This is a genomic window from Nannocystis pusilla, assembly GCF_020073745.1.
GTDB lineage: Bacteria > Myxococcota_A > Polyangia > Nannocystales > Nannocystaceae > Nannocystis > Nannocystis radixulma.
In genome coordinates this window covers 171,402-228,511 of sequence record NZ_JAIRAU010000019.1, presented here as the reverse complement: position 1 = coordinate 228,511, position 57,110 = coordinate 171,402, and the positions used below count along the sequence as shown (strand labels likewise).

The 57,110-nt window shown below is 72.5% G+C and carries 46 protein-coding genes and 3 pseudogenes (1 of these 49 only partly in view); 16 read left to right on the top strand and 33 right to left on the bottom strand.

All coding sequences use genetic code 11. The annotated features are described in order from the left end of the window. The 7 genes from K7C98_RS16070 to K7C98_RS16040 all read right to left on the bottom strand — a co-directional run. Positions 1-461, bottom strand: the 5' portion of a protein-coding gene (locus tag K7C98_RS16070; protein WP_224192549.1) for a hypothetical protein. It extends 277 nt beyond the left edge of the window; only the first 461 of its 738 coding nucleotides appear in the window; the start codon lies at positions 459-461; its stop codon lies beyond the left edge, outside the window. 128 nt (positions 462-589) lie between these two features. Then, positions 590-1,672 (bottom strand): serine hydrolase domain-containing protein, encoded by a 1,083-nt coding sequence (locus K7C98_RS16065; RefSeq protein ID WP_224192548.1) that lies wholly within the window; start codon positions 1,670-1,672, stop codon positions 590-592. A 70-nt stretch (positions 1,673-1,742) separates the two neighbouring features. Then, complete coding sequence (locus K7C98_RS16060; RefSeq protein ID WP_224192547.1) at positions 1,743-2,549, bottom strand: helix-turn-helix transcriptional regulator; 807 nt, start codon at positions 2,547-2,549, stop codon at positions 1,743-1,745. Between the two features lie 19 nt (positions 2,550-2,568). Further along, a complete protein-coding gene (locus K7C98_RS16055; RefSeq protein ID WP_224192546.1) occupies positions 2,569-3,099 on the bottom strand; it encodes a hypothetical protein in 531 nt (176 codons plus the stop codon). A gap of 150 nt (positions 3,100-3,249) precedes the next feature. Then, a complete protein-coding gene (locus K7C98_RS16050) occupies positions 3,250-3,726 on the bottom strand; it encodes a BON domain-containing protein (RefSeq protein WP_224192545.1) in 477 nt (158 codons plus the stop codon). A gap of 137 nt (positions 3,727-3,863) precedes the next feature. Beyond that, positions 3,864-4,862 carry an isopenicillin N synthase family dioxygenase gene (locus K7C98_RS44820; protein WP_224192544.1) on the bottom strand — a complete coding sequence of 333 codons (999 nt, stop codon included), beginning with the start codon at positions 4,860-4,862 and terminating at the stop codon, positions 3,864-3,866. 90 nt (positions 4,863-4,952) lie between these two features. Further along, the gene (locus tag K7C98_RS16040; protein WP_224192543.1) at positions 4,953-5,339 is read right to left on the bottom strand and encodes a hypothetical protein; all 387 of its coding nucleotides are present in this window, start codon (positions 5,337-5,339) and stop codon (positions 4,953-4,955) included. Between the two features lie 192 nt (positions 5,340-5,531). Between K7C98_RS16040 and K7C98_RS16035 the strand changes: the two genes are divergently transcribed. Then, a complete protein-coding gene (locus tag K7C98_RS16035) occupies positions 5,532-6,392 on the top strand; it encodes a S1 family peptidase (protein WP_224192542.1) in 861 nt (286 codons plus the stop codon). Between the two features lie 3 nt (positions 6,393-6,395). Here the strand turns inward: K7C98_RS16035 and K7C98_RS16030 are convergent, their stop codons facing one another. Then, positions 6,396-9,230, bottom strand: coding sequence for a protein kinase domain-containing protein (locus K7C98_RS16030; RefSeq protein ID WP_224192541.1), 2,835 nt, complete (start codon positions 9,228-9,230; stop codon positions 6,396-6,398). A 77-nt stretch (positions 9,231-9,307) separates the two neighbouring features. Here K7C98_RS16030 and K7C98_RS16025 point away from each other — a divergent pair, with 77 nt between their 5' ends. Next, positions 9,308-9,925, top strand: a complete 618-nt coding sequence (locus K7C98_RS16025) for an RNA polymerase sigma factor (protein WP_224192540.1) — start codon at positions 9,308-9,310, stop codon at positions 9,923-9,925. Here K7C98_RS16025 and K7C98_RS16020 read toward each other — a convergent pair whose 3' ends face one another. Further along, complete coding sequence (locus K7C98_RS16020; RefSeq protein WP_224192539.1) at positions 9,926-10,723, bottom strand: serine protease; 798 nt, start codon at positions 10,721-10,723, stop codon at positions 9,926-9,928. A gap of 335 nt (positions 10,724-11,058) precedes the next feature. Between K7C98_RS16020 and K7C98_RS16015 the strand changes: the two are divergent. Together K7C98_RS16015 and K7C98_RS44815 are read left to right on the top strand one after the other, a co-directional pair. Continuing rightward, a pseudogene (locus tag K7C98_RS16015) lies at positions 11,059-11,379 on the top strand (TauD/TfdA dioxygenase family protein); the annotation flags it as partial. A gap of 22 nt (positions 11,380-11,401) precedes the next feature. Further along, a pseudogene (locus K7C98_RS44815) lies at positions 11,402-11,860 on the top strand (3-keto-5-aminohexanoate cleavage protein); the annotation flags it as partial. 239 nt (positions 11,861-12,099) lie between these two features. On the opposite strand, the gene K7C98_RS16000 reads toward K7C98_RS44815, so the two are convergent. Beyond that, positions 12,100-15,042, bottom strand: a complete 2,943-nt coding sequence (locus K7C98_RS16000) for a serine/threonine-protein kinase (protein ID WP_346660288.1) — start codon at positions 15,040-15,042, stop codon at positions 12,100-12,102. A gap of 129 nt (positions 15,043-15,171) precedes the next feature. Continuing rightward, positions 15,172-16,566, bottom strand: a complete 1,395-nt coding sequence (locus K7C98_RS15995; protein WP_224192536.1) for a hypothetical protein — start codon at positions 16,564-16,566, stop codon at positions 15,172-15,174. A gap of 133 nt (positions 16,567-16,699) precedes the next feature. On the opposite strand from K7C98_RS15995, the gene K7C98_RS15990 reads away from it, so the two are divergent. Beyond that, positions 16,700-17,974 (top strand): hypothetical protein, encoded by a 1,275-nt coding sequence (locus tag K7C98_RS15990; RefSeq protein ID WP_224192535.1) that lies wholly within the window; start codon positions 16,700-16,702, stop codon positions 17,972-17,974. 236 nt (positions 17,975-18,210) lie between these two features. Here K7C98_RS15990 and K7C98_RS15985 read toward each other — a convergent pair whose 3' ends face one another. From K7C98_RS15985 to K7C98_RS15960, 6 genes are all read right to left on the bottom strand, one after another. Then, the gene (locus K7C98_RS15985) at positions 18,211-19,416 is read right to left on the bottom strand and encodes a TlpA family protein disulfide reductase (RefSeq protein ID WP_224192534.1); all 1,206 of its coding nucleotides are present in this window, start codon (positions 19,414-19,416) and stop codon (positions 18,211-18,213) included. 1 nt (position 19,417) lies between these two features. Next, complete coding sequence (locus K7C98_RS15980) at positions 19,418-19,567, bottom strand: hypothetical protein (RefSeq protein WP_224192533.1); 150 nt, start codon at positions 19,565-19,567, stop codon at positions 19,418-19,420. Then, positions 19,564-20,667, bottom strand: a complete 1,104-nt coding sequence (locus tag K7C98_RS15975) for a hypothetical protein (protein WP_224192532.1) — start codon at positions 20,665-20,667, stop codon at positions 19,564-19,566. Before K7C98_RS15975 ends, K7C98_RS15980 begins: the two co-directional genes overlap by 4 nt. 7 nt (positions 20,668-20,674) lie before the next feature. Next, positions 20,675-21,988 (bottom strand): vitamin K epoxide reductase family protein, encoded by a 1,314-nt coding sequence (locus K7C98_RS15970; RefSeq protein WP_224192531.1) that lies wholly within the window; start codon positions 21,986-21,988, stop codon positions 20,675-20,677. Beyond that, positions 21,985-23,835 carry a serine/threonine-protein kinase gene (locus K7C98_RS15965; RefSeq protein WP_224192530.1) on the bottom strand — a complete coding sequence of 617 codons (1,851 nt, stop codon included), beginning with the start codon at positions 23,833-23,835 and terminating at the stop codon, positions 21,985-21,987. The genes K7C98_RS15970 and K7C98_RS15965 overlap by 4 nt, the downstream gene beginning before the upstream one ends. A gap of 563 nt (positions 23,836-24,398) precedes the next feature. Next, a complete protein-coding gene (locus tag K7C98_RS15960; RefSeq protein ID WP_224192529.1) occupies positions 24,399-25,478 on the bottom strand; it encodes a hypothetical protein in 1,080 nt (359 codons plus the stop codon). Positions 25,479-25,771: 293 nt separating this feature from the next. Between K7C98_RS15960 and K7C98_RS15955 the strand changes: the two genes are divergently transcribed. From K7C98_RS15955 to K7C98_RS15945, 3 genes are read left to right on the top strand one after another with little or no spacing between them, the layout of a single operon-like run. After that, positions 25,772-26,683: a hypothetical protein gene (locus K7C98_RS15955; RefSeq protein WP_224192528.1), complete on the top strand. Its 912-nt coding sequence runs from the start codon at positions 25,772-25,774 to the stop codon at positions 26,681-26,683. A gap of 36 nt (positions 26,684-26,719) precedes the next feature. Further along, on the top strand, positions 26,720-28,198 hold the full coding sequence (locus K7C98_RS15950; RefSeq protein WP_224192527.1) for an RNA polymerase sigma factor: 1,479 nt from the start codon (positions 26,720-26,722) through the stop codon (positions 28,196-28,198). 7 nt (positions 28,199-28,205) lie between these two features. Beyond that, positions 28,206-28,802 carry a hypothetical protein gene (locus K7C98_RS15945; protein ID WP_224192526.1) on the top strand — a complete coding sequence of 199 codons (597 nt, stop codon included), beginning with the start codon at positions 28,206-28,208 and terminating at the stop codon, positions 28,800-28,802. 3 nt (positions 28,803-28,805) lie between these two features. Here K7C98_RS15945 and K7C98_RS15940 read toward each other — a convergent pair whose 3' ends face one another. From K7C98_RS15940 to K7C98_RS15930, 3 genes are read right to left on the bottom strand one after another with little or no spacing between them, the layout of a single operon-like run. Further along, a complete protein-coding gene (locus K7C98_RS15940; protein ID WP_224192525.1) occupies positions 28,806-29,837 on the bottom strand; it encodes an ABC transporter substrate-binding protein in 1,032 nt (343 codons plus the stop codon). A gap of 20 nt (positions 29,838-29,857) precedes the next feature. Beyond that, positions 29,858-30,811: an ABC transporter ATP-binding protein gene (locus K7C98_RS15935; protein ID WP_224192524.1), complete on the bottom strand. Its 954-nt coding sequence runs from the start codon at positions 30,809-30,811 to the stop codon at positions 29,858-29,860. Further along, on the bottom strand, positions 30,808-32,205 hold the full coding sequence (locus K7C98_RS15930; RefSeq protein ID WP_224192523.1) for a hypothetical protein: 1,398 nt from the start codon (positions 32,203-32,205) through the stop codon (positions 30,808-30,810). Before K7C98_RS15930 ends, K7C98_RS15935 begins: the two co-directional genes overlap by 4 nt. A gap of 341 nt (positions 32,206-32,546) precedes the next feature. Here K7C98_RS15930 and K7C98_RS15925 point away from each other — a divergent pair, with 341 nt between their 5' ends. Next, entirely contained in the window at positions 32,547-33,677 is a 1,131-nt protein-coding gene (locus K7C98_RS15925; RefSeq protein ID WP_224192522.1) for an MYXO-CTERM sorting domain-containing protein, read from the top strand. 72 nt (positions 33,678-33,749) lie between these two features. Here the strand turns inward: K7C98_RS15925 and K7C98_RS15920 are convergent, their stop codons facing one another. The 6 genes from K7C98_RS15920 to K7C98_RS15895 all read right to left on the bottom strand — a co-directional run bounded on the left by K7C98_RS15920 (position 33,750) and on the right by K7C98_RS15895 (position 39,387). Beyond that, positions 33,750-34,544, bottom strand: coding sequence for an alpha/beta fold hydrolase (locus tag K7C98_RS15920; protein WP_224192521.1), 795 nt, complete (start codon positions 34,542-34,544; stop codon positions 33,750-33,752). 15 nt (positions 34,545-34,559) lie between these two features. After that, positions 34,560-35,621, bottom strand: coding sequence for an extracellular medium-chain-length polyhydroxyalkanoate depolymerase (locus K7C98_RS15915; protein WP_224192520.1), 1,062 nt, complete (start codon positions 35,619-35,621; stop codon positions 34,560-34,562). 554 nt (positions 35,622-36,175) lie between these two features. Beyond that, positions 36,176-36,982 (bottom strand): class I SAM-dependent methyltransferase, encoded by an 807-nt coding sequence (locus K7C98_RS15910; RefSeq protein ID WP_224192519.1) that lies wholly within the window; start codon positions 36,980-36,982, stop codon positions 36,176-36,178. A 113-nt stretch (positions 36,983-37,095) separates the two neighbouring features. Beyond that, positions 37,096-37,527 carry a hypothetical protein gene (locus K7C98_RS15905; RefSeq protein WP_224192518.1) on the bottom strand — a complete coding sequence of 144 codons (432 nt, stop codon included), beginning with the start codon at positions 37,525-37,527 and terminating at the stop codon, positions 37,096-37,098. Beyond that, positions 37,524-38,507 (bottom strand): zinc ribbon domain-containing protein, encoded by a 984-nt coding sequence (locus tag K7C98_RS15900; RefSeq protein WP_224192517.1) that lies wholly within the window; start codon positions 38,505-38,507, stop codon positions 37,524-37,526. Before K7C98_RS15900 ends, K7C98_RS15905 begins: the two co-directional genes overlap by 4 nt. Beyond that, complete coding sequence (locus tag K7C98_RS15895) at positions 38,494-39,387, bottom strand: hypothetical protein (protein WP_224192516.1); 894 nt, start codon at positions 39,385-39,387, stop codon at positions 38,494-38,496. Before K7C98_RS15895 ends, K7C98_RS15900 begins: the two co-directional genes overlap by 14 nt. Before the next feature lie 826 nt (positions 39,388-40,213). On the opposite strand from K7C98_RS15895, the gene K7C98_RS15890 reads away from it, so the two are divergent. From K7C98_RS15890 to K7C98_RS45510, 4 genes and pseudogenes are all read left to right on the top strand, one after another. Next, a complete protein-coding gene (locus tag K7C98_RS15890; protein ID WP_224192515.1) occupies positions 40,214-41,125 on the top strand; it encodes a GAF domain-containing protein in 912 nt (303 codons plus the stop codon). 128 nt (positions 41,126-41,253) lie between these two features. Next, positions 41,254-42,942 (top strand): sensor histidine kinase, encoded by a 1,689-nt coding sequence (locus K7C98_RS15885; protein ID WP_224192514.1) that lies wholly within the window; start codon positions 41,254-41,256, stop codon positions 42,940-42,942. 21 nt (positions 42,943-42,963) lie between these two features. Further along, entirely contained in the window at positions 42,964-43,365 is a 402-nt protein-coding gene (locus K7C98_RS15880; RefSeq protein WP_224192513.1) for a hypothetical protein, read from the top strand. Next, positions 43,361-43,456: pseudogene (locus K7C98_RS45510) on the top strand (DUF1963 domain-containing protein); the annotation flags it as partial. The gene K7C98_RS15880 and the pseudogene K7C98_RS45510, both read left to right, overlap by 5 nt. A 72-nt stretch (positions 43,457-43,528) precedes the next feature. Here K7C98_RS45510 and K7C98_RS15870 read toward each other — a convergent pair. Together K7C98_RS15870 and K7C98_RS15865 are read right to left on the bottom strand one after the other, a co-directional pair. Next, positions 43,529-44,383, bottom strand: coding sequence for an LDL receptor domain-containing protein (locus K7C98_RS15870; protein WP_224192512.1), 855 nt, complete (start codon positions 44,381-44,383; stop codon positions 43,529-43,531). Positions 44,384-44,560: 177 nt separating this feature from the next. After that, a complete protein-coding gene (locus K7C98_RS15865) occupies positions 44,561-45,538 on the bottom strand; it encodes an NADP-dependent oxidoreductase (RefSeq protein ID WP_263429544.1) in 978 nt (325 codons plus the stop codon). Positions 45,539-45,719: 181 nt separating this feature from the next. Between K7C98_RS15865 and K7C98_RS15860 the strand changes: the two genes are divergently transcribed. Continuing rightward, positions 45,720-48,188: a DUF4215 domain-containing protein gene (locus K7C98_RS15860; RefSeq protein WP_224192510.1), complete on the top strand. Its 2,469-nt coding sequence runs from the start codon at positions 45,720-45,722 to the stop codon at positions 48,186-48,188. Positions 48,189-48,474: 286 nt separating this feature from the next. Here the strand turns inward: K7C98_RS15860 and K7C98_RS15855 are convergent, their stop codons facing one another. Next, entirely contained in the window at positions 48,475-50,511 is a 2,037-nt protein-coding gene (locus K7C98_RS15855; protein ID WP_224192509.1) for an SBBP repeat-containing protein, read from the bottom strand. A gap of 36 nt (positions 50,512-50,547) precedes the next feature. Beyond that, on the bottom strand, positions 50,548-52,506 hold the full coding sequence (locus K7C98_RS15850; RefSeq protein ID WP_224192508.1) for an FG-GAP repeat domain-containing protein: 1,959 nt from the start codon (positions 52,504-52,506) through the stop codon (positions 50,548-50,550). A 479-nt stretch (positions 52,507-52,985) separates the two neighbouring features. On the opposite strand from K7C98_RS15850, the gene K7C98_RS15845 reads away from it, so the two are divergent. Continuing rightward, positions 52,986-53,519 (top strand): Ig-like domain-containing protein, encoded by a 534-nt coding sequence (locus K7C98_RS15845; protein WP_224192507.1) that lies wholly within the window; start codon positions 52,986-52,988, stop codon positions 53,517-53,519. A 370-nt stretch (positions 53,520-53,889) separates the two neighbouring features. On the opposite strand, the gene K7C98_RS15840 is transcribed toward K7C98_RS15845, so the two are convergent. From K7C98_RS15840 to K7C98_RS15830, 3 genes are all read right to left on the bottom strand, one after another. Beyond that, a complete protein-coding gene (locus K7C98_RS15840; protein WP_224192506.1) occupies positions 53,890-54,912 on the bottom strand; it encodes an MvdC/MvdD family ATP grasp protein in 1,023 nt (340 codons plus the stop codon). Positions 54,913-54,916: 4 nt separating this feature from the next. Continuing rightward, a complete protein-coding gene (locus K7C98_RS15835; RefSeq protein ID WP_224192505.1) occupies positions 54,917-55,915 on the bottom strand; it encodes an MvdC/MvdD family ATP grasp protein in 999 nt (332 codons plus the stop codon). Between the two features lie 217 nt (positions 55,916-56,132). Beyond that, the gene (locus K7C98_RS15830) at positions 56,133-56,288 is read right to left on the bottom strand and encodes a microviridin/marinostatin family tricyclic proteinase inhibitor (protein WP_224192504.1); all 156 of its coding nucleotides are present in this window, start codon (positions 56,286-56,288) and stop codon (positions 56,133-56,135) included. Between the two features lie 465 nt (positions 56,289-56,753). On the opposite strand from K7C98_RS15830, the gene K7C98_RS15825 reads away from it, so the two are divergent. Further along, positions 56,754-56,939, top strand: a complete 186-nt coding sequence (locus K7C98_RS15825; RefSeq protein WP_224192503.1) for a MerR family DNA-binding transcriptional regulator — start codon at positions 56,754-56,756, stop codon at positions 56,937-56,939. Positions 56,940-57,110 lie beyond the last annotated feature (171 nt).

The window sequence follows — 57,110 nt, the reverse complement described above, 5'->3', positions numbered from 1 at the left end:
GTGTAGATCGGTCCAGGCGCGAGGGCTGGCGCGGGGAGCCGGATCCCGAGGGCCTTCTCGATGAGGGCCACGAGCTCCTCCGGCATGGTCGGCCCGATCCACGGCGCGGCGATCGACGCGCGGAGCGTGCGCTTGAGCGGCCGACTGCAGGTCGGTGCGCCGCGGCTGCAACGCTTCACGACGAGCACGAGGTCGGCGTCGCGTGCCTCGATCTGCAACGCGACGCCCGGCGGGAGCGCGTCGCTCAGCGGCCGGGCCCAGGCGAGGAACTGCCGCGCGTCCTCGGCCGTCCAGCCGCCGACGCCGGCGCCCTCCTGGAACCCGAGCACCTGGCTCGACACGTCCAGCCGGCCGAGCCGCCCGCTCCAGTGATGGCTGTCGGCGAGCGCGAGGGCGGGCCGACCGAACACGAGCCAGGCGCCCACGAGCCACAGACCGAGGCGCGTCCGAGGAGGTCGCATCGTCATGAAGACGCGGCTCCACGCGTTTTCTTCCACCGGGTCCGCGAGGCCCCGACCGAGGCCGTGGGGCGAGGAGCTCGGTCCCGCTCCTCCGCGAGGACTCCGGTTTGTCGCTCGAGCCGCGAGCATCACAAGGCCGGGAGGATCTTCTCCGTCAGCAGCTTGGCGGTGAGGCGATGCGGTTGCGGGCGATCGAAGTTGGTGGTGGTGATGACCACGACGATCCGTCGCTCGGGAAACACCTGCACGGAATTGCCGCCGCTGCCGTTCATCGCCCACGAGCTCCAGGTCTGGCCGTCGACCTGAAACTGCATCAGCCACCACAAATAACCGTAGTCGACGCCGTCGTCGACGCGGGCGTGCGGCTGCACGGACTGCGCGACCCATTCGGCGGGCACGAGCTGATGTCCGGCGTGGCGCCCGCCGTCGAGGTAGAGCTGGCCGAGCGCCAGCAGGTCGCGGCTGCGCAGCCCGAGCCCGCCTCCGGCCTGCGGCAGACCGAGCGGCGAGAACTGCCACTCCGGCTCGACGATGCCGAGCGGCGTGAACAGCTTCCGTTGCGCGTAGGCGTCGAGCCGCTCGCCGGTGGCGCTCTGCAGGACCGCGCCGAGCGTCGTCACGCCGGCGGTGCAGTAGCGGAAGCTGCGGCCGTGCGGCGAATCGGCGGGCTTCGGCAGCCACGCCGGAAAGCCCTGGATCGGCAGGTCGAGGTAGAACTTCACCCAGTCCTCGACCAGGTACATGCGCTCTTCGTGGCCGCGCGAGTACTGATTCTCGTCGTGGCATTCGAGCAGCGAAGACATCGTCAGCAGGTCCTCGACGGTGATCTCCGCCTTGCGCGGATCGGGGTGCTCGGGGGGGCCGTACTGCGCGAGGTAGCCGAGGATCGGCGCGTGCGCGCCCGGGAGCTCGCCGTCGGCGATCGCCTGCCCGACCAGCATGCCGGCGATGGTCTTGGTCGCCGACCGGGTGTTGCGCCGGGCCTCGCGTCCGCCGTCGTCGAAGTAGTGTTCGTAGAGCAGCTCGCCGTCGCGGGCGACCAGGATGCTGGTGATCCGGCCGAATTCGCCGGATTCGACGGCCGTCGTCACCGCCGGCAGATCGGGTCGTGCGACCACGGCAGCCGGGGGCGAGGCCTCCGCGGCGCAGGCGGCAGCGACGAGCATCAGGCAGGCGAGAGGGCAGGCGGCGAACGGCTTGAACACGGGCATCGGGCGCCCGGACGGGCGTCGGACCAGGCTATCAGCGCGGCGGGGCGCGGTCTTGTACGCCCTGAACCTGTCAGGCGCGCCGGACGAGCCGGCGGAACGCGGCGGGCGTGAGCCGGTAGGCGCGGCGGAAGGCGTGGCTGAAGTGACTCTGGTCGACGTAGCCGCACTGCGCCGCGATCTCGGCGAGCGGCCGGCGCGGGTCGTGCAGCAGGGCGCAGGCGCGTTCGAGCCGACAGCGGCGCAGGTACTCGCCGGGCGAGCGGCCGTAGCGGGCCCGGAAGGCGCGCGAGAAGTGCACGGGATGCACGCCGGCGGTCGCGGCGAGCTCGGACAGGCGCGGCGTGACGGCGCCGCTGTCCTGCAGCTGTTCGCGGGCGCGGGCCAGCCAGGCCGGCGCCGCGGCCAGCCGCTCGCGGGCGTCGAGCGCTGCTTCGGCGAGGAGCAGGTGGTACTCGGACTCCACGACCAGCGGCGACGCGCCGTCCCAGCGGCGCAATTCATCGCACAGGCGATGGGCCGCGAGCAGCGCGGCCGTCCCCAACTTCACGGCGTGGTCGGGCAGGGCGTGCAGCGCGGAGCGCCATGCATCGGCGGGGATCGACAGCGTGAAGAAGCGGCCGTCGAGCCCGCGGAAGCGATCGCGATGCGTGGTCCCCGGCGGGTTGAGGACCAGCGCGGGCCGGTCGCAGACCTCCGGCATGCCGCGCGCGCTGCTCACGTAACGACCCGCGAGCAGCAGCAAGAAGTGGGCGTCGTCGTGGGTGTGCGTGTGCACCTCGTGCTCGGGGACGGTGGGCCGGAGGTCGGCCAGGGCCAACCCGTGGGCGGTGCGCCGCCGCTCGAAGGCGCCGAGGAATTGGCCGGAGACGAGTCGCATGGCGTCGTCGGGGACGCCGTCACGCGCCCTTCGGGCAGCGGATCGAGCCCTTGACCTTGACGGGCTCGCCGCTGGGGATCGCGCGCAGCGTGGTGTCGATGGTGGCCTCGGTGTGGTCGCGGGCCAGCGCGATCGACTCGCCGGCCGGCGGGGTGCGGCGGTCGCGGGCCCAGCTGCCGCGCGGCGCGTCGACGTTGAGGGTGATCGCGGGGTTTGCCCACTCGTCCTCGGCGGTGACGAGGATGTTGAGCTTGAACGCCGGCGCCACGCCGAGCTCCTCGGAGCGGACCTCGAAGTTGGCGCCGAGACCCGGGGCGCACAGACCTCCCTTGCCGCGCAGCGTGGCCGTGAAGCCGCCCTCGAAGGTGAGGTCGACCTCGTTCGGCGAGGCCGCCGGGGCCTTCGCGGGCGGGGGCGGGGCGGTCGCGGGAGCAGCGGGAGCGGCGGCAGGGGCCGCGGGCGCTGGCTTCGCGGGTGCGGGGGTCGCTTCCTGGGCGTCACAGGCCATCAGGGCGACGACGGCGAACGCGGCGATCACGGACGTGCGCATGGGCCGAGTGTAGACGATCGGCGCTGCGCGCGGCGCGGCGATCCGCCGCGTACCGGGGCTCGCGGATGCGCGCAGGTGGATGTGCCGCGGTTCGCCTCGCTGGCGCCGTCGATGGATGGCCTTCGAGACATGTCTCGAAGGACAAATCATTCAGTCGGTCGAGGCCTTGCCGCCGGCGACGCACAGCTGGTCGTCGAGCTCGGACACGCCGGCGGTCTGCAGGGCGAGCTCGACGATGAGGCGGCGCGTGTTGGGGTCGTAGACGAGCCCGGTGAGGGTCACGGCGCCGGCGCGTACGGCGACCTCGACCTCGCTGGCGTCGATGTCGGGGTGCCAGGTGAGCGCCTCGTTGATGTCCTCGGCGATCCGGGTGTCGGAGCGCCGGTAGCCGCGCGGGCCGCAGCCGACGTAGCGGCCGCGGGCGCTGTCGCCCGGGTGCGGGCCGGCCTCCTGGGCTCGCGGCGCCGAGGGCCAGGGCGCCGGCTCCTGGTTCGGCCACGTCACGTCGCCGTAGAGGCCGCGCGAGCGGAAGCCGGGGCCGATGTACTCCTCGAACGGCGCGCCCTGGTCGACGCCCTGGCGGGCGCGGCTGTCCTCGAGGTCGCTGGTGTGTTGCTTCGCACGCATCGCTGAACCCTCCGCGACTTCACACCGTAGGGACACGCAATCAGCGGACCACTGTACATTGTTCAATGCCGTCCCCAGGCAATGTGAGCACGGCAGAGCCCGGCCGTGCGCAGACCTCGCGTGGCCGGCGCCTGGATTCACGTTTGCTCGGAGACGGCGGCGTGCAGGGCGGGGAAGACGCGGGCCACCTTGGCCAGCAGGTAGTCGCCGTAGGTGCCGCGGAAGGCGTGCACGCTGGCGCGATCCCAGCGATCGGCGGCGTCGTCGGAGATGTCGGCGGCGCGGCGCGGCAGCGGCACGATCTCGGCGTCCCACGCGGGGTCGAAGAAGAACGGGAACGACAGGCGGTCGCGGGCGGTCGAGCCGCGCACGCGGTGCGGCGTGGACCGGTAGAAGCCGCCGGTCAGGCGATCGAGCATGTCGCCGAGGTTGCACACCAGGGCGCCGGCGAGCGGCGGGGCGTCGATCCAGCCGCGCGGGGTCTTGACCTGCAGGCCGCCCGCGTCGTCCTGGGCGAGCAGCGTGAGCAGGCCGTAGTCGGTGTGTTCGCCGACGCCCCAGCCCTCGCGCGCCGTCGCCGGGTAGTGGAAGATCCGGAACAGCTGCGTCGGCTCGCCGGTGTAGTGCCTGCGGAAGTAGTCGGGCTCGAGGTCGAGGCTGCGGGCGATGCCGGTGAGCAGGCGCTGGGCGATGTCCGCGAGCCTCGCCATGACGGCCAGCACGACCGGCTGCAGCCCGGGCACGAAGGCCGGCCACAGGTTGGCGCCGTGCAGCGGGGTGTCGGCGCGCACGCGCGGGTGGTCGGCGGACAGCTCTGTCCCGAAGTACAGGCCCTCCTTGAGGTCGGGCTGGCCCGAGGTGAGCTCGTCGCCGAGCGGGAACCACCCGCGCCAGGCGCGGCCGCCGTGGCGCATGGCGATCGCCTGCTTGTCGGCCGCCGGGGCGGCGAAGAACCGGCGGCTCAGCGCGTCGAGGCGGGCCAGCAGGGCCGGGTCGAGCCCGTGGCCGACGACGTAGAAGAAGCCGCTGTCGCGACACGCGTCCGCGATCGCCCGCGCGAGTCGGTCCCGCTCCGACCCGGGGGCGTCGCGGCAGAGCGGCGAGATGTCGAGGACCGGGAGCGCTGGGGCGGTCACCTGGCCGATGATAGTTGTTCTCCGCCGCGCTGGCTGCGTCGCTCGTCGGTCGTCGACGCGCCCGGCGCGACGAAGGCAGCGCGGTCCGCGTCAGATCCGGCGCACGCGCACCTTCATCTTGAGGCCGATCGCGGGGGTGATGCCGCCGAAGCCCCAGACCCACTCGTCGTTGACGGTGCTCGAGGCGGTGAAGCTGAGGGTCGTGGTCGTGCCGTTGCTCTGCCAATCGAGCACGCCCGGGTGCGAGCCCGGCAGCTCCGTCGGGTCGCTCAGGGTCTGGTCGAGGGTGTAGCCGACAGTCTGCGGCGAGAGGTTGATGGTGACCGGGCCGGTGCTGTCGACCTCGGCGTAGGCTTCGCGCACCTTCTGGCCGGAGTAATACGGATAGCCGCTGTTGTCGAAGGACAGCGAGAGGGTGCCGGTCGGCGTGCCGACGATTCCGCCCAGGCCGTTACGAAGGGTCCATGAGACTGCCATGATGATACTCCTCGGGCGCGCCGGGCCCGGCGGGGATCGTCCGGCCGGGCGCGCACAGTGAAACGGGTAGTGTCGTCGCCCCGCGGAACCGTTCGTTACGGCGCGTTACAGCGAGGGCGAACGGAACGATCGCCCGGCGTCACTATCAGCCTCACGACCTGCACGGTCAGGTCCGACGAGAGGACGCAAAGGATGACGTCTCAAGACAGCATGGAGAGCCACGAGGTCGAGGCCGAAACGGTGCCGGTCACCAGTCCGCCCGGACAAGGGCGGGCGCCCGCGATGGGCGGGCTCGAGGCCATTCACCGCATGTTCCCGTGCCCGCTGGTGGTCCGCGGCGGGACCTTCGAGCTGCCGCCGGAGACCGAGTGGCACGCGGTCCTGACCGCCGCGCGCCCGCGGCTCGAGGCGATGGTCGGCGCGGTCGGCCGCCTCGAGTGCCCGGAGCTCGGCCCGGCGATGCAGCTGGGGACGGCCTGGCTGGTGCGCGACGACGTGGCGGTCACCAACCGCCACGCGCTCCTGCCCTTCCTCGACGACATGGAGCGGGGGACCCGGTCGTTCCGCATCGACCTGTGCGCCGAGGTCGGCAGCGAGGCGGACCTCCGCTGCCCGGTGCTGCGCGTGCTCTACCTGGCGCCCGACCTCGACCTCGCGTTCGTCCAGGTGGCGCAGCTGCGGTCGCCGCGGCCGGCGATCCCGATCGTCGACACGATCGTGCCGGAGCACCCGGTCGCGGTGATCGGCTTCCCCCACGACGAGGCGGCCGAGTACGGGTCGGAGGCGTATCAGCAGTGCTTCAAGGACGGGTTCGACCGCGAGGGCCGCGGGTTCAAGCGGATCTCGCTCGGACACCTGACGGGGATGACGCACGCGGTGGTCGAGCACGACTGCACGACGCTCGGCGGCAGCTCGGGCAGCGTGATCGTCGACCTCGTGCGCGGGGCGGCGATCGGGCTCAACTTCGGGCAATCGTTCGAGACGATGCTGAACAGCGGGGTGCCCGGCTGGCTGGTGCGCGAGCGGCTCGCGCGGCTCGAGCGCTTCGGCTGAACCTCACTCGCCCGCCGCGGCGGCCGCAGCTTCGACGGCGGCAGCCCGCTTGCGGAGCTCGCGGACCCGCGCCGGGTCGCGTCGGACGGCCGCGAGGGCGTCGGCGAGCTCGCGCATGGTGGCGACCGTCATGTCGGCCATGCCGAGCCTCTCGTTCGGAGCGCGCTCGAGGATCTCGAGCGCCTGCTCGAGGAAGGCGATCGCCAGCTCGGGCTGGCCCCTGGCGGCGTAGACGAGGCCCATCCCCCGCAGCGGGAGGGCCCGCAAGGCCGGCTCCTCGGGGGGCTCGTCGAGCTGGAGCGCCATCAATCGGTTGAAGTACGGCAGCGCCTCGGGGCAGCGGCCGAGCTGGCACAGGTGGTCGCCGATGTTGGCGAGCACGCCGGCGACGTCGACGTCTCCGCGACCGGGGTCGGCGTCGTGGATGTCGAGCAGCTCCTGGCTGATCGCGAGCTGCCGCGGGAGCTGGCCGCCCAGCCGGTACAGCTCGGACAGGAACGCCAGCGTCGTGACGCGATCGGTGTGGGCGCGCGGCACCGTGGCGTCGTAGCCGGCGAGCGCGCCCTCGACCCGCGCGGTCGCTCGCGCGAGGTCGTCGTCCTCGAGGTCGAGCTGGCCGAGCGTCACGTCGATGGCGGCGACCTCGGGGTGCGCGCCGCCGTACGTCCGCGTCAGCACGGCGCGCGCGTGCTCGAGGTAGGTGCGCGCCTCGGCGTGGCGGCCGAGCTCGAAGACGTCGAGGCCGAGGTTCACCTCGACGCGGGCGGCCGCCGGGTGATCGGCGCCGAGGCGGGCGCGCAGCTCGTCGAGCAGCTGGAGGTGCTGCGCGCGGGCCTCGTCGAGGCGCTCGGCCTCGCCGAGGCCGGCGGCCAGGGTCTGACGGGCCAGCGTGAGCTCCGGATGACCGGCGGGCCAGTAGGACTGCAAGATGCCCAAGGCCGAGCGGCGCAACGCCACGGCGTCGGCCGGCCTGTGCTCGGCACGCAAGATCTCGCTCTCGACGGACAGGAGCGCCGCGTCGGCGACCGGCGAGTCGGAGGGCCGCGCGGCCTGGGCGTGGGCCAGCCAGGTGCGCGCCTCGGCGGGCCTGTCGAACAGGGTCGCGGAGACGCGGGCGAGCTCGTTCCACACCTCCCACGTCAGATCGCCGCGGCCGGCCGCGACGGCCCGGTCGTAGGCGAGGTGCAACGAGCGGACGGCGCCGGGCCCGTCGCCGAGCAGCCGGCCCTGGCCCTGCGCCAGCAGCAGCAGCGCCTCGGCCTCGCCGCCGACGTCGCCGACCTCGCGGATCCCCGGCAGCGCCCCGCCGAGCAGCGCGACGGCCTCGCGGCCCTGATGGGTGCCGGTGAAGATCTTCGCGCGGTCGAGGATCGCCCGCACCTTGTCGTCCGGGGCGCGCGAGGGTCCGCCGAGCTCGGCCTGCCGGGCCGCGGCGGCGCGGCATTGCTGCGGATCGGGCAGCGCCGCGATCAGGTCCTCGGCGTCGGCGACGAGGGCGACGTCGGCCTGGGCGAACGAATCGAGGAGGGTGGTCCAGGCGGTGCGGTGACGGGCGAGGCAGGCGGCGGTGAGGTCGAACATCCGCTCCGACTGCTCGCCGCGCAGCCGCGTGGCGACGCAATTGTCGTGACCGGCGGTGGCCCAGCGCTCGGCGTACTCGTCGAGCCCGGCGCGGGCGCGCCGCCAGGAGTCGGCGGCGTAGGGTAGGTCGGTGGCCGCGAAGGCGTCGGCGAGCCGGTTGCGGCGCGCGTCGTCCCACAGGCCGGCGATCCGCTCGTCCGGGGGCGCGCACGACGACTGTGGTGAATCGCCGCGCATGGCGGCGCCGACGGCGGTGGCCGTCCCGAGGGCGGCGACGAGGCCGAGCGCGACGAGCTGCCGTCGTCGTCGCCGCGGCGCGGCCAGCAGGACGTCGACGAGAGCGTCCATCGACGGGTGGCGGTCGGCCGGGTCGAGCGCGAGGGCCCGCTCGAGCGCGCGGCGCAACCACTGCGGCACCGCGCGATCGGCCGGGAGCGCGGGCGTACCGGCGTGCTCGGCGAGGCGCTCGAGCGCCGGCGGCGGCGGGCGGCGGAACACGGCCTCGCTGAGCGCGACGGCGAAGGAGTACTGATCGCTGCGCGCGTCGCAGGCGAGGCCGCGGACCTGCTCGGGGGACATGTACGCCGGCGTCCCCGCGTACCTGCTGGTGGCCGCCGAGGCGCCCGCGCCGGCGGAGGGGCGATCGGGGTGGGTCTCGGCCTCGGCGAGCTCGCCGAGGGCGAGGCCGAAGTCGGCGATCCGGACGCGGTCGTCCTCGCCGACCAGGGCGTTGGCCAGCTTGAAGTCGCGGTGGACGATGCCGACGCGGTGGGCGGCCGACAAGCCGCGCGCGGCCTCGACGAAACGCTCGAGGATCGCCGCCAGCGAGCGCGGCTCGCGGTCGAGCCATTGCCGCAGCGTCGCGCCCGGCACCAGCTCCATGACGATGAACAGGCCGCCGTCGTTCTCGTTGACCTCGTGGATCTGCACGACGTTCGGGTGCGACAGCTTGGCCTGCATCCGCGCCTCTCGCAGCAGGCGCGCCCGGTCCTTCGGCCCGTCCCGCAGGCGGTCGTCGCGGATGACCTTGATGGCGACGAGGCGGTCGAGCTGCGAGTCCTCGGCGGCGTAGACGACCCCCATCCCGCCCTGGCCGAGGGTCTCGAGCACGCGGAATCGACCGATCAGCACCGGTGCGTGCGAGGTGCCGAACATCGAGGCGCTGAGCCGGCGAAACATCGCCTCGCCTTCGAGGTCGCGCTCCGCGGCGCCGAGCCGCTCGAGGCCGGGCCAGGTGTGCTCCTGCTCGGGGTCCATGGCGAAGGTAGTGTCACCGAGGCCGGCCCCCGTCAGCCAGCGTGTGTGCCGGCCGGCCACCATGGTAGAGTGGCGTCATGACGAGCGATCAGGAGCTCCTCGCCGCCTGGCGGGCCGGCGATCGCCAGGCCGGCAGTACGCTGTTCGAGCGCCACTTCGACGCCGTCCGCAGGTTCTTTCGCAACAAGGTCGATCACCAGGTCGAGGATCTGGTACAGCGCACATTCTTCGCCTGCGTCGAGGGCCGCGACCGCTTCCGCGGGGAATCATCGTTTCGCACGTATTTGTTCGCGATCGCCCACAATGTGCTCCGCGACCACCTCCGTCGCCACCGGCGGACCCCCGACGAGCTCGACCTCGAGTGCATGTCGATCGTCGACCTCGGCGCGAGCCCGACGTCGCTGCTCGCGGCGCGCTCGGAGGAGCGGCTGCTGCTGCACGGGCTGCGCAAGATCCCGGTCGCGTCGCAGGTGATCCTCGAGCTGTATTATTGGGAGCACATGACCGGGCCCGAGCTCGGGGTGTTCCTCGCGGTGCCCGAGGACACGGCCCGCAGCCGCCTGCGCCGGGCCAAGCAGCAGCTCGAGGCCGAGATCCGCAAGCTCGAGGCGAGCGCGTCGGACCTCCAGAGCACGATCTCGGGGCTCGATCAGTGGGCCGCCGGGCTGCGCGCCCAGCTGGCGCAGGGGCGTTGATCATCGCAACAGCCGATCGAGGCGGTCGCGGAGGAGCCAGGCCGGCAAGGCGGTGCCGCCGTCGAGCGCGAGGCCGATGGCCTGGCCGCGCGCGAGGTCGATGAGCGGGCTGCCGACGCCGCGCGGCCAGCCGGGGCAGTCGTGGCGCAGGCGCTGCGCGGCGATCTCGACGAGGCGGCCGGGGACGAGCCAATTTCCGGCGGCGACGGCCGTGGAGCCCGCGGGGGCCTCGGCCGGGTCGCCGGCGGGGCCGAGCACGGCCAGGTCGTGGTGGTGATCGAGCTCGGTCGCCAGCTCGATGTGCGAGGGCTGCGGCGCGACGCGGAGGAACGCGAGGTCGCAGTCGGGCGAGAGGTAGAGGACCTCGAGGACTTTGACGATGGAGGTGTCGTCGCCGAGGGCGATCTGCAGGGTCCGCTCGCCACGGTCGAGCTGGTTCAAGGCCGTGGCGACAGGGCGACGCCGGGTGACCGCGACGTCGGGGCGGACCAGCCAGGCGGTGCCGACGACCTCGACGTAGTCGTGGTCGACCGACTCGAGCCGACCGACGCAGGCGGCGGCCGCGAGCACCCGCTCCTGCGGGGACTTCCACGGCGAGGGCGCAGGAACGGACGGGCTGTCGGGAGTGGGCGAGGCGGGCTGCATCAATTGCTTGATGCGCTCGATCGCCGGGTCGCCGGGGCCGGTAATCAGGGCGGCGAGGCGCGCGAGCGCGGCCTCGTCGCTGTCGGTGGCCGCCAGCGCGGCGAAGACGGCCCGTGCGCCGCCCTCAGGCTGCGCTTGCTCCGATGGGTGCATGCTCGATCTCCCCGCGGACTCTGGCCGCGAGGGTGATAGTGGCGGGTGAGGGGCGATCCGTCACGACGATTGGTGGTGCGCGATTCTCGCGGGAGGGACGGACGCGGGGCGCCGAACTGCCGACGGGTGCATGGCCTGCGAGTATGGCGAAAAGGACATGTGCATTAAAATATGTCCTCCGAGCTGTGAGCGGGCGAGGGCCACGCGAGCTGGGGATCCGGTCGCCGGCGGCGGTCTCGCAGACCGGGACGGCGTCGCCGCGCTCCGCGGCTGGTCGGACGGCGATCGGGCGGTACGAGCGCGGGGCGGCCGGGCTGTGCATTTACGGAGGCGCCATGCGCACGCACCCGGAGACCGGCGAGAAGGTCCTGTTCGTCAACGCGTTCACCACCCACTTCACGAATTACCACACCATCAGCCACGTGCGCGTCGGCCAGGACCAGAACATGGGCGGCGCGGCGCTCTTGCAATATCTCATCGGCCAGGCCTACATCCCCGAATATCAGGTCCGCTGGCGCTGGCGGCCGAACAGCTTCGCCATCTGGGACAACCGTTCGACGCAACACTACGCTGTCATGGACTATCCGCCGTGCCACCGCAAGATGGAGCGCGCCGCCATCCTGGGCGACAGGCTGCAGGGGCGCGGTCTCCTGTGAGGTCATCCGAGAGGAGCGACACATGAATTTCTTCGACGGTTCGCTGCACCCCGAGAATCAGCAGAAGCTCGGCATCACCGCCGCTCCCTACGGCCCGGAATGGCTGCCCTCCGATTTCCCGGAGGACATCGCGGTCACGATGGAGGCGCAGATCCAGAAGGCCGTCGACTGCTACAACGCCGGCGCCACGGTCCTGCACGTCCACGCGCGCGAGCCCGACGGCAAGGGGTCCAAGCGCCTGTCCAAATACAACGAGCTGCTCGCCGGCATCCGCGCTCGCGCTCCCGGGCTGATCCTGCAGGTCGGCGGCTCGATCTCGTTCGCCCCGGAGAGCGAGGGTGAGGTCGCCCGCTGGCTGTCCGACGACACCCGCCACATGCTGGCCGAGCTCCAGCCGGCGCCCGATCAGGTCACGATCGCCATCAACACCAATCAAATGAACGTGGTCGAGCAGATGTGCCCCGCCGACCTCGAGGGGACGCGTGGTCGCCCTCGCCGCCGCCCTGGCGTTCGCGCTCGGCCGCCGGAGCACCGCGCGTGGACTGCAGGGGCCGCACGCCTCGCAGGTGCCCACGACCGCCTGAGAATGATTCGTGTGAATCAGTCGCGCGCGGACAGCCACGATTCGACCTCGGGCGCGTATGATGCGAGTGAATCAGTTGCGCGCGGACAGCCACGATTCGACCCTGGGCGCGGCGCGGGTGGAAGGATGCGAGCGAGTCACTTGCGCGCGGACAGCCACGATTCGACCTCGGCGCGCTCGCCGGCGAAGCGGTCGCCGGCGGCGGTGTAGTCGGCGATGGCGCGGCGGGCTGTGTCCTCGGCGGCGGGGTCGCGCGATTGCTGCTGGGCGCGGGCGAGGGTGAAGCGCAGGGCGGCGAGCTCGTGGACGGGCGAGGGGGCGCGCTCGCGGATGGCGATCGCGCGGTGGAGCAGCGGGAGCGCCTCCTGAGGCTTCGACTCGCCGAGGGCGGCGCGGGCGAGGCCGCCGAGGGCGGTGGCGGCGGCGACGTCCTCGGGGCCGTAGGTGGCCTCGGCGACCTCGAGCGCGCGCTGGAACTCGGCGCGGGCGTCGGCGAATTGACGGCGGGCCAGGGCGACCTCGCCGAGAGCGCACAGCGGCTGGATCTGGCCCGGCTGGGCGGGGCCCTGCGTGCGCGCGTGGAGGGCCAGGGCGCGCGAGGCCAGCGACTCGGCGTCGTCCCAGCGGCGCTGCAGGGCCGCGAGTTCGGCCAGGCCGGCGAGCGGCTCGGCGACCTCGAGGTGGTCGGGGCCGAGGGCTGTTTCGGTGATCGCAAGGGCGCGCTGGTGGTAGGCGAGGGCCGCGTCGAACTCGCGCCGGGCGCCGGCGATGTTGCCCAGGTTGCACAGCGGGATCGCCAGGCGCGGGTGCTCGCGGCCGATGCTGTTCTCGTAGATCGCCAGGGCGCGCAGCAGCAGGTCGCGGGCGCCGTCGAGGTCGGCCCGGGCCTGCGCGGTCATGGCGAGGTTGTTGAGCGTGTCGGCGACGCCGAGGTTCTCGGGGCCGAGCAGCTCGACGAAGATGTCGAGCGAGCGGCGATAGATCTGCTCGGCGCCGGCGAGGTCGCCCTGGGCCAGGCGCACGCCGCCGAGGTTGTGCGCGACGGTGGCGACGTTGAGGCTCACAGGGCCCTCGTCGGCCTCGGCGATGGCGAGCGCGCGCTCGAGGTGCTCGCCGGCCTCGGCGTACTTGCCCCACCGCTCGAGCACGCCGCCGAGCGCGGTGTGTCGGGTGATCTGCAGCAGCGGGCGCGGGCCGATCCGCTCGAGCAACATCCGGGCGTGGCGGTCCCACAGCATGGCGTCGTCGTAGCGGCCCTGCTCGACGCCGTGGATGAAGACGAGGGCGAGGGCGGCGTCGGCCTGGACCTCGTCGTGCTTGACGGCGCCGGCCATGAAGTAGGCGTCGAGCATGGCCTGCTCGGCGCCCGCGACGTCGCCGGCGTACTCGAGCAGTTGAGCGTGACGCGCGAGCGCCTCGGCGTGCAGCGGGCGATAGCCGAGCGCCGCGGCCTCTTGCAGAATCTCGTCGCCCAGCGCGCGGCTCGCCTCGTACTGGCCGAGGTCGCCGCGCACGCGCACGCGCGCCAGCTTGGCCCGGACGTCGGCGACGCGGGCCGCCTGGGCGGGATCGTCGGGCGGGGGTAAGGTGGCCATCAGCGCCTCGGCGTCGGCGCAGCGGTCGAGGCGACCGAGGCCCATGGTGGCCTGCACGGCGCGATCGAGCACGCCGGCGTCGGCGGCGACGAGGCCCTGGACGAGCACGTCGACCTCGGTGCGGCGCAGGCCGAGGCAGTCCATGCGGCGGTCGAGCAGGAGCGGCGATTGCTCGCCGCGGAGGTGGGTGGCCTCGCACGCCTCGGTGTGCATGGCGATCCACGCGGCGACGTAGGCGTCGAGCCGCGACTCGACGCGCGCGGCGATGTCGTCGGCGTGGGCCGCCCCGGTGGCCCGCAGGGCCCGGCGGACGTCGGCCTTGCGCGCGTCGTCCCAGATCCCGGCGAACTTGCCCGCGGCGTCCTTGCACAGCTGGACCGGGGCGGCGGCGCGCGGGGTGAGGCCGTAGCCGAGGCCGGCCGCGAGCGCGGCGAGGCCGACGCCGGCGAACCACTGGCGGGCGCGCTTGCCGGGCTCGCGCACGAGCTCGTCGAGCAGCGCCTGCATCGAGGGCCAGCGATCCCCGGGCCGCGCCGACAGGCCGCGCAGCAAGATCCGTCGCAGCCGCGGCGGGGCCCTGGCGCCGCGCGGGGGCTCGCTCTTCTGCAGGGCGTCGATCTGCGCCAGCAGCTCGTCGGCGGTGCGGGCCTTGAACGGCCGCGCGCCGTACAGGCCCTCGTAGAGCGCGACGCAGAAGCTGAACTGGTCGCTCTCGACGCCGATCGGCTGGAGGGCGAATTGCTCGGGGGACATGTACGGCGGGGTGCCGACCAGCGTGCCGGCCTCGGTGAGCGGCTCGCTCAACGAACCGGCGCTGTGCGAGACGGGAGCGACGAGGCGGTGCTCGGCGCTGTTCGGCGCGAGGTCGCCGACGTCGACGTTGCGCGCGAGGCCGAAGTCGAGGACGCGCACGAAGCCGTCCTCGGCGACCATGACGTTGTCCGGCTTGAAGTCGCGGTGGACGAGGCCGGCCGCGTGGGCGGCGGCGAGGCCCCGGCCGGCCTGCAGCAGGACCGCGAGCACGTCGCGCCACGGGTGCCTGTCGCGGCGCAGCCAGGCGCGCAGGGTCTCGCCCTGGATGAACTCCATGACGATGTAGACGCGGCCCTCGAACTCGCCGACCTCGTAGACGCGGGCGATGTTGGGGTGGGCCAGCTTGGCCATCGCCTGGGCCTCGCGCTGCAGGCGGGCGCGGCCGAGGCTGTCGCCGTGCGACGGGCGCATGAGCTTGATGGCGACCTTGCGATCGAGCTCGTCGTCGAAGGCCGAGAGGACCACGCCCATGCCGCCCTGGCCGATCTGCCGCAGGACGGTGAAGTGGCGGATCCGCGTCGGGGCGGGCGGCTCGGGCTCGGGGAGCGGTGGGAGGCTACGGGTGCGACCGGGGCGGGCCTGGACGATGACGGGGGCCTCGGGCGTGGCCTGGCGCGTGCGCGCGTCCTCGAGGGCGCTTTCGGCGTCGGGAGCCTGGGGCGGCGGGGGCACCGAGAGGGATGATAGCAATGACGGGGGCGGCGGTGGATGGCGGCGGGGGCTCTACATGAGGAGGGGTCGCACTCTGCGGGGAGGGCTGGTGAGCGACGCGCGTGGTGGAGGCCTTGCGGGTGGGGGGCGTCAGGGGGTGTTCTGGAAGCAGTAGAGGTGGAAGCTATTGCTGCAGTTGAGCGGATTGAGCTCTGGGTCGTTCAGGTCGGTCCAGTTGGTGTTGGTCGCCGTGGTGTCGCCAAGGCGACTCTTGAGGCCAAGCGTCGATTTCGTCCAATTCTCGCAGTGCTCGTCGCCGAACGACGTGCCGGTGGGGCTCGTGTTGGACCAGGCGTTGAGCGGGTCCGCAGGAACTGCTGCGCTCTCGGTGAGGTTGATGGGGGCGGCGAGGGTGCCGTCGGTGAGGTCGGGCCAGCCCTTGGCGATGGGGGTGCCGTCGACGAGTTGGTACCAGCCGGTGAAGGTGGTGTCGAAGCGGGTGGAGGGGGAGCCGGTGTCGTCGCTGAGCCAGGCGCGCCAGGCGGTGGCGGGGAGGTTCGGGTCGGCGGTCATGCCTGCGGCAGCGCACTTCATGTCGGCCCCGGCGAGGCCGCCGAGGTTGCCGAGGAATTGCGAGGACGTGACGAAGACGAGGCGCGGCTTGATGCACGCGTTGCTGCAGGCGTCGTCGTCGACGTCGTTGCCGTCATCGCACTCCTCGCCGGCTTGCGGGATGCCGTTGCCGCACGTCGTGCAGTTGTTGTTGCACTCGTCGTCGTCGATCTGGTTGCCGTCGTCGCAGCCCTCGCCGGCGGCGGGGTTGTGGTGGCCGTCGCCGCACTCGACGGGGGTGCAGTCGGCATCGCAGGTCTCGCTGTCCGCGGGTGTGCCGTTCATGCCGGCGTCGCACGCTTCGGAGGAGCTGATGATGCCGTCGCCGCAGGTGCAGTCGGCGCATGCGATGTCCTCGACCTGCTCCTGGCAGACGCCGTCGCCGCAGTGGGGGGCGGAGCCGGTGCACGAGGTGTTGCAGGCGACCTGGTCGGGGGTGTCGTCGTAGGCGTCGGAGTTGTCCTCGCCGTCGTCGCAGGTCTCGCCGGCGGTGGCGTTGAGGAGGCCGTCGCCGCACTCGACGGGGGTGCAATCGGCGTCGCAGGTCGGGGTGTTGTCGCCCTCGTCGCAGGTCTCGGGCGATTGCGTGGTCTTGTCGCCGCACCACTCGGGGTAGATGCCGGAGCAGGTGGTGTTGCAGTGCTTCTCGCCGGTGTACTCGTCGGAATTGCACACACCGGCGCCGCAGTCCTGGCCGTCGTCGCAGGTCTCTCCGGGGTCTCGCACGCCGTTGCCGCACAGCGCCGGACCCGTGGTCGATTCGGTGGTGTCCGTCGTGGTGTCCGTGGTCGTGGTGGTGCTCGTGCTGGAATCGGCGGGGGCCCAGCAGGCGGCGGTGAGGCACTGGCCCCGGATGTCGGCGCAGCCCGAGGGACCGAGCGAGACGGCAGTGAGCGCGACGGCCCAGAAAGCGACACGTCCAGAGGCGAGCATAGGCGCCGACGCTACCGAACGCGACGCGGCCGCGCAAGCTTCTGGCCCTGCTGAACGGCGTTCTCGCGCGGGCGAGAGGTCTCGCGCAGGCTGGCGCCGGGCGGGTCTTTCGGCTAGGGTCGCGCTCGCCGGCATGTCGTCTCTCTGCGTCTCCATGATGATGTTGCTGCTCGTGGCGCCAGCGGGCGCCGCGGCGACGAACACGGGAACGCCCGCGGAGGCGACCGCGCCGGCGGCGGCCAGCGACAAGGCCGAGCGGACCGCCCGCGCGGCGAAGTTCTTCGAGGGCGGCCGCTACGTCGAGGCCGCGCTCGAGTTCGAGGCGCTGCGGCGCGACTATCCCGGCGACCCGTCGCTCCTGTTCAACGCGGCCGCGAGCCGCGACGCGGCCGGGCACTTCGCGCACGCGGTCGCCTACGTGCGCGAGTACCTGGCGCGCACGGACATCGGCCCCGACGATCGCAAGCAGGGCGAGGAGCAGCTCGAGGAGTCGGCCCGCAAGGTGACGGCGGTGACGGTCACCGTCACGCTGCCGCTCGAGGGTCCGCAGGCCGTCACCGTGGTCGCGCGGCACGTGGCGCGCAGCCCGGCCGATCTGCGGCCCGAGCTCACGTTCCCGCGGACGACGCCGCGACAGCCGCTGAAGCTCGAGCTGGACCCCGGCGCGTGGATCGTGCGGGTGGAAGGTCCCGGCTATCAGCCGGCGGAGCAACAGGTGGCGGTCGCCTCGACGCCGCTGGCGATCTCGCTGCGACCGGAGCTGGTAGCCGTCGTCCACACCCCGCCGCCGCAGGTCCGCGCGGTGCCGCCGGAGGTCGTCGAGACGACGTCGCGCGGTCTCTACATCAGCGGCGGCGCGGTGGCGGCGGCCGGGCTCGGGTTCATCGCCGGCGGGGTGGGGATGATCCACGGCCAGCGCGTCAAGGCCTGCGACGACCCGACGCTCGCGGCCTGTCGGCGTCGCTTCGCCAGCGGGTTCGTGGTGCGCAACATCGGCTCGACGCTCCTCGGCGCCGGCGCCGGTCTGGCCGCGAGCGGGCTCGTGTGGCGCGCGAACGATCCGCGCCGGCGAATGATCGCATGGAGCGCGCTCGCTGCGGTCGGCGGCGTGGGCCTCATCCTCGGCGAGGTGCTGGTGCTGCGGGGGACGATCCCGTTCAGCCGCGACAACACCGATCCGCAGGGGACGCTGGCCGGCTGGTCCGATCATTGGGGCGAGCACCGTCATTCGGCGCTGCCGGCCCTCGCGGCGACCTTGCGCGGGCTCGGCGTCGGCCTCGTCGCGGGATCGGTGGCGGGGCTGATCGTCCAGCGCAAGCACCTCGGCCCCGGCGGAGCCCGGGCGATTCGCGTCGAGCCGAGCGCCGGTCCGGGCCACACGGGCATCGTGCTCTCCGGCAGGTTTTGAGGCCGGGGCGGCGGTCGGGGGCATACCGGCATCGTGCTCTCGAGCCGCTCTGAACGCCCGGCCGCGTCCAGCGGCGGCGGTAGGGCTGCGAGCAAGTGCTTATCATCGCCATGCTCAAAGGGACATGCTCGAACCTTCATGTTGTGACAAACATGATCTTGTAGTGATGTTATCACAGACATGTGAGAGCGCGACTCGACGGCGCGCTGCTCGCGGCGTGCAGGAGCAGGGGTCGCTCAGGGCTGCAGGACGGCGCGGCAGCGCGGCGGTTCGCCGGGGCGCAGGCTCTTGCATACGAAGCGATCGGCGCACGGGCAGTCCTGGCAGCAGGTGCTCCGGCTCTCGTCGGCGTCACACACGCCATTGCCGCACTGCGACGACGACGCGGGCTCGGTCACGTGGAGCTCGGGGATCTTCTGCAGCCGCGAGCACTTGCCATTGATCAATCGGGTTCTCGGCGGGCACGTGGTCGGCAGGACCTCGGGCGGCGGCGTGACGGCGACGGGCTCGACGGGCTCGGCCTCGACGACCTCCGGGGCGCCGGGGAGGTCGCCGCTGCGCCGGCGCAGCGGCCCGCAGTCCTCGAAGCTGTGCTGCGCGGCGGTGCGCTCGTTGGCCTCGCAGCGGCCGTTGCCCGCCCACTCCTGGCTGCACCAGGCGCCGGGGCGGGTGTCGGCGAGCTCGTCGCGGAGGCGATCGACGAGGGGCTCGAGCGCGGCGAAGTCGGCCTCGCCGAGCTGCTCGAACTTGGCCCAGCGGACCCGGCGATTGCAGTCGAGCACCAGCGTGACGGGCAGGTTGCCGCGGTACAGGCCGCCGTTGTCGCCGGCGGCGGCCAGCGCCGAGGCGAGGGCGTCGCTCATCGTGCGGTCGGCGAGGCGGATCGGCGCGGGCGGCATGACGCCGGCATAATCTTGATAGGACCGCAGCGGGTCGGTGTGGTCCTTGATCTGGATCGGCACGAAGCGGACATCGTCCCATTCGCGGTGGCGAGCGAACATCGCCTTGAACTCGGGCAGCTCGGCGAGGCAAGGGTCGCACCAGGTCGCCCACAGGTTGACGACGTGGATCGTCCGCGGCGGCAGCACCTGCGGCGAGCCGAGGCGCAGCGTGTCGAGCGGGAGCTTGCCGACCTCGCCCGGGGGCACGGCCTCGAGGTTGAGGCGCATCGCCGGCGAGATGTCCATGCCGGAGGCGCCGAGATAGCCCGACTTCGCCGGATCCTGCCGCGGCGGCGGCTGCACCGGCTCGACGGTGGCCGGCGCCCCGGCGGACGCGACGGGCGTGCAGGCCTTCTGGCGCTCCGCGAACAGCCGCGTGAATTGCTCGTGCTGGTCGACCCGCCGACCCATCAGCCAGATCGTGATGAGCAGACCCAACCCCGTGAACACGAGGTTGACCGCGGTCCATGCGACGAACAGCCGGGTGCGATCGGTGGTCACGTCACGGCCCCTCGCACGCGCTCTCCAGTCTCCGCACGAACGTGTCGCGCTCGTGCCGCCAGCGCATGCCGACGACCGCGGCGGCGAGGATGCTGGCCATGGCGAGCAGGCAGGTGATCTGGGCGAACAGCCGGGCGCTACGCTCGGTCACGGCCTGTCCTCCGCGAGGTCGACGGAGATCGGCGGCTTGTACTCGTCGCCGAGGCAGGGGATCGGGATGACGAAGACGACGCGGTTGACGGCCGAGAACAGCGCCTGCCAGGCCGGGGTGGTGCGATCATTAAGATCGATCGCGCCGTCGAGGGCGGCGCGGAGCTCGCGAGCGCTGGTCGGATCGGCGGTGACGAGCGGATCGACGGCGGGCGGTCGTCCGCTGGGATCCGTCAAGTAGGTCTGACGATAGCGCGCCGGCTCGATCGTCCGCGTGGTCGGCAGGCCGAACGAACGGATCCGCACGCGCCGCTTGTCGCGCTCGGTCTCGGGGATGCCCTCGTAGAGGACGAGGTCGAGCAGGTTCTCGACGAACTTGATGCGCGCCAGGGCGAGCCAGTGGTTGGCCTCGGCGTCGCCGTCGGGGCTGGCGCGACCGATGACGAAGATCTGCTTGGCCTCGCGCAGCGGACCGGCGAATCGTCGCACCTGGTCGAGGTAATGCTCGAGGACCTCGGGCGCCGGCCAGTCCTTGCGCTTGAGGTGCGGCTGGCCGCTCGGGAAGTGGACGGCGAAGCGGTCGGGGAAGGCCGACAGGATCAGGTCGAACTTCTCGTCCTCGAGCGCGAGCTGCTCCCACTCGGCGGTGGTGCACGCGCCGGCCGAGACGATGTCGGCGACGGACTTCTTGCGGGTCGAGCACTTGAGCGCGAGCGTGCGGACGGCGTCGGCGAGCGCCTCGTTCTCCTCGCAGACCAGAGGGGTGCGATCGATGCCGGCCGGCGAGGCGCAGCGCAGGTTGTGACAGACGAGCCCGTCCTCGCACTCGCAGTCGCGGCAGCTGTCGCCCTCGCCGCACAGGACCTCGGGCGGCACGGGGACGCAGGCGTTGAGGCGGCAGTACTGCCCCGGAGGACAGGTCGCGGTCGCGGGGCTCGAGAGGTCGCAGGTCGGGGGCGCGGCGCGGACCTCGGGCTGGACCTGGCCGAGCGTGAGGTCGGTGTCGTCGGTGACGAGGTAGACGACGGCCGCGACGGCGACCGCCATGGCGACGGTCAGCACGAGCATCATGAGGGTCGCGGGGTCGCGGGGCGCGGACATGGGCGTGCTATTTGGGCGGAGCAGGCGGCGCGGCCTGCAGCTCGACGTACATGGCGAGGTCGTCGAAGGGGGTGTTGGCGAACAGCCAGTAGGGCGGGCGATCCGGATCGATCGCGCCGTCCTTGGCGGCGTGGACGGCGATGGCGGGCACCATCAGGTCGAGCTGCTCGGCGTGGCGCTGGTGCGCGGTGATGTCCGCGAGCACGCCGCGATCGTGGTCGATGCAGCGAAACAGCGGGTTGTCGGGGTCGTCGGGGTCGATCTCCATGCCGAGGTCGACGGCCCGGTTGCCGACGCGCTCGGCCGTGAACAGCGGCTGGCCCGCTTGACGATCGTCGTGCAGGGCGAACAGGCCGCCGATCAGGCGGAAGCCGGCGCCGGGCTGGAGCTTCTCCATGCACTCGGCGGCGCGCGCGGCGAGGCAGGCGTTGTCGTCGCGGGCGCGATCGTCGGAGCGGGCGAAGCCGGCGGGGAACGCCGCGGGATCGCAGGCGTGGCGCGGCGCGTGGTAGATCCACAGCTGGACCGGCCTGGGGAATTGCCCGTTGCGCAGCGCCTGCGCGAGCTGCTTGAACTTGCGCTTGCACGCGCTGCACGACATGTCGAGGTAGGCGGCGAGGACCACCGGGGCGTCGGCAGGACCGACGCGGATCGGCGCAATCGGCGAGGATTCGGCCCGCTCGGGGCAGCCGTCGCGCACGCTCACGGTGTGGCGCATGCCGTGGTAGGCGAGCGATTGCACGCCGGTGGCGATCGTCAGCAGCATGCCGAGGCGGAAGCCGGCGTCGATGAGCGAGGCCCGGCGGTGGCGCAGGGCGACACCCAGGCGGAATTGTTCGCGCGGGTCGGTCAGGCGGCGCACGGTCGCGGCGGCCGCCACCAGCAGCAGGGCGACGCCGTCGAGCGACAGGCAGAACGGACAGGGCGACTGCAGGATGGCGAACGCGTAGACGGCGTAGACGAGGCTGATGCACGCGATCGCGAGCGAGAGGGTCCACAGCAGCGAGGCGGCGCAGCCGGCGAGGAAGCCCCGACGGGCGAGCTGACCGACGGCGAGGACGATGACGCAGACGTAGGCCGCCGAGCCCCAGGTGCTGATCGGAAGGCCGCCGACGACGGACCACGCGGCGCCGAGGGCGTCCTCGCAGCGCATCTCGCCGATCTGGCAGCCGCCGTGCGGGCCGAGGCACGGGGTGTAGGCCATGCGGAACTTGAGGACGGTCAAGTAGCCGCCGAGGGCGGCGCCGATCAGGCCGAGCAGGGCGCAGGTGAGGAGGGCTTGCCGGTGCAGGCCGGTGAACGCGAGCCGGGCGGTGCTCATGGCGAATCTGCCTTCCCCGGTTCGAGCGGCACGGGCAGGAACTCGGCGCTCGACTGCGTCAGCGTGTAGACGAAGGCGCCCCCGCGCGGGCTCTTGCCGAACGGGAACGACAGGGCCTTGCGGAAGCACGCGCGGAGCTCACGGTCGCCCGAGTAGACGCGGACGTTCGGGGCGCCGCTCGGGGTGACGTCGACGCGGAACTTGACCTTGCTGGTGACGAGGCCGCCCGTCATCATGCAGGTCGCGCGCAGGTACTTGAGCTGCTGGGCGATCTCGCCGCGCGCCGCGCTGTACGGGAAGCCTGGCTCCGGCCGCGGCTTCGGCGCGGGCGCGGTCTGGGGCGGCGCCGGCGTGGTTTGCTTCGGCTCGGGGGGCGGCTCGGGGACGGGCGGCTCGGGCTCCGGCGCGGCCGGAGCTGTCTCGAGGGGCATGTCCTTTGCGTCATCCGCCGGCGCAGCCGCGGGCGGCGCGGGCTGTCGCGCGGCCTCGGCGGGCGGCGGAGGTGTCTCGCGGGGCATGTCCCTTGGTTCATCCGCGGCCGCCGGTGCTTCGGCGGGCGTGAGAGGTGTCTCTCGGGACATGCCCTTTGGTTCATCCGCGGGCGGGCGCGGGTCGGTCGGCGGCGGATCCGGGTCCGACCGGGCGAGCAGGGCGGGCGCCTCGCTCGAATCGAGCGACTGTGGCGCGGCGGCGGCGGCGTCGGTCGATTCGTCGGCGGGTATCACCAGTCGTGTGGCGACCACGAACATGCCGATCGTGGACAGCAGGGTGACGACGCGCGTGGTGATCGCGCGCGGGGTGATCGTCTCGGTCGTCGAGCCGTGCCCGGCGACGGGATGCGGGTCGGAGCCGGGCGGCTGGACCAGCACGGCCGTCGGGGGCGTGCGGAACGCCGGACCGGAGAGCCCCGCGCGCTGGATCCCGAGGGTCGCGGCGATCGCCTGCGCCAGCTCCTCGGTGGTGGCGTAGCGGTTCTCGGGCTTCGCCGCGAGGGTGCGGAGGATGACGGCGTCGACGGCCGCGGGGATCCCCAGGTGTGGCACCGCGCGGCTCGGCGGGATCCGCTCGCCGAGGACGTGCTTGCCCATGACCTCGAAGGCGGTGTCGCCGCGAAACGGCGAGACTCCGGTCAATAGTTTGTAGAGGGTGGCGCCGAGGGCATAGATGTCGGTGCGTATGCCTGCTCGCGCGTCGCCGGTGACGAGCTCCGGGGCGAGGTACTCGGGCGTGCCGATCACCGTGCCCTTCTGCGTCGGGCCGGTGTCGGCGTCGATGTCGCGGGCGATGCCGAAGTCGATGATCTTGATATGATCGGGGTTGTCGTCGATCGTGATACGGACGCAATTGCTCGGCTTGATGTCGCGGTGGATGATGCCCTGGCGGTGCGCGCTGCCGAGGCCGCTGCACAGCTGGAGGGCGATCGGGGCCAGACGCGACCAGGGCAGCGGGCCCTCGCGGCGGAGCAGCGCCTCGAGGTCCTCGCCGCGGAGGTACTCCATCACGAGGTAGAGCTCCCCGTGCGGCAGGGACCCGACGTCGATCGCGTGCGCGACGTGGCTGCTGCGGACCTCCATCATCGCGCGGGCCTCGTTGAAGCAGCGCGTCTGCACCTCGCCGCTGCGCGACGGGTGCGACTCGACCAGCTTGATCGCCAGCGCGGCGCCGGTCCGGAGGTGCCGGCCGAGGTAGACTCGCCCCATTCCCCCGGCGCCGAGCTTGCGCTCGATGCGATAGCGGCCCTCGATCTCGAGGCCGATGTACGGATCGTGGGGCGGTCGCGGCAATTTGCGGGCCGTGGCCTCGTCCTCGACGGGGTCCGTCGCGGGCTGTTCGGACGCGTCCGTCATCGCGTGTCCCTCGGCCCGGTCGGAGGTGGGAACGTCGAGCCTGACCGGACGGCCATTCGCGCTGATCGCGGGCGGGGCTCCTGTCGCTCGCGTGGCATGGCAGGCGATGGTAGCCGATGTCTGCGCTGCCGGCGGGACGTTCGTGCGCACACGCGGGCGCTTGCGCATCCGGCGCGGGATCGCGGGAACGGGTCGACCGTCGGGCCGGTGTTGCCGGGGCTGCGCTGGGGCCTGGGGTCGGCGCTGGACCGGCGGATCAGGGGGGCGCGCGTGATGGAACCGAACTTCGCCCCCTGGTGAATGGGCGAACCGCAGGAACGCTGTTACGGGTGGGAGATCGAGCTGGCTCGGCGCGGCTGGCGGAAGCAGTGCGACATCCGGCCGCGGCGAGAGGCCCGGCGCTCGCTGTCATCATGGCGGATGGGTCCGTCCGGGCTGCGATTCATACGACGGGGGTCGTGACGAACGCGACGGCGCGGCGGTGATTGCTGCGAGCGCGCGAGCATGAAGGCCGCAGCCCGGCCTCCGCGCGGAGCGGCCGGACCGCGAGCGTGGCGCGATGATTATTGCTTCCAGCGCTCGAGCATCCACGTGTAGATGTCGTGGCCGGCGGACAGGTCGTAGGTCATGGACCAGGAGTCGTGGCCGACGCCGGGGTAGATGATCATCTCGGCGTCGGGCTTGGGGTCGCACATCTGCAGCTTGGTGACCGGCTCGATCGTGCCGCTGACGTTGACGGTGCCGTCGTTGTCGCCGTGGAAGGCCCAGATCGGGACGCGGCCGAGCTCGCACTGGGCCTTGTTGAAGGCGCCCTTGCCGTCGCCGGCGATCGGGACCATCGCCGCGATCTGCTCGTCGAGGAAGTCGCCGAGGTAGCCCCACGAACCGATCGCGCCGCAGCTGAGGCCCGTGAGGTAGACGCGCGCCGGGTTGATGTCGTAGTGCGTCATCGCGAACTCGATGAACGCGTGGACCTCGCCGGAGCCGGGGCAGCCGCCGCCGGGGTGCTGCGGCGAGAGCACGACGAACGGGAGCGAGGTGTCCCACTGGTCGTTCTTCTGCAGCTTGGGCGGGCCGTTGGCGGGCACCTTGTCGAGCTCGCTGTCGCCGTTGCCGTTCTCGCCGATGCCGTGGAGGAAGACCAACAGCGGGTACTTCTCGCCGCCGCCGTAGCCGGGCGGGGTGTACTCCCAGTAGCCCTGCTCGGCGTCGGACATGCCGAGCGGGACCTTCTTGAAATGCGCCGACGAGGGCATGCCGTCGTCGGGGATCTCCGGGATGTCCTCGGGGCCAGGTTCGACGCCGCCGGTGGTGGTCGTGTCGTCGGTGGTCGTGGTCCCGGGATCGGTGGTGGTGCCCGGATCGGTGGTGGTGCCCGGGCCGGTGGTGCCGGTGGTGGTGCCCGGCTCGCCGGTCGGATCGGCCGTGGTCGGCCCCTGGGTGGTCGGCACGGCGGTGTCGACCGTGGGGTTGCTCGGCTCGTCGCCGGTGGTGGTCGACGCGCCGGGCTCGGTGGTGCCGGGCGTGTCGGTCGTGCCGTCGGTGCCGGTGCTCCCGGTCGTATTGCCGCCGTCGTCGCCGCACGCCGGCATGGCGAGGAGCGTCAGTGAGGGCAGGACGAACCACCAATGTTGTAGGGTCATGGCCATGGCAGCGGCCTTACACCCGGCGCCCAAATAGCGTCAAGGCGTCGATTCGCGCGCGTCGGCCTCGCAGCGTCGCGGCCGCAGATGGGGCCTCGCGGCGAGGAGAAGTGACCCCAATGGTTTGCGACGAGCGCTCGAATATCGACAATGTCTTCACGCGAATCATCAGGGGACGCACGCCCGCGACTGGGCGCTTCGCCGAGCGGGGCCCCGATCAATGTGGAGGGTCCGGCCGGATCCGCGCCGGCGTACGGGGGCGCCGGCTCGCATTCGCGGGCATACTCGAACGAGTGCAGCCCGCGGTCCTCGCGCTCGTCCTCGTCGCCGAACCGGGCTGGCTCGACCTGCGCTGGCCCGAGGTGGCGGGTTGTCCCACGGCCGCCGAGGTGGCGGCGGCGATCGAGCGCCTCACGCCCGCCGGGACGCGCCGGCCGGTGGTGGTGGACGCTGCGGTCGCGGCCTTGGAGGCCGGCTATTCGCTCGAGCTGTCGCTGCGGGCCGGCGACGCGGTGCTGCAGCGGCGCGCGCACGACGTGAGCTGTGGGCCGCTGGCCGATGCGACGGCGGTGATCGTGGCGGTGGCCGCCGAGCCGCTGGAGGCGGGGGAAGGGGAGGCGAGGCGGCCGGCGCAGGACGACGAGATCCCCCCGGGGCTGCGGCGCTCGCGTCCGCCGGAGGTCCGACCGCCGCCGGCGATCGGTGCATTCATGGCAGTGATCGGCGCGGTCGGTCCGCCGCGCTCGCCGGCGCCGGGGCTGCAGGCCGGATTGGCGGTGGTGTGGCCGCGGGCGCGGCTCGAATTGCGGTTTCACCACACCTTCGCCGGGGCGCTGCGCTACGCGAATGCCCCGGGGGCGGGCGCCCGCCTGCAGCTGTCGGCCGCGGCGGTGCGCGGCTGCCCGCGCCGGGCCCGGGGGGCGTGGTCGCTGCATCTGTGCGGCGGCCTCGAGCTCGGGGCATTGACGGCGCAGGGGGTCGGGCTCGCGCGCAATGAGCGGAGCGTCGGAATGTGGGCAGCCGGGGTGTTCGGCCCGGGGCTGCAGTGGCAGCCCCGGTCGTGGTTCTCGCTGGGGCTCGAGGTCGAGGCGGTGGTGGCGCTCACGCGCCGGGGCTACACCGCGGGCGACGCTCCGGCGTTGCTGTACCGGGTACCGCCGGTCGGCATGCGCTTCGGCGCCGGGGTGGCGGTGTATTTTTTCTGACGGAAGCCCGCCGTGCCGGAGATCGATCCCCCTGCCATGCCTCCGTGCTCGCCCGACCCCGAGTTCGCCGCGTTCTTCCGCGCCCACTTCACCTACGTGCACCAGAACCTGCGCCGGCTCGGGGTCACGGCCGCGGCGGTCGAGGACGCGGCGCAGGAGGTGTTCCTGGTGGTGCTGCGCCGCAGCGACGCGCCGATCACGAGCGTGCGCGGCTGGCTGTTCGGCATCGTCCGCCGGATCGCCTGGCGCTATCGCCGCGGAGCGTCGCGGCGTGAGCGGCTGGTGCACGCGCTGTCCCTCGAGCCCGTCCGCCGCGTCGACGGCGACGCGCAATTGCTCGAGCGCGAGGCCACGGCGCTGCTCGACCGCTTCCTCGCCCGCCTCGACGACGACAAGCGCGCGGTGTTCGTGCTCGCGGAGCTCGAGCAGCAGTCGGCCGGCGAGATCGCCAGCGCGCTCGGGATCAAGGAGAACACCGTGTATTCGCGGCTGCGCGCGGCCCGGCAGGAGTTCGATCGCAGCTGCGCGCGGCTCCGCGTGCGCGAGCAGTGGAGCGTCGAGCGCGAGGCCGTGCTGAGCCAGGCGCGCCGCGGGCACACGCCGTCGGCGGGGGCACGCGAGCGGGTGCTCGCGGGGCTGCTCGTGCCTGGGCTGTGGGGCATGTCCTCGGGGTCAGCATCGGCGGGGACGTCGGCGGCTCCGGGCGCGGGGGTCGTGTCGGGGTTCGTCGGGGCGCCGCTGGTGGCCTCGCTCGGGCTGGCGTTGCTGGCGTTGACCGGCGGGGGGGCGGTGCAGCACGAGGCGAGCGCGGCGGCTGCGGTCGAGGTGGCGGTCGGGCGGGTTGGCGCGCGGGCGGGTGAGGTCGAGGAGGTCTCTGGGGACAGGTCAGCGACGAGCGCGGGTGAGGAAGTCTCCGGGGACAGGTCGGAGGCGAATGCGGGTGAGGATGTCCTTGAGGACAGGTCGGAGGCGAGCGCGGGCGGGGCCGAGGATGGCCGCGAGGTCGGGACGGCAGCGGGCCCTGGAGCGGCGTCGACGGGTGGACCTGTCCTGGGGGACAGGATGACGAATGGCGGGGATGTCCCGGAGGACAGCCCCGGCCAGGCAGGGGCGGATGGCCGCCGGGATCGGCGACGAGCGGCAAGAGCGACTCCCGCGCCGCGCGAGCGTCGGGGGGCCGAGCCGGTGCCGCTGCTGGCGAAGACGTCGGCGAGCGACGAGCTGGCGCGGGAGGCCGCGCTCGTGGCCGCGGCCCGGCGGGCGATCCGCGACGGGGCGTGGGCGCAGGCGCAGACGCTGCTGGCGACCCATGCGCGCGAGTTCCCCGAGGGCACGCTGCGCGACGAGCGGCGGCTGTCGCAGATCGTCGCCACCTGCGCTTCCGGACAGGTCGATGCGGCCCGCGCCGAGGCCGAGCGGCTGGCACGCGAGCAGCCTGCCCTGGCCCGCAAGGCTGCGTCGCTGTGCCCGGCCGCTGCAGTTTCTTCGACGACGGGGAAGGGAGCCGGAGATTGAAGCGGGCATGACCCACTGCACACGCTCCGTCTCATCCTTGATGTTCGTCTCGATCCTCGGCGGCTGTGTGCTCCAGCCCGATCCCATCGGCGAGAGCCTGTCGGTCGCCGACTCCACCGATTCCACCCACGCTGAACTCAGCGGAGGCATCGCCATGACCACGTCCGGCACGACCGTCGCGCCGGGCGAGGGTGAGTACGGGGCTTCGTGCCAGTTGCTCGGCGTCCCCGAGTCGGTGCAATCGAAGGCGATCTCGCTGCAGCCGGACTGTGCGGGCGGGATCTGCGTGTTTCAGTTCGAGGACACGCCGCCGCCGTGCAGCGACGACAGCGATTGCGCGGCGCCGTGGCCGACCTGCGACGGCGACTTCTGCGAGCTCGACCAAAACTTCGTGGCCGCGAGCTCGCGCTGCACCCAGAATTGCGAGGAGGACGCCGATTGCCCGGCGATCCCGGGCTGCGCGAGCGAGGCGGTGTGCGCTCCGGCGACGCTCCTCGCGCCGCTGTGCTGCGAGAAGGTCTGCCTGTGTGGCGACGACCTCAGCCTCGGAGCGACCGCGGACCTCGAGAATCTTTGCCAGCAGCCCGGAACCTGCGGGCCGTGAGCGTCAGGCGCTGCGCAGCTCGAGCCACAGGGCGTCGACGACGGCCTCGGTCTGGCCGAACCATTGCTCGGACGCGAACAACTTCTTGCGCGTCTCGGGCGACGGGTACAGGGCAGGATCGCCGGCGTCGGCGACCAGGCCGCGGGTGATCGCGGCGAGGTTGGGGGTGGCGAAGCGCAGCTCGTTGGCGTTGAGGGCGGCGATCTCGGGGTCGAGCAGGAAATCGACGAAGCGCACGGCGACCCCGGGCATCGGCGCGGAGGCGGGGATCGCCAGGTAATCGACCCACAGCACCGCGCCCTCGTCGGGGATGACGTAGCGCAGGCTCGGGCGCTGCTTCTGGGCGCGGAACAGGTCGCCGCTGTCGATCTGGGCGATCCACGTCTCGCCGGACACGAGCGCGCGCGCGGGGTTGGCGTCGTAGGCGCGCAGGAGGTCCTTCTGGGCCCGCAGCATCGGGTACACGCGCTCGCGGATGGCCGGCTTGTCGGTGCTGTTGATGTCCATGCCGGCGGCGAGCAAGGCCTGGTCGAACACGTCGCCCTTGCTGTCGATGACGCTGATCTTGCCGGCGTATTTGGGGTCGAACAGGGCCTTCCACGAGGTCGGGGGCTCGACGTGGTCGCTGTCGTAGCCGATGCCGGTGGTGCCCCACAGATAGGGGACGGCGTAGATCTGGTTGTCGGCGGCGATCCACGGGCCGAACTGGGGATCGAGGTTGGCGAGCCCGGGCAGCTTGTCGCGCGCGAGCGGGACCAGCAGCGCCTGCTTGCGCATGCGCTCGAGCACGTAGTCGATCGGGAACACGACGTCGTAGGCGGCGCCGCCGGCCAGCTTGGCGGTGAGCTCGGCCTCGGCGAGGTAGTAGTCCTGGGTGACGCCGATGCCGGTGGCGGCGGTGAAGCGGGTGAGGACCTCGGGCGCGAGGTAGTCGCCCCAGTTGTAGAGGGCCAGAGTGGTGCCGCGGGAGCAGGCGGTGGCGCACGCGCCGGCGCCGAGCAAGCGGTGGAAGGAGCGGCGGCTCAGGCCGGGCATGGCGGCGACGATGCCACAATTCAGGCCGGCGGCGCGGCGAAGCGCAGCACGCGGGCGGGGTCCCAGGCCAGCGCGACCGCGGCGCCGGGGGTGCAGGCCGGCGGCGTCGGGCTGCGCGACAGATGGACGCGCCCGGCGATCTCGACCTCGACCTCCCAGCGATCGCCGAGGCAGGCCAGGCTGCGCACGACGCCGGTCGCGCCGGACTCGCCGAGGCGCAGGTGCTCGGGCCGCAGCCAGCCGTCGCCACCTGGCTCTCGGGTCACCTCGCCGAGCAGGCGCGCGACCTCCAGCGACGGCGGGGCGGCGTACAGCTCGGCCGGGGCGCCGGCGGCCAGCAGCGCGCCGCCGCCGAACACGAGCAGGCGATCGGCGAGCGCGAGCGCCTCCTCGGGGTCGTGGGTGACGTGCAGGCAGCCGAGGCCGCGCCGGCGCGCGAGGTCCCGGAGCAGGCGGCGCAGGCCGGCCCGCAGCGGGCGGTCGAGGGCGGCCAGCGGCTCGTCGAGCAGCAGCCAGCGCGGCGCGCCGGCGAGGGCGCGGGCGAGCGCGACCCGCTGCTGCTCGCCGCCCGACATGGCCGCGGGCTTGCGTGTCTCGAAGGACATGTCCAATCCGACATCTCGTAGCAATGCCCGGGCGCGGGCGGTCAGCTCGGGATCGCGGACGCCGAGCAGGCGCGGGGCGAAGGCGACGTTGTCGAGCGCGCTCAGGTGGGGGAAGAGGGCGTAGTCCTGGAACAGGGTGTGGAGCGGGCGCCGCTCGGCGGGCAGGTCGTCGATGGCGCGGCCGTCGAGCAGCACGCTGCCGGCGTCCTGGCGCTCGAGGCCGGCGACGATCCGCAGCAGCGTGGTCTTGCCCGAGCCCGAGGCGCCCATCACACAGGTGTAGCCGCCGGCCGCGAGCTCGACGCTGACGTCGGCGAGCACGCGCCGGCCGGCGTAGGTCTTGCCGAGGGCGCGCAGCGTGAGCGTCATCGCCGGCGCAGGAGAGCAGCAAGCGCGGCCGCCAGCAAGGGGACGAGGCCGAGGCCGAGGGCCCAGCGCGGCACGGCGCCCTGGTCGCCGCCGCGGCCGAGGATCTCGAGGCCGACGGCCAGGGTGCTGCCGCCGGGGCCGGAGGTGAAGGCGGACGCGCCGGCGTCGCCGACCGCCTGGGCGAAGGCCACGAGGGCCAGGGCGGCGCCGATCGGCCAGGCCAGCGGCCACCACAGCCAGCGCGCCCGCGCCAGCGCGCCGGCCCCGAGGTCGCGGGCCGCGTCGGCCAGGCGCGCCGAGTCGGCGAGGGCCGCGGTGGCGCCCGCGTGGGCGATCGCCACCTGTCCCGGGAGCAATGTCGCAACAGTCAGGCCGAGCCCGGGGCCCCAGCCGAGCGCGCGGGCGGTCACCAGCCAGGCGGCGCCGTAGACGGCCGGCGGGAGGGCGAGCGGCAGCAGCAGGGCGGGGCCCCAGCGCGCCGGGGCCCCGAGGCCGGTGACGCAGCCGAGCGCGGCGGCGAGGAGCGCGGCGACGCCGGCGCTGGCGAGGGTGGCAGGCAGCTGGGCCAGGAGCAGGGCGTCGCCCTGTCCGACGGGCCATGTCACCGCCGCGGGCACCAGCGCGGCGAGCGGGGCGGCGCACCCGAGCAGCAGCCACCAGCCGGCGCGCGAGGCCGGGGCCTCGCGGCCGGGGCGGCCGCGACCGGCGGCGCGCAGGCCTCGCGCCAGGGCCCACGCGCACGGCAGGGCGATCGCGGCGAAGAGCGCGGCGATCACCGCGGCCCGCCGCGGGTGGGCGTCGAGCAGGACGGCCTCGCGCAGGGCGAGGCCGAGGGTGTAGCGCTTGCCGCCGCCGGCGACCGCGGCGATCGTGGCGTCGCCGACGGCGAGGAGGGTGATGCACACGGCGGCCAGCGCGTAGGCGGGGCGCAGGTGCGGCCACTCGACGGCGACGAAGCGCCGCCACGGGCCGGCGCCGAGGTCGGCGGCGGCGTCGAGCCAGCTGCGCGGGCGGGTCCGCAGGCGCGCGCGCAGCAGCAGCGCGGCCAGCGGGACGTCGCCGGCGAGGCGCGCGAGCGCGACGGAACCTGTCCCGGGGGACAGGCCGAGCGCGAGCGCACCGATCGCGCGGGCGAGCGGGGCGATCATCACGAACAGCAGCAGCCACGGGGCCGTGACCGCGCGCGCGAGCGGGTAGGCGAGCACGAGCGCGAGCGCGGTGAGGGCCGCGGCGAGGGCGAGGCTGCCGGCGGCGATCGACAGGAGGGTCGCGGGCATGACCGCCGGGCCCGGCTCGGCCGCGGCGAGCACGAGGCCCGCGAGCGGAGCGGCGAGCGTCACGAGGCTCCACAGCGCGACGCCGGCGAGCCAGAGCGTGTGGGGCGAGCGCGGCACCGCCGGGAGACTATCGCCGCGGGGAGGGGTGGGGCGAGCGAAGGAAGCTCACCCGGGCGGTGGTTGCGCGGCGCGCCGCATGCTCGGGGGTCGGGTGGCTGTTCGGGCATGTCCATGAGGACAGGATTGAACCGAGCGCGCGCGGAGAACGAGTCGGGCGCGGCGGAGCGCTCGCGCCTGCGTGGCCTGACCTGCAAGTGCGCGACGGTGAGGACGGCGGCGCCGCGACCGGGACAGCCGTGCCATGGGGCAGCGCACGAGCGATCCCGCCGAAACCATGCAACTGCGCGTAACTCCGCGCCAACCCGGCCATGGCCTGTGCGCTGCAGGCGGCCTCCGGCATGCGCAAGTCCCCTTCCGTTCGTCGCTTCTTCCAGGGCACCGCGCTCGCCGGCGCGTGTGTCCTCTCGTTCGTCGCCCCGCGGGTGGCCGAGGCGTGCTCGCCGGCCGACCCGGCGGTCACCAAGACCTTGCCGGTCGACGGCGGCACCCACCCGGGCAACGCCGCGCTGCTGTTCGACGGCTACAGCATCCTCATCACCGACGACGTCACGGTGACGGTCGACGGCGAGCCGGCGACGCTGGTCGCGGCCCCGTGGAACGACGACGTCCCGGGGCTGGCCGCGCTCGTCGAGCCGGCGCCGATGGAGGGCCAGAGCGTGGTCGTGTCGGGGACTTTCTGCCCCGAGTGCGAGGTCACCACGCTGACCTACACGGCCGGGGCGCACGACCTCGCGGCCCCGGTGCCGCTCGTCGACGAGGCGCTGGTCGGCATCTACGACCACGGCGACTTCGTGTCGAGCGGCGGTGATTGTCAGAGCGACAGCGACCTGACCTACTACGTCCACCTCAGCCAGGTCGGGCCCGGCCCCGGCGAGGTCCCGACGCTGTTCACGATCGCCTGGGAGCCCGAGGGCCAGGGCGACGGCGGCTTCCGCCGGACCGTGCGCTCCGACAGCGAGTCGCTGGTGGTCAGCCTGTCGCTGGTCCTCTCGCAGCTCGCGGGCAAGGACCCGCTGAAGGACGTGTGCCTCGAGGTCAGCGCGATCGACCTCGCCGGCAACGCCGCCGAGCCGTTCTCGCTGTGCCAGCCGTGCTTCTTCCGCAAGGACGACGTCGTGCACGAGTTCGACACGCCCCCCGAGCCGAATTGGACCGAGGCCGAGGGCGTGCCCGGCAGCGCCTGCGCCGGCGAGGAGGCGACGACCGGCGAGGAGGCGACGACCGGCGAGGAGGAGACGACCGGCGACGTGGAGACGACCGGCGGCGAGGAGCCGACCGGCGGCCCGACGACCGGCCCGACGACCGGCGACACGACCGGCGACACGTCCGGCGACAGCGCCAGCGGCGGCGAGGACGACGGCGACAAGGGCTGCGCGTGCAGCAGCAACGGCGGCGGGCCGGGCGACGTCGGCCGCTTCCTCCTGTTCGCGCTCGGCCTCGGGCTCGCGCTGGTCAAGCGGCGGACCTGAACGCACGAACATGCCCTCGTGGGCATAACCATCGGGGCATGTCCATGAGGGCATGCCCTGAAGTACAATTTCTTAAACGCAGAACTCGCGCAGCAGGGCGGCGATGGCCTCGGGGCGCTCGGCCGGGATGTCGTGGCCGGCGCCGGGCAGCAGCTCGAGGCGGGCGCCCGGGATCGCGGCGGCGAGGGCGTGCGAGCAGGCGACGTCGATCAGGCGGTCGGCGTCGCCGCTGATCACCAGGGTGGGCGCGGCGATCGTGCGCAGGCGGTCGCGGGTGTCGTGGCGCAGGACCGCGCCGAGCTGGCCGATCAGGGCGCGTCGGCGGGTCGGGAAGCGCTCGGCGAGCTCCTGCCATTCGCCGACGATCTCGGGGTGCTCGCGCAGGAACGCCGGCGAGAGCACCAGCGGGGTGGTGCGCTCGAGCGCGCGGGCCTCGGGCAGCCACAGGCCGGACAGCAGGGTGAGCACGGTCGACAGCTTCGCGGGCGGGCCGTCCTTGCCGCTCGCGCGCGTGCAGCCGAGCACCAGCCGGGTCACGCGCTCGCGGTGGCGCAGCGCGAACTCCTGGGCGATCGCGCCGCCGAGCGAGATGCCGAACACGGCCGCGCGATCGATGCCCGCGTGGGCCAGCACCGCCGCGGCGTCGTCGGCCATGGTGCGCGTCGAGTAGATCCCGTACGGCTTGTCGCTGCGGCCGACGCCGCGGTTGTCGAGCGCGATCGTCTTGAAGGTGGTGCCGAGGTCGTCGAGCAGCGGGCCCCAGTGGCGGATCGTGCGGGTGAGGCCGCGCAGCAGGAGCAGCGGCGGGCCGTCGGGCCGGCCGCCGATCTCATAATAGATGCGGGTGTCTTGATTCTGGGCGAACATGGCGTGATCGGCGGATCAGGGGTGGGCGTCGAACCAGGCCGGGACCTCGTCGGGGGATTGGGCGATCCACGCGTGGCCCTCGCCGGGTTGGCTGACGAGCTTGGTGGCGACGCCGGCGGCGAGCAGCTCGTCGTGGTACTCCTCCGCGGTGGTGAGCGGCACGGTCAGGTCGAGCTCGCCGTGGAGGAACAGCGTCGGCGGGTGGTCGGCGTCGAGGTCGGGGACGCTGCACAGCGGGCCGGAGCAGGTGGCGTACGAGCCGGCCGCGATCGCCAGGGCGCGGAACTTGCCGGGGTAGGAGACCGCCATGCGGCTCGTCATGTAGCCGCCGCTCGAGATGCCGGTGGCGAACAGCCGCCCGGGGTCGAGCGGGCCGAAGGTGCCGTCCTCGATGCCGGCGAAGATCAGCAGCATCAGCTCGTGGTCCTCCGACGACTCCCAGTTGAGCGAGAAGGGCGGGACGTTGGTGTCCCAGAAGGTGCCGCCGTCGAGCTTGGCCTCGGGGGTGATGACCGCGTAGCCGGCGTCGAGCAGGCGCTTGACCACCCAGGTCTGATGATATGCCCCGAAGGGCAGGTCGTCGGTGGCGATCCACGTGACCTCGGCGCTGAAGAACGAGCCCTGGAACATCAGCACCGCCGGCCAGCCCGCCGCCGGCGGCTCGCCGAGCGGGACCTGCCAGTGCACGTCGCGCTGCCACGGCCCGAGCTCGACGGTCGTCTTGGGGCAGGTGATGGTGGTGGCCGTCGTCTCGCAGCGCGAGCCGGGCCCGACGCCGGTGTCGTCCCCGGTGGTGTCGGTCGTGGGATCGCGGGTCGTGGCGGTGTCGGCGGTGGTCGTGGAGGTCGTGGCCTCGCCGCTCGTGCTCGCGGTGTCGTCGTCGCCGGTGCCGCTCCCGTCCGGCGTCGTGGTCGGCGCGGTGGACGTCGGCGCGTCGGCGGTGGTCGGGCCGGCGCCCGAAGTCGAGCTGTCCCCGGGGACAGTCGAGTCGGTGCTCGTCGGCTCGCCGGGTTGACCGCAGGCGGACGCGAGCACGGCGACGGCGATGGACCACGACGAGGGCGCGGAGAACTCCATGCCGTCAGGCTATCACGGTCGGTCGAACGAGGCAATCGATGGCCTCAGAAGGCGTGAACTCTGGACAATTGAGTTATGCAAAAAAGAAGGTTGTGCAACACAAAATGGCCGGGGCCGGAGCGGCGCGACGATTGAAGATCGCGGCGCCGTCCGGGTCAGCGGCACGCAGCGCTCGAGCATCCATCACGACCTCGACCTGGGTCTGCTGCCGCGGCCCGAACCCTCGGTCCGCGGCATCACGGCTTCGGGGTCGAGCAGGTCGAGCGGCCGCGTGAGATCGAGGCGCCGTGGGCTCAGGGGCTCGGGCTGGCGACACGCCCGCGCGCGGACACCTCCGCGACGGCAACGACGGCGCCGCGAGGGGGCGGCCGACCGGCGTGCGGCGATCCTCGACGCGGTGGCGTGGCTGTTCCTCGACCGCGGCTTCGAGGACGCCGGCGTGCAGCCGAGCAGCACCTCGCCGCGCTCCATCACTCGCTCGGACCGCGGGAGCCGCGGTCGCGCCTCCGGCATGTGGCATGATATGTCCCCAAGGACATGTGAAGAATCAGGCGTCAACCCGCGGGCTTGACGAACTTGAGCACGAAGCGATCGGCGGTCCCGCGGCGCTCCGCGGCGGCGAAGGGGGCGGCGTTCCAGTCGCGCGTGTCGGCGGGGTTGCGCAGGAACTCGGCCGAGCCCGCGAGCGTGAAGCCGGCCTGCTCGACCTCCGCGCGGACCGTCGACTCCTCGACCCGGTGCAGGGTCTTCGCCTCGCTGCCTCCGGCGCCGGCGACGGCGCTGTGGTCGACGATCACGTACGCCCCGCCCGGGCGCAGGGCCGCGAACACGGCCTGGTTCATCCGCGCGCGGTCGGTGCCGAACCAGAACGTGTCATGATAGAAGAGCACGTTGATCACGAGGTCGAGGTCCGTGGCCTCGGGGGGCAGCGGGTCGTCGAATTCGCGGTCGGCCCGGACGACGTTGCGGAACTCCGGCGTCGCCAGGCGTTCGGTCCACTTCGGCTCGAGGAAGCGCTCGCGGGCGTAGGTGTTGTTGTGCGCGTACACCACCCCGTCCGGGCCGACGGCGCGGGACAGCAGGAACGTGGTGTAGCCGAAGCCGGCGCCGAGATCGGCGACGCGCGTGCCGGGTCGCAGGTCGAGGAACTCGAGCAGCTCGACGGGCTTGCGGCCGGGGTCGAGCGCGCGTTCCTCGGCGGGGCGGGCCGGGTCGTCGACGATCGCCTGCCACGACGGCGCCGGTGCGGCGGACGGTGGAGGGGCGCCCGCGGGTTCTGCCGAGGGCGGGGCCGAGGCGGGCTCCGCCGCCGGGCGACAAGCGGTGAGGGCGAGGAGCAGGATGGCGCGGCGCGCGAGCACGCGGGCATCGTAACATGGATGTGTTCGATCAAGGCTTCGGGTGCTGCGAGCGGGCCAGGGCGACGGCGCCGGACTGTTACGGCGCCTGCCGTCTCGCAGCAGTAGAGGTCGTCTCACTCGCCCGAGTAGAAGCCCACGCGGTACACGGTCACCGCGATCGCGAGCCCCAGCTCGCCCAGCCGACGTACGAGCCCCGCGGAGAGGGTGTAGGTGACGTCCTTGGGCGTGGTGCCGCTCTCGAACGCGAGGTCGACGACGCGGCGCGTGCACCGGTCCCACGCGTCGCGGGCGGGCGGGGACAGGCCTTCGAGCAGCGCACAGATGTGCGCGACGGACTCTTCCGGCGAGTCGTCCACCGCGATCCCGAGGGCGACGGAGTGGAGCTCGCCCGCGCGGTCGTGGAGGTGGATCACGACATCGGGCTCGAGCTCGGCGACGACACGATCGAGGCTCGTGGGCGCGTCGAATTCCAGGTCGGTCGTGATGTAGCGGATCTCCATGGGCACCGCGACGATAGCAGAGCGCACTTCGACTTCGCGGCTCACCGGGCCAGGACCACGATCAGGGCGACGATCAGCGCGAGCGCGGCGAGCCCTCCGACGATCACGAGGACGATCCTGGCGATCGAGAGCGGCGCCTTGCCGGTGACCACCGCCGCGTCCTGGCCGTTGATCACCGCGCGGTAGAGCTTGTCGCGGTAGCGGTACGCGAGCACGTAGGCGGGGAAGGCGAGCCGCTCCGAGCTGAGGCGCCGGGGCAGCACCGCGACCGAGAGGTTACGCTGGCGGCTGCCGGGGACCCACGTGCTCGCGCGCGCCAGCGCGGCCCGCTCGAGCCCCTCGACGATCGCCCGGCGGGCCGCCGACCGCTGGACGTCGAAGCGCTCGATCAGCACGCCCGGGCGGGCCTCCGGTGGCGGGCCGCCCGAGTCGATGCGGTAACCGCGGGCGATCGCCCGGCACTCCGCAGCGCTCAGGCCGCGTGACGCCGGCACCAGCACGTTTCGCAGGTCCAACGACTGCTGGCCCGCGTGCGGGGCCCAGGACGCGCGCCGGGAGCCGACCTCGGAGTCGGCGGCCCAGCTGATCAGCACCTCGGCGTCGAACACCCAGCCGACCCACCACAGCGGCCTCAACTCGCCGATCGTCGCCGCCGACTGGAGGTCGCCCGGGCGGAAGAAGCCGAGGGTGCCGAGCCAGCGCCGCAATCCCTCCGTCGCCGCCGCGGGGTCGACCGCGAACGGCAGGTAGGCGGACGCCTCCTCGACCGGGTCCTCGGGGCGCTCGACGTGCATCAACGAGCCGCAGAACGAGCACTTCGGCGCGCGGACCTCGACGTCGTAGGACACCGCGGCGCCGCAGCCCTCGCAGCGGAGGAACTCGACGCGCGTCGCGGCGCCGACGAGCGCTTCGCCCGGCGTCGGCAGCCCGCACACCGCACACCGCAGATCGCCGGCCTCGACCGGCGACTCGCAGCGGCTGCAGGCCGCGCGGACCGACGTCGCGGCGATTTCACCGCTGGGCAAGCAGCACCCCCCCGGCGACGAGGCCGACAATCAAGACGATCAGCGCGCCGATCTTCACCCACGAGCGCGGCGGCTTGCCGAACACCTTGCCGGTCTGGCCGTTGACCAGCAGGCGGACCACGCGGTCGTCGGCGAAGCGGACCGGCAGCACCCACACCGGCGCGAGCATCAGGACCTGGGCGATGTCGGCGAGGCGGGCGCTGACCTCGAGGTCAGACTGCCGGTCACCGGGCATCATCGTCATGATGCGCCGCTCAACCTCGGCCATCGCCTCGGCGACCGCGAGCTCGCGGCACGCCTCGGCCGTCATCGACGCCTCCTCGGCGATCCACCCGGACAGCAGGCGCGGCGAATAGCGGTGGAGCGCGCGCAGGTCGAAGGGCTCGACCCCCTCGAGCTCGTGGTTGCCGATCCCCCGCGAGGCCGTGACGACGACGTCGCTGACGTAGGCCGAGTAGCTGCCCGCGAGCGTGTGCCACTCGGTCTCCGTGCGCGTGCGCGTGACCGTGCGGCCCTTCGAGTCCGTGGTCGTGTAGGTCACCGTGTAGTTCTCGCCGATCCGGGCGGTGTACTCCGCGTGGGCCGCCGCCGAGAACAGGTACGAGGGCACGTAGATCCCGCGGATGGCCTCGACCTTGGCCTTGCGGAACGCCTCCGGGGCGAGCCAGGCCCGCCTCACCCAGCGCCGGGCCGCCACCAGCGCCTGCTCGTGCGGGACGATGAACGCGAGCACGAAGTCCGGCTGCGGCCGCCCGGCCTCCCGCGGCCGCTCGACCACCGCCGGCGACGCGCAGTACGGGCAGGTCGCGGTCCGCAGGTGGGCCTCGACCTGGATCTGCGAGCCGCACGACCCGCACGAGAATTCGACGACCTCGCTCACGCCCGGGCCGCGATCGTGCCACAGGCCGGTGTCCCGCGGCCGCGACGACGTCGATTTCCGCGTCCGCGCACAAGCGCGCCGGGCAACCTCGCACAGCCAGAGCCGACGTCACGTGACCACGATGCGTCGGGCTCGGAGACGCCGAGAGGGGCGAATGTCGACCTGCAGCCGCTCCAGCGCGGCTCGACCCCGGCTCTGCGGCGCGACGCCGAAGGACGGCGCCCCGGGCGTTTGCGCGCCCGGGAGCAACGCTTCGGCCGGCCTCGCAATTCGCGGCCCGTCTCCGCGACGCGAGCGGTCGCGGGGCGGCGATGCGACGAATCATGCTCTCATCGACCCTGCCGCGACTCCTCCTCGACGACCGAGCCCAGGGTCCCGAGGAGGCATGCACTCAAAGCTCGCGCTCAGCGCCTCCGCCGTGTCCTCGTCAAAGAGGTCGTCGAGCGGGTCATGCTCGGCGATGCCGATGATCGTATCGCCGGGATAGTCGAGAGGGGAGATGAATCGCTGGTCGATGATCGTGATGCCGTGCGGCTCGGAGAAGTGCAGCAGGTCAATGGTGTGTCCGGCAGCAGCCGGTGGCCCAGCAGCCGCTCCTGCTCGGCGACCTCGCTGCGTCTCGGCACGGCCTCGGTCGATACCGGAGCTCGTTCGACGAGTGGCCAGGATGGGACAAGACGGACGAGCCACCGCCTGTCACCAGCGACGAGCGCGTCGACCTCGTCCGGGTCTCCACTCCAGGCGCAGCACGCGATCGACGCTCGCGCGGCGGACGCGACGCCCCCGCCGGTGGATCGCCGGAGGTGATAGGCTCGTGCCGGCCCGCATGTCTCGCGCCAGCTCGCTCGACCTCCTGCCGCTGCTCGATCGCTCGGCCGCCGCGCTGGCCGCGGTTCGCGACGAGGCGATGCTCGTCGCGGCCATGGACGATGTCATGACCCGGATCGTCGACTGCGAGTACATCGGCCTGTTCTTCCTCGACCGCCGGACCGCCCGGCTGCGCCACGCGTTCACGCGCGGCTTCACCGAGGAAGAGCGTCGCGCCGCCGAGCTCACCGCGATGGATCGGCACGTCGGCGAGGTGTTTCGCACGCGCACCGTGCTGTACCTGCCCGAGGTGCGAGTCGAGACCGACCCCTCGGCCCGGGTCAACCCGCGGCGGCACCCGGTTCGCTCGCGCCTCACGGTGCCGGTGGTCGGCCGCGGCGAGAGCGTCGGCGTCATCTCGCTCGGCAACACCCGGCCGGCCGCCTTCTCGGACGTCCAGATCGCGCTCGTCAACTTCGTCGCCTCGCTCGCGGGCGTCGTGTACTGGAACCTCGAGGACCTGCGAGCGCTCAACGAGCAGTACTCTCTGGTGAAGACGCAGAAGGAGGAATTGCTCGAACTCTCGGCGCCGATCCTCGAGGCCGCGCCGGGGGTGCTCCTGCTGCCCGTCGTCGGGCGCCTCGACGACGAGCGTTGCGCCCACGTCGCCCAGCGGCTGCTGCAGACCGTCGCGCGCCGCGCCACCCGCGCCGTGGTGTTCGACCTGACCGGCATGGGGGAGACCGGCAGTGCGTCGATCGCCGCGCTCATCGACGTCTTCCGCGCCACCCGCCTGATGGGCGCCGTGTGCCTGCTCTCGGGCGTGACACCGGCCAGCGCCCGCCGGATCGTCGGGCTCGACCTGCCGCTGCCCACCGACCGGATCTACCCGTCGGTCCACCTCGCGCTCGCGGCTGCGCTGGCGCTGTGAGCCTGTCCTCGACGACCTCCACGGGCGCCGGGCGTGGATTCGTGGTCTCGACGCAGCCCGTGTGTCCGGCCGACCGCGCCGACCAGGGCGGCGGGCACGCGATCTGGTAGACTCGGGGCCCTCGGTCCATGTCCGACCGATCCGACGCCGAAGCGCAGCAACTCAGGGCCCGCGTCGCTGCGCTGGAGGCCGAGCTCGCGTGCGTCCGGGCCGCGGCGTCCGGCATCGAGTGGACCGCCGAGGCGGTGCTCGTCCACGACCTCGCCGGTCGGATCCTGGTGGCGAACGAGCGCGCCGCCGAGCTGCTCGGTTGCAGCGTCGAGGCCCTGCTGCGGCGCGACATGTTCGACCTCGAGGAGACCCTCCGGGACGCCGATCGTGAGGCCACCCGCGAGGCCTGGTTGCTGACCTCGCCCGACCTCCCGATCATCGCCCGCGGGCGCTTCCTTCGCAGCGACGGGGCCGCTGTGCCGGTCGAGCTCACCGTCATCGCCCGCGACGTCGCCGGCGTCCGTCAGATCCACCTCGTCGCGCGCGACATCACCGACCGCCTGCGCGTCGAGCGGGCCCTGCGGGACAGCGAGCAGCGATTCCGCTTCCTGTTCGAGGCCTCGCCGGTCAGCATGCTCCGCGCGCGGCCGCACGGCGAGCTGCTGCAGGTCAACCGGGCCCTCGGTGCCTGGCTCGGTCTTGCGCCCGAGGCCGCCCCCGGTGTCCCCGCGCGCATGCTCGTCACCCCCGACGACCGGCCGGAGTTCGACGCCCTGTTCGCCGCCCTGAGCGGCGCCGACGACCGCCCGCGCGGCGCCCAGCTGCGCCTCCTCGCCGCCGGTGCGCGCCCTGTCTGGTCGCAGCTCACCCTGTTCGCCGAGGCCGACAACGCCGGGGGCCTGCGGCAGATCATCGGCGTGCTCGAGGACATCGACGCGCGCAAGCAGGCCGAGGCCCAGGTCCAGGCCCTGCTCACCAGCCTCGAGGGACAGGTCGAGGCGCGCACCGCCGAGCTGCAGCGCACCAATCAATTGCTGCGCGTCGAGATCGGCGAGCGCGAGCGCACCGAGTCGCTGCTGGTCCGCGCCCACGCGCGCGCCGAGGCGGCCAGCCAGGCCAAGAGCCGCTTCCTCATGGTCATCAGCCACGAGCTGCGGACCCCGCTCAACGCGATCCTCGGCTACACCGAGATGCACCTCGCCGGCCTCAAGGGCGACGAGCCGCTGGCTCCGCCGGAGGAGCTGGCTTCCGACCTGGCCAGCATCCGGATCTCCGGCCACCACCTGCTGTCGTTGATCGACGACATCTTGCACATGACGCAGCTCGAGTCCGGCGACCGGCAGCAAGCGCCCGCGGCGGTCGAGCTGCTGCCGCTCCTCCACCGCCTCGTCGACGCCGCGCGCGCCCGACTCAGCGGTCCGGACCTCGAGGTCGTGCTGCTCGTCGACGGCGACCTCGGGACGATCGAGACCGACGTCGTCAAGCTCGAGCACGTCCTGCGCCACCTGCTGGGCAACGCCGTCAAGTTCACGCCGCGCGGTCGCGTCGAGCTGCGCGCGGCCCGGATCCGTGAGCCCGCGGGCGAGCACCTGCGGCTCGACGTGTGTGACACCGGGATCGGGATCCCACCCGAGCAACGCAGCCTGCTGTTCACCCCCTTCGTGCAGCTCGACGACTCACCCACCCGCCGCTACGGCGGTCTCGGCCTCGGCCTCGCCCTCTGCCGCCGCTACTGTGACGAGCTGGGCGGGTCGATCGCCGTCAAGAGCGCCCCCGGCCAGGGTTCCTGGTTCACGGTCCGGATCCCGATCGCCGGCGCGCTCTGACTTGGCGTAAGCTCTCGCTCGATGCGGCGCGACGAGGGCGATACGTTCTGGCGGGTCGAGCCGGGCCCGCGGATCATCCGGATCGTCCGCACCGCCGCGCCCTACACCAGCGCCGACGAGGCCGGCGCCTCCTACGAGGCGCTGTGGCAGCGGGTGCACGCCCTCCCATTCGACCGCAGTCGCCGCGCCGTGCTCGTCGATCTCCGCCTCGGCCCGCAGCGCAACGATCCCGCGTTCGAGGAGGCGACCCGCGAGCACCGCGTCCGCGTGTTCGACGGCGCCGGCGCCGGCGCCGTCCTCGTGCGCACCCTCAGCGGCAAGATCCAGCTGGTCCGGCACGAACGCCAGGACCAGGGCTACCGGACCTTCGACGACGAGGACGAGGCGGTCGCCTTCCTCGAGGAGGCCCTCGCCGGCAATTGAGCGGTGTGGGTCGTTCGGCGACCTCGGCAGCGCCAACTTCTTCATCCTGCGCGACGCGCTCGAGCGCCGCGACTTCTCGCGCGTGCTCCACCGCTGGGATTGCACCTGCCGGTCCGACGTTCATCGGGCGCCCCATCACGCACGACGCCCGGAGTCGCCGCGGTTACGGACAATCCGCTTCGTCGGAGCCGTCCTGGCAGTCTTCGTAGTCGTCGCACACATAATTGCTCGGGAAGTATGCGCTGCCGTCGGCGCACCCGAACGAGTCCGGGCAGCCCTTCTCCTCCGAAGCGTCCATGCAGTCGATGATGTAGTTGCACTGCCAGGTCTCGGGGATCTGCTCGCCCGAAGCGCACTGGAAGGGCTCGACATTGTTGCACTGGATCTCGACCTGAGCCGTCGTCGACATCGGCAGCGACGGGCAGGCGTTGAGCTGCTCGTAAAACGGTTGCAGGCACGCGAGCAGCGGCGCCGGATCCTGGGCGCATACCACGTCGGCGGTGCACATGACGACCTGCGCGTACGGCCGCGTCATGCAGTCGAAGAATTCCTCGACCCCGGGGTCTTGAATGTACAACTCGCATGCGCACGGGGTGAGCGCCTGCTCGGGCGGGATGAGCGAGAGGCAGGTCGCCACGTCGGGGTGCAGGCCGATGTTGACGTTGCACTGGCATTGCGCCGCGTTGAGCTCGGCCTGGAGGGCCGCGGTGTCCATGCACTTTTGCAGGAGCTCCGCGGCGTCGTCTCCGGTCGTGTCGGCGGTCGTCGATTCACCGGTCGCGTCCGTCGTGTCGGTGCCGCCTGTCGTCGACGTCCCGGTCGTGGGCGTCGCTGTGGTCGTGGGATCGGGCTCCGTGGTCGTGGTGGTCGCGTTCGTGTTCGGGTCCGCGGTCGTGGCGGCCGTGCCCGCCGTACCCGCGTCGGTCGTCGCCTCGACATCCCCGGCGCCACTGCAGGCGGGCGCCAGCGCCAGAAGTGCACCGAGGAGTTTTGCAGGGGAGTGTGGTGGAAGCGTCATGAATGGTTGTCTCCTTGCACATGGCGACTGTATCACACGCCTGCGAAGACGATTGTGTGCACTTATGGCCGCCGTGGCGTTCCACATGGCGAGCTCTTCCTTGCAGAGCGACTGTGGCGCGCCACGAAGGCCGCTTTGCGTGTCCGCGACGACGTCGAGACGAGGCGCAGCGTCCTGTTACGTGTGTGCTCGAGCCCGGGTGTCTGAAGCCCCCTTGGAATCCTCAAGCGCGACCCGCAGCACAATCTTGCCGCTCGGGTGCGGGCGCGTGCCCTCCAGCATCTCATGGGCAGTCCGGATCGCTGCCAGGGGGAGGACCGTGCCGACCACCGCGACGAGGCGGCCCGCCTGAACGAGGGCGGCGATCCGGTTCAGGGCGGCGCTCGTGACCTGGACCAGAAAGAACGCGGCCCGGACCTGGCGGCGGGTCGCCTCCTGCCGGTCGGGTTCCGAGACGGCGGAGATCAGAGCGCCGCCCGGGCGAAGGACCCGGAACGACCGCGCCTGGACGTCTCCGCCGACCAGGTCGATCACCGCATCGACACCGGTGACCTCGTCCTCGAACCGGGCGGTGCGGTAGTCGATCACCCGGCCAGCGCCCAGGGAGCGGACGGACGCCGCGTCCCGCTCACTTGCCGTGGCGATCACCTGAAGACCCGCCTGATGGGCGAGCTGGACCGCGAGCGCCCCCACGTTGCCGGCCCCACCGTGGATCAGGACGGTCTGCCCCGGCTGCAAGCCCGCCTGATCGAACAGGGCCTGCTGGGCGGTGGCGGCGATCACGGGCAAGGCCGCCGCATCGATCTCGGCCAGCCCCTCGGGGCGGTGAGCGATCATTCCCGCCTGGGCGACGGCGTATTCGGCACAGGCGCCAGTGAAGCGCGGGTTGGTCACACCGAACACCGGCTCGCCCGGACGGAAAGCGGAGACGTTCGGGCCAACGGCCGCGACCGTCCCCGACAGGTCCGAACCGAGCGTGAGTGGGAGAGGCTGGGGGAGCGCGCTCTTGCCGGCCCTGATCCAGCCATCCCAGGGGCCCACGCCGGCCGCGGCCACACGGACCAGGACCTCGCCGGCAGCCGGGATCGGGAGCGGAAGATCCTCGAGGACGATCGCCTCGGGGGGGCCGAACTCGTTCACGCGGCACGCCTTCATTGTGTTCGGGAGGGGATCCGGCATGAGGATTCTTGATTCTGTCTCCGAGTTTCGGGCCTCGAGCACGATGTCCCGCCCACGACATGTTCGCCCAGCTCGGCAATGGCTCGGGCCGCCTGGACCCACGATTGGCGCCTGCTCCGCTTCACCACGTCCGACAGGCGCTGCACGTCGTGGCCCGGTGGATGATGTCGATTGCCAGCCGCTCGAGGTCAAGCGCGCGTTCGCGCTGCGGATCCCGAGCAACATGTCCTGGCAGGCCAGCTCGTTCGCCGGGGCATGCGGCGGGAATTCGGGCGGGGTGAGGTTCCAGGCCGACAGCCGGGAGGATCGTCGTCCGCCCGGGACTCTGGCACAGTCGGCCTGGGAACATGCGCGGAGTACTTACGTCGCGGCCGGCGCGCCGCGGAGACAGGGAAGCATGGAGATCATGAATTCTAGCGAAGTGAGAAGCTGGCGAACTGCGATTGCGACCTCGGTCCTGCTGCTCGGGGCGTGCGGCGACGACCTCACGACGACCTCGATCGGCGTGACCGAGAGCTCGAGTACCACCGAGGTGCAGACGACGACGGGCACACCGGGCACCGCGAGCACCGACCCCACGCCGACGACGACCGGCAGCTCCACGGCCGACGTGCCCACCGGGACCGCCGCGACCACGGACACGACCACCGGCACCACCGATACGACTGACACGACCACCGACACGATCGACACGACCACCGACACCACCGGCCCCGAGCCCGGGTGCGGCGACGGCAACATCGATCCTGGCGAGATCTGCGACGATGGCCGCGACAACGGCCCCGGGAAGGCATGCAACGCGATGTGCCAGCCCAACACCTGCGGTGACGGCGACCCGGGCCCGGGCGAGGCGTGCGACGACGGTCCCGACAACGCCGACACCAACAGCTGCAAGTCCGACTGCAGCAGCAACGTCTGCGGCGACGGCCACGTCGGCCCGGGCGAGGGCTGCGACGACGGCAACGAGGTCGACGACGACAGCTGCGGCAACGACTGCGTCGCCGCCTCCTGCGGCGACATGAGCGTCGGCTCCAACGAGGAGTGCGACGACGGCAACCTCGACGACACCGACCTCTGCACCAACGCCTGCACCAACGCGGTCTGCAGCGACGGCTTCATCCAGCCGGGCGTCGGCGAGGAGTGCGACGACGGCCCCGACAACGCCGACAACGCCGCCTGCACCACCACCTGCCTCGCGAACGTCTGCGGCGACGGCAACCTCTTCAACACCGGCGACGGCGCGGAGGAGTGTGACAACGGCGCGGACAACGGTCCCGGCAAGGCCTGCAACGCCAGCTGTCAGTTCAACGTCTGCGGCGACTTCGACCTCGGCCCTGGCGAGCAGTGTGACGACGGGAACCTCGAGCCGGGCGACGGCTGCAACAGCCAGTGCGAGCTCGAGGAGTGCGGCAACGCGGTCCTCGACCCCGGCGAGGTCTGCGACGACGGCCAGAACGGCGAGAACGACGACGGCTGCACCGACAATTGCGCGGCTCCGGACTGCGGCGACGGCTTCGTCCAGCCGAGCCTGGACGAGCAGTGCGACCTCGGCGGCGCCAACGCCGACAGCGGCGACTGCACCTCGCAGTGCCGGAGCGCCGTCTGCGGCGACGGCCTCGTCCACGCCCAGAACGAGCAGTGCGACGCCGGCCCCGGCAACAACGGCCCCGGCCTGGCCTGCAACGCCAGCTGCCAGAACAACGTCTGCGGCGACGGCGACAAGGGCCCGAACGAGGGCTGCGACGACGGCAACCTCGACGATGACGACGGCTGCAGCAGCGTCTGCAAGCTCGAGACCTGCGGCGACGGCATCAAGCAGGCCAGCGAGCAGTGCGACGAGGGCGCCGACAACGACAACTTCGACGGCGGCTGCACCCTCGCGTGTCTCGACGCCCGCTGCGGCGACGGCTTCGAGCAGCCCGGCGAGCAGTGCGACGACGGCAACGCCATCAACAACGACGGCTGCACCAACGCCTGCACCGATCCGAGGTGCGGCGACGGCATCAAACAGGCCAGCGAGCAGTGCGACGACGGCAACGCCATCAACGCCGACACCTGCTCGCTGCTCTGCCACCTGCCGCCGAAGACCGTCCCGATCGGCGCCGGTCAGGGCCTCACCGCGTTTGGCGGAGGGGGCGGCTCGCCGTTCGATCTGTCCTGTCCGCCGGGCCAGGTGCTGATCGGCTTCAACGGCCGCAGCGGCGACCGCGTCGACCGGCTCACCGGGATCTGCGGCGCGCTCAGCGTCGGTGTCCTCAACGACAAGTTCGTGGTCAAGGCCGCCCAGGCCGGCACTCTCCCGGCAGTCGGCGGCGGCGGCGGCGGCCCCTTCAACAGCCCGTGCCCCCTGGACCAGGTGATCGTCGGCTTCTTCGGGCGCTCCGGGTCGGAGCTCGACCAGGTCGGGTTCCGCTGCGCGCCGCTGGTGATCAGCGAGAACGCACTCGGCTTCTCGATCGCCACCGGCGCCGTCACCAACCTCGCGGCGCACGGCGGCGGGGGCGGCGGCGCGTTCCCGCAGACGAACTGTCCTGCAGGACAGGTGGCGAACCGCAAGCACGGGCGCATGGGCGACCGCGTCGACCGGTTCGGCCTCGGCTGCGGCAGCTTCGGTCTGACCTTCTGACGGCCAGGCCCGCGCCTCGGGCCCGGGCCGGTGAAATCACTCGACAGGCCGTCGCGGGGCGGGTGCGCCCGGCGACCGCGACCCGCAGCGGCTCGGCAGCGACGACCTCAGCGAGCCGCTCGAGGCCACGTCGGCGACCTCGACGAGGCCGGTGACATCATGCCCCTGAAGCGGCGCGAGCAGCTTCTCGTCGCCGCCGCGCGCCGCGTGCCACTGCAGCCCTCTCGGCCGTCCGGCGCACGGACGGGTATGAGCCCGGTGCACCAGAGCTTCGGCTGAAGATTCGCTAGCGGCGGCGGCGGCGGCGGGAGAGCGCGAGCGCGGCGAATGTCACGAGAGACATGTCCATGGGGCCATGTCCCGTGGAGCAGCCGCAGCCGCCGTCGGTCTGCCCCGCGGTGTCGGTCTCCGAGCTCGCGTCCGTGGTCGGGTCCGGCGCGCCGGTGCTGCTCGGGGCGTCGGGGGAGGTCCCGGTCGGCGCGTCGTCGGAGGTGGAGGTGCTGCTGGTCGGCACCTGCGGTTCGCCGGTCGTGTCCGACGAGCCCGTGCTCGTGTCGGTGGTGGTCGTGGTGGTGGTCGCCGTCGCGGGCTCGCACACGCCGCCGAGGCACAGGCCGTCGGGACAGGGGGTATCGTCGGCCGCGGGCGAGTCTGCGGGGCAGGCCGCCCCGTCGCCGGTGCACAGCTCGGGCGCATCGCACTCCGCGGCGGCGGGGCGGCACGTCGTGCCGGCGGCGAGCAGGGTGCACGTGCCGTCGACGCGGGCGCCGAGAGCGGCGCTGCAGGCCTGGCAGTCGTCCGGGTCGCCGCCGCCGCAGGGGGCGTCGCAGCACACGCCGTCGGCGCAGAAGCCGATCGTGCAGTCGGCGTCGGCCTGGCAGGCGCCGCCGAGGTCGCCCTGGTCGAAGCGCGCGACGAAGCCGTCTTCTTGCGTCCCCGGGTCCGGTTGGAACGCGTCCGGCGTGGTGAGGCCGGCGAGAGACTTCGTCTTCCCCGCGACGTAGATGTCGGGGCCGTGGACGGCGAGGTTGCCGGGGGTGTTGCTGGACTCCAGCGCGGGGCCGCCGTAGTAGGTGCTCCACACGCGCGCCCCGTCCGGGCCGAACTTGGCGAGGAAGAGGTCGTACTCGCCCGCGAGCTGGCTCTGGTACGCCCCCTGCGTGGCGATGGCGCCCATCGAGCTCGTGATGCCGACGAGCAAGAAATTGCCGTACGGATCGACGGCGACGCTGCCGCGCTGGTCGTCGCCGGACCCGCCGAAGTAGGTGGCCCACGTCAGACCGCCGTCGGCGTCGAAGCGCGCGAGCAGAGCGTCGCGGCTCCCCGCGAGGAAGGTCTTGTGGGCGCCCGGCGTCGCGATACCCATGGGCGAGGTGGTGTAGCCGGCCCACACCACGCCGCCGCCCGGTGCGATCGCCAGATCGCCGTCCGACTCGAGACCTTCGCCGCCGTAGTACGTGGCCCACACGCGCGACCCCTCCGCGTCGAAGCGCACGATGAAGTTGTCGAGCCCGCCGGCGTACACGGATTGCCAGACGCCTGCCGTGGCGATGCCCTGGGCGGAGCCGGTGTAGCCGCCGAGGTAGACCGCGTCGGCGCCGACGGCGACGGACGTGCCGATGTCGCTGGAGGTCCCGCCGTAGTAGGTGCCCCACGCCAGGGCGCCGTCCGGGTCCAGCTTGACGAGCATGGCGTCCTGAAGCCCCGCGGGCGCGGGCTGGTGCGCGCCGGGGAGGTCGAAGCTCAGTCCCCTGGTGATGCCGGCGACGTGAGGGGCGCCCTGCTCGTCGAACGCGACCTCGTCGATGGCGTCGGCGAGGGGGCCGCCGATGTACGTGCCCCACAGCTGCTCGCCGTCGGCGTCGAACAGCGCCACGAACCCGTCGTATTCGCCGATACCGCCGAATTCCGGCATCACGGTGCCCGGAGTCGTGTCGAAGTCGGCGGACAGCGTCTTGCCGACGACGGCGACGTTGCCCGCGGCGTCGACGGCCACCCCATGACACTCGTCGTCGCTGGCGCCGCCGAGGTACGTGCCCCACTCGCGGGCGCCGCCCGGCGCGAACTTGAGGAGGAACGCGTCCTTCTTCTGCCCGTCGGTGGTCGCCTGGAACGACCCCGGCGTGGCGATCCCCGTGGTCGACCGCGTGGTCCCGCAGGCGTAGACCATGCCCTCGGCGTCGACGGCGAGCGCCTCGACGACGTCGTCGGTCGCGGCGCCCACGTAGGTGCCCCACACGCGGTCGGGGACCGCCGCCCCGGCGACGCACGGCAGGAGCGAGGCGAATGCGACGAGCAGCGTGCGGAACGCGAGCCGGGACATGCCGCGATGGTACCGCGGAGGTCGGGACCGGCCTAGCTAGCAGCCCGCAGGTTCGGCGGCGGCCTGGTCGTTGTCGACGTTGCATTCGACGGTGGGGCCGGTGCCACCGCCGTCGTCGTGGAGGCGGACGACGACGCCGCCGTCGACCAGCAGGGTCGCGGGGAACACGAAGGTGTCGCCGGCCAGGCAGGCGCCGGTGGCGACGGCGGGCATGGCCCGGGTCTCGACGACGAGCTCGGCGCCGCCGGCCAGCGCGAACAGGGTCAGCGGGACGCCGGCGTCGACGTCGACGTCGCCCTGGTTGCACACCTGGTAGGCGATCTGGACCTCGCCGGTGGCGCACGCGTGGCAGGTGTCGGTGATGTGGACGAGCAGGTCGGGCAGGGCCGGGTGGTCGACGGTGGGCCGCGCGCGGAAGGTGTTGTGGGCGGCCCAGGACGGCTCGGGCGACGACGGGACGGAGCCGTCCTGGCCGACGTTGGTGACGGCGTAGTCGTGGACCGGCCAGGCCGGGCCGGATGCGGACCAGCCGGCGCCGGCGTGGCCGAACACGTTCAGGCCGTGCTGCTCGCCGCTCGTCACGACGAGGATCTCGGCGGAGCCGTCCCGGTCGACATCGGCGACCACGGGGTACTCGAGGTAGGTGTCCGAGTCGTGGTCCGGGTTGTCGAAGAGGACGGCGCCGGTCAGCCCGTCGAACACGTAGAAGTGGTTCTCGTCGGCGAACAGGACCTCGTAGGTGCCGTCGCCGTCGATGTCGTAGGCGGAGCAGCCTGCCGCGCCCGAGGGGTCCTGGATGGCGGCCTGCCACAGGACCGTGCCGTCGGGATCCATCATGTTGAGAACGTCGGCGGCGGGTATGACGATATCGACCTGGCCGTCGCCGTCGAAGTCGGCCATGCACGAGGGTCCGAACAGGGTGAGACTGTCCTCGCCGGGGATCGGGTACTGGCCGATCGGCGTGCCGTCGTGCTCGCGCACGTACAGGGTGGTGCCATAACTGATGAAGAGCTCGGCCTCGGGGTCGTCGTCGATGTTCGCGACCGACGCGAACGCCTCCAGGCCGTTGCCACCGATGATCTGCCACAGGAGGGCACCCGTGCTGGCGAAGACCTGATGATGGAGGACGATCTCCTTGCTCCCGTCGAGGTCGAGGTCGGCGACCACGGGCGTGCGATAGGGTCCATTGACGGTCATGGCGGCGATGAGAGCCCCCGACTTGCCGTCGAGGATGGCGTTGTCGGCGATGACCTCGACGTCGCCGTCCTCGTCGAGGTCGGCCACCGTGACCTGCGGATTGTTGGCCTGGCCCACGAGCGGGGGCGAGGTCCACTCGATCACGCCTTCGCCGTCGATCGCGACGACGCTCTTCTGTGCGGTGACCATGACGATCTCGGGCGCGCCGTCGCTGTCGACGTCGGCGATCGCAGGGCCGGCGGACGGGTGCATGCCGGGCAGCGTGAAGACCGGGCCGCCGCCGTCGCCGCGCAGCACCACCAGGGTGCCATCGTGCACGCCGAGGACGACGACCGGGCGGTCGTCGCCGTCGATGTCGCCATCACCGTCGTCGTCGATCAGCGGGCCGACCACGGGCAGCGCGTGGACGTCGTCCTGCGCCGCGTACGACCACTCGACCTTGAAATTCCAGGGGTCCAGGACCTGCTTGACCGACGAGGCCTCGCACGCGGGGTCGACGGGGATCGGGCCGGCCGGGGCGGGCGCGAGGGCGCAGGTCCCCGCGGCGGTCGTCTCGTCGGCGGTGCTGCCGGTCGTGCCGGTCGCGCCGGTCGTGAAGGTGCTGACGGTGCTCTCGCTGACGCCGGCGGTGGCGTCCGGGCCCGAGTCCGAGGTCGTGGGCAGGCCTGTGGTCGGGCGCGTCGTGCCCTGATCCGTGCTGCCGTCGCCGGTGAGGTCGGTGGCGGTCTGGCTCGTGGCGGCACCGTCACTGCAGGCGGCGACGGCAGCGATCGTCAGCGTGAGAACTACGCGTCGCATGGGTGGACCATGCAACTCGCCGCACCGCGGTGTCAATATCGGTGTCCATCTGCTTCTTGTCGTCGTAGCCGCCCCTCGAATCAGTTCGTGGAATGGCGCCGCCGATTTCGCACGGATCGGCGGCAGCTGAGGTTGTTGCCGTCGGACTTTTCATGTTGTCGGCGTCGCCGTTCGCCCTGGCCTCGATGAACTTCGCGTACCAGGGACGCGAGCGCGCCGAGCCGCGCCGTCACCGGTAGAACGAACCGGTGTCGACTCGATTTGTGAGCCGCTCATGGGGTTGAAGGCGCTCATGGGCCGCGGGGATCGTCGCCCGCCTCGAGGTCAGGATCGACGTGCACGGGGCTGCCGGGCGGCCTGTCGAGGGGTCGCAACGTCGCGGGGTCTGCGAACCCCAGCGCCATGACGAACCTCGCTCGCGCTCGGCTCCTGGGGCTCCCTCTTGACCGCCGCAGGGCCTCGTTGTGCCATGCCGGCGCATGCATCACCTCATCCGTCGTTCGCTCCGAATCGCAGCCTGCGCCGCCCTCGGCGTCGTCCTCGGCCTCGGCCTGACCGCCGCGGGAGCCGGCTGCGGGAACTGCGACGGGGCGATCCGCGAGCTCGTCGTCCGCTCCGCCGACGCGTGTCACCTCGAGGATTGCGTCGAGGACGGCGGCGTCTACCACGTCGGTCCCGACGTGAGCCTGCGGGTCGTCGGCGACGGCCCCAACGAGGAATCGGAGCCCCTGCTGAGCGACTCCGGCGTCGCCGCCGACACCTTCTTCCTCCTCGATCAGGACGGACAGCGCGTCGCCGCCACCGTCGGCGCCGACGCCGGTGGGCACGCGTGCCGGCGCGGCGTCGGCTTCAACCTCACCCCCGACGAGCCGCTCGCGCCCGGCACATACACGGCCGTGCTTCTGCTCGACGACCTCGCGTGGCCGCTCGCCGGTGGCGCCGCCGTCCAGCGCCACGAGGGCAAGGACGCCTTCGTACGGCAGCTCGAGGTCGTCGCCGACGCCAACCCGTAGCTGCTCCGCGTCGCCGTTCGATCCGATGTCTCGCCGCGAGGCCGTCGACTCACCGCTCGCCGCCCTGCACGAGCAGCTCCCGGAGTTATCACCTCGCCGCCAACCTCGACCTGCTGCGCGCGCCGACCCTGCACTTCTGGCGCGCCAGCGGCTCGGCGACCGGCAGCCTGACCCACGGCGAATACCGCGGGCTCGAGCTCCCGCCGGCGCTGCTCGCCGCGATCCTGGGCGACAACGCCGCCCGCTGGCTGTCCCCGTGCCTGCCGCCGATGTCCCCGTGACGCTCCCTCGCCGCATCAACCGGCCACGTCGTATCGATTGGTAGGCTGAAAGCGGCGCGCGCTCCGCTCGCCCGATCGGCGGAACGCCGCTACGCGGGCTCCACGGGCCGCCACCGCCGCACCGCGCGGTCGCACAGCACGTCGGCCAGCGCCTCGTCGATCGGTAGCCCCGGCGTGTGGAGCAGCCACATGAACTCGCCGACGGGGTTGACCTCGAGGAACACGTGGCGGCCCTCCGGCGTGACGATGAAGTCGAAGGCGCCGTAGTTGAGGCCGAGCGCGTCCATCAGCGCGAGCGTTCCCCGCTGCACGTCGGCGGGCAGCTCGTAGCGCTTCCACGCGTCGAGCAGCGCCACGCCCTCGCGGCGCCAGTCGTTGCGGGCGCGTGGCAGCGCCTGCGAGTCGATCGACGCCGCCATCACCCGGTCGCCCACCACGGTCACGCGCAGCTCGCAGGCCTTCTCGAGGCGCTCCTGGAAGGTCATGGGGCAGAGGTCGAGGCCCTCGAGGTCGGCGAGGTCCGCGTCGCTCACGGGGTTGGTGAACACCACCTGCTCGCGGCCGGCCTCGTCGTAGACCGCGAACGAGGCCATCATCTTGGTGACGATGCCCGCCGGCACGGCCGCCGCGAACACGCGAACGGCCGCGGGGTCGTTGGAGACGAGCGTACGCGGGACCTCGAGCCCCACGCGGCGCGCGAGCGCGAGCTGCAGCGACTTGTGCTCGGCGCGGCGTACCACGTCGAGGCGGTCGAGCGCGAAGGCCCCGGTGGCCCCGAGCACGGCCATGAGTCCGTGCACCACGCGGCGGCTCTCCTCCACCGACGGCGCGCGGAGCTGGCGGTCGAGGTCGACGGGGATGCGCGCGCCGACGTTGAAGCGGCGGTAGTAGACCGCCGTGACGTCCGCGAGCGAGAGCTCGCCCGCGGGTCCCGCGACGTGGCCATGCGGACGGCCGCGCTCGCCCGGAGCGTCGGCGATGGAGATCCGCAGCTCGGTGGGATAGAGGTCGGTGTCGAGGCGATAGGCCCGAACGCCGCGGGCCTCCACCGCCGCGGCGACCCGCGTCGAGGACTCGTTGTCGTCGCTGCGCGTGATGATGAGAACGGTCATGGGCTCACTCCTCCAGGAGCGCATCGGCCAGCGCGGCCGCGATGGGCAGGCCGGCGTCGCGCTCCAGCATGCCCCACTCGCCCGCGGGATTGATCTCGAGGAACACGTGCTCCCCCTCGGGGGTCACGATGAGGTCGACCGCGCCGTAGACGAGACCGAGCGCGACGACGAGCTCGAGCAGCCGCGCCGCGACGTCGTCGGGCAGCGAGCCGCGTCGCCACGCCGCCTGGTCGGGCGCGGCCTTGCGCCAGTCCACCTGGCCGGCATCGGACCCCGTGGCGTCGATCGCCGCCGCGAAGCAGCGCCCGCCGCCCGCCGTGGCGACCACGGCCACGCGCAGCTCGTGGGCCTTCGGCACGTGCTCCTGGAACACCATGGGGCAGTGGCGCAGGCCCTCGAGGTCGTCGAGATCCTCGGGCCGCACGATGCTCGTGTGGACGAACGGGCCGCGGCCGCTCATCGACTGCGTGAGCGGGGTGAGCATCTTGGTGACCATGCGGCCGCCGAGCCTCTCGGAGAAGGCGACGACCTCGGCGGGATCGTTGGTGACGAGCGTGCGGGGGATCCGGAGGCCCAGCCGACGGGCGATCCGGAGCTGGCGCAGCTTGTTCGCCGCGGCGCGGTCGGCATCGATCCGGTTGACCATGCGGCGGTCGTGGAGGCCGTCGAGGAAGCCGAGCAACGCCGCCATCGACTCGGCCCGACAGGCGTCGCGCAGCTCGGGGTCGAGCTCGGGGTCGAGCGCCGCGGGCCACAGCCGCCGCATCCACACCGCGCGCACGGCGTCGCCGTCGACGGAGCCGTGGGCGTCGCGCAGGGTGCGACGGGCCGCCCCCGGATCGACGTCGAGCGCCGCGGTGAGCGAGAGCTCGGTGGGAAAGCGGTCGCAGTCGACGCGCCGCGGCCGGACCCTGCGGCGCGCGAGCTCCTCGGCGACGCGATCGATCGTGTAGTGATCGCCGCTGTGGGTGACGAGCAGGACGACGTCGCGAGGGTCGTTCATCATGGTCGAGATCCGGAGACGCGAGTGGGGGCGCGCTCGAGAGCACGCCCCCGTGACCAGCCGCCCCGGGCCTGCTCGAGCTCCTGGCTCTCGAGGTCGCGGGCGAAGAACGGCTGCTTCTGGGACCTGGTCGCTTCCTTCATGGCTCTCTTCTTCCGATCGCATCGTGATCGGCCGGCCCAGCGTACGGCCCGCATGCGGTGGAGAGCGTCGCGCGCTAGCCCTCGTCGCCGTCGGACGGGTACTTGTGCGTCGTGTTCTCCTCGTCCTTGTCGGACGGGTACTTGAGCGTGGCGTCAGCCCTCCCCGCCTGGCGCTCCTGGCCCTCGAGGTAGCGGACGAAGAACGGCTTCTTCTTGTCTTGCTTCTCCATCGTCGTCTCCTTGTTGATTCCCGGTCGCAACACGACCGGCGCACGAGGATACGGGGCGCCCGCGATGCGGGCAAGCGGCAGCACCACGAGCGAATCACGCCGCGCCACAGCGCCGGCGCGCTCGCAAGCGCCGATGCGCGCACCGTCACGCGAGCGCTCACCGACGTCTGGCCGATCGCGAACGCGAGGATGATCTTGAAGCCGTTGCCCTGCGTGGCGCCGGGGGCGAACGAACCCAGGCTGGCGACACCGAGCATTGCCGCGATTGCCAACACCGCGATCTCTGTTCGGTGACGACGCTGATGGCGCGGTGCATCGGGGGGCCAGCTCGCGCTCGCTGGCGCGTGCCCTCGTGGAAGAGGCGAGCGTTTCTCGCGCCCGCCAGGTCGCGCAGCCCGGTGTCTTGAGTTATGCAAAAATTGAGGTTGTGCAAGACAAAACGGCCGGGGCAAGATCGGCGCGACGATGAAGATCGCGGAGCTGTCCCGGGTCAGCGGCACGCATCGCTCGACCATCCACCACTACCTCGACCTGGGTCTGCTGCCGCGGCCCGAAACCCTCGGTCCGCGGCTTCACCACTTCGGGCCCGGGAAGTCGGTCAACCTGTCTCGGCGGCCGGGTGGCCGCCGGCTGCGGAGCTTGGCCCGTTGAATGGTCTACTCTGGCGCAGAGCCCTGGATGCGCGGTGGTGCGATCTCCCGATTGTTTCGAAAATTCGTCTCGATTTCGTCGCGAATTTGGCTCTTTCCGAGACGTTCCTGCGTAGACGGGCCCGCAGGGCGCTCTATCTCCGCGTGTATACCACATCACCAAATGTCGGCC

Bases quoted from the DNA above. Each gene is read 5' to 3' on its own strand.
- K7C98_RS15975 (WP_224192532.1), bottom strand. From the start codon at position 20,667: ATGTCCGCGCCCCGCGACCCCGCGACCCTCATGATGCTCGTGCTGACC.
- K7C98_RS15840 (WP_224192506.1), bottom strand. From the start codon at position 54,912: ATGACCGTTCTCATCATCACGCGCAGCGACGACAACGAGTCCTCGACG.
- K7C98_RS15825 (WP_224192503.1), top strand. From the start codon at position 56,754: ATGAAGATCGCGGAGCTGTCCCGGGTCAGCGGCACGCATCGCTCGACC.
- K7C98_RS15845 (WP_224192507.1), top strand. From the start codon at position 52,986: ATGCATCACCTCATCCGTCGTTCGCTCCGAATCGCAGCCTGCGCCGCC.
- K7C98_RS15990 (WP_224192535.1), top strand. From the start codon at position 16,700: ATGTCGTCTCTCTGCGTCTCCATGATGATGTTGCTGCTCGTGGCGCCA.
- K7C98_RS16055 (WP_224192546.1), bottom strand. From the start codon at position 3,099: ATGCGCACGTCCGTGATCGCCGCGTTCGCCGTCGTCGCCCTGATGGCC.
- K7C98_RS15915 (WP_224192520.1), bottom strand. From the start codon at position 35,621: ATGGAGTTCTCCGCGCCCTCGTCGTGGTCCATCGCCGTCGCCGTGCTC.
- K7C98_RS15880 (WP_224192513.1), top strand. From the start codon at position 42,964: ATGCGGCGCGACGAGGGCGATACGTTCTGGCGGGTCGAGCCGGGCCCG.
- K7C98_RS16060 (WP_224192547.1), bottom strand. From the start codon at position 2,549: ATGCGACTCGTCTCCGGCCAATTCCTCGGCGCCTTCGAGCGGCGGCGC.
- K7C98_RS16030 (WP_224192541.1), bottom strand. From the start codon at position 9,230: ATGGACCCCGAGCAGGAGCACACCTGGCCCGGCCTCGAGCGGCTCGGC.
- K7C98_RS16035 (WP_224192542.1), top strand. From the start codon at position 5,532: ATGACGTCTCAAGACAGCATGGAGAGCCACGAGGTCGAGGCCGAAACG.
- K7C98_RS15965 (WP_224192530.1), bottom strand. From the start codon at position 23,835: ATGACGGACGCGTCCGAACAGCCCGCGACGGACCCCGTCGAGGACGAG.
- K7C98_RS15850 (WP_224192508.1), bottom strand. From the start codon at position 52,506: ATGCGACGCGTAGTTCTCACGCTGACGATCGCTGCCGTCGCCGCCTGC.
- K7C98_RS15865 (WP_263429544.1), bottom strand. From the start codon at position 45,538: ATGAAGGCGTGCCGCGTGAACGAGTTCGGCCCCCCCGAGGCGATCGTC.
- K7C98_RS16020 (WP_224192539.1), bottom strand. From the start codon at position 10,723: ATGCACCCATCGGAGCAAGCGCAGCCTGAGGGCGGCGCACGGGCCGTC.
- K7C98_RS15920 (WP_224192521.1), bottom strand. From the start codon at position 34,544: ATGTTCGCCCAGAATCAAGACACCCGCATCTATTATGAGATCGGCGGC.
- K7C98_RS15925 (WP_224192522.1), top strand. From the start codon at position 32,547: ATGCGCAAGTCCCCTTCCGTTCGTCGCTTCTTCCAGGGCACCGCGCTC.
- K7C98_RS15885 (WP_224192514.1), top strand. From the start codon at position 41,254: ATGTCCGACCGATCCGACGCCGAAGCGCAGCAACTCAGGGCCCGCGTC.
- K7C98_RS15935 (WP_224192524.1), bottom strand. From the start codon at position 30,811: ATGACGCTCACGCTGCGCGCCCTCGGCAAGACCTACGCCGGCCGGCGC.
- K7C98_RS15940 (WP_224192525.1), bottom strand. From the start codon at position 29,837: ATGCCCGGCCTGAGCCGCCGCTCCTTCCACCGCTTGCTCGGCGCCGGC.
- K7C98_RS15945 (WP_224192526.1), top strand. From the start codon at position 28,206: ATGACCCACTGCACACGCTCCGTCTCATCCTTGATGTTCGTCTCGATC.
- K7C98_RS16025 (WP_224192540.1), top strand. From the start codon at position 9,308: ATGACGAGCGATCAGGAGCTCCTCGCCGCCTGGCGGGCCGGCGATCGC.
- K7C98_RS16065 (WP_224192548.1), bottom strand. From the start codon at position 1,672: ATGCCCGTGTTCAAGCCGTTCGCCGCCTGCCCTCTCGCCTGCCTGATG.
- K7C98_RS15855 (WP_224192509.1), bottom strand. From the start codon at position 50,511: ATGTCCCGGCTCGCGTTCCGCACGCTGCTCGTCGCATTCGCCTCGCTC.
- K7C98_RS15970 (WP_224192531.1), bottom strand. From the start codon at position 21,988: ATGAGCACCGCCCGGCTCGCGTTCACCGGCCTGCACCGGCAAGCCCTC.
- K7C98_RS16040 (WP_224192543.1), bottom strand. From the start codon at position 5,339: ATGGCAGTCTCATGGACCCTTCGTAACGGCCTGGGCGGAATCGTCGGC.
- K7C98_RS15950 (WP_224192527.1), top strand. From the start codon at position 26,720: ATGCCTCCGTGCTCGCCCGACCCCGAGTTCGCCGCGTTCTTCCGCGCC.
- K7C98_RS16050 (WP_224192545.1), bottom strand. From the start codon at position 3,726: ATGCGTGCGAAGCAACACACCAGCGACCTCGAGGACAGCCGCGCCCGC.
- K7C98_RS15870 (WP_224192512.1), bottom strand. From the start codon at position 44,383: ATGACGCTTCCACCACACTCCCCTGCAAAACTCCTCGGTGCACTTCTG.
- K7C98_RS15995 (WP_224192536.1), bottom strand. From the start codon at position 16,566: ATGCTCGCCTCTGGACGTGTCGCTTTCTGGGCCGTCGCGCTCACTGCC.
- K7C98_RS15835 (WP_224192505.1), bottom strand. From the start codon at position 55,915: ATGAACGACCCTCGCGACGTCGTCCTGCTCGTCACCCACAGCGGCGAT.
- K7C98_RS15830 (WP_224192504.1), bottom strand. From the start codon at position 56,288: ATGGAGAAGCAAGACAAGAAGAAGCCGTTCTTCGTCCGCTACCTCGAG.
- K7C98_RS15960 (WP_224192529.1), bottom strand. From the start codon at position 25,478: ATGACCCTACAACATTGGTGGTTCGTCCTGCCCTCACTGACGCTCCTC.
- K7C98_RS15890 (WP_224192515.1), top strand. From the start codon at position 40,214: ATGTCTCGCGCCAGCTCGCTCGACCTCCTGCCGCTGCTCGATCGCTCG.